Origin of the sequence: Afipia sp. DC4300-2b1, from assembly GCF_049895725.1 — a bacterium.
GTDB lineage: Bacteria > Pseudomonadota > Alphaproteobacteria > Rhizobiales > Xanthobacteraceae > Afipia > Afipia broomeae.
This window is the reverse complement of sequence record NZ_JAFCSX010000003.1, coordinates 55,962-111,987: the sequence shown is the minus strand read 5'-3', so window position 1 is coordinate 111,987 and position 56,026 is coordinate 55,962. Positions and strand designations below refer to the sequence as shown.

The 56,026-nt window shown below is 57.7% G+C and carries 54 protein-coding genes and 3 pseudogenes (2 of these 57 only partly in view); 36 read left to right on the top strand and 21 right to left on the bottom strand.

Annotated features, from left to right (window positions below; genetic code table 11):
- The 7 genes and pseudogenes from ACP7AL_RS12920 to ACP7AL_RS12890 all read left to right on the top strand — a co-directional run.
- Positions 1-1,033, top strand: partial view of a heme lyase CcmF/NrfE family subunit gene (locus tag ACP7AL_RS12920; RefSeq protein WP_425991860.1) — the 3' portion only. It extends 950 nt beyond the left edge of the window; the window shows 1,033 of its 1,983 coding nt (coding positions 951-1,983); its start codon lies off the left edge, out of view; its stop codon occupies positions 1,031-1,033.
- A 5-nt stretch (positions 1,034-1,038) separates the two neighbouring features.
- Positions 1,039-1,521, top strand: a complete 483-nt coding sequence (locus tag ACP7AL_RS12915; RefSeq protein ID WP_425991858.1) for a cytochrome c-type biogenesis protein — start codon at positions 1,039-1,041, stop codon at positions 1,519-1,521.
- 179 nt (positions 1,522-1,700) lie between these two features.
- Complete coding sequence (locus ACP7AL_RS12910) at positions 1,701-2,081, top strand: c-type cytochrome (protein WP_425991856.1); 381 nt, start codon at positions 1,701-1,703, stop codon at positions 2,079-2,081.
- A 397-nt stretch (positions 2,082-2,478) separates the two neighbouring features.
- On the top strand, positions 2,479-2,685 hold the full coding sequence (locus ACP7AL_RS12905; protein WP_425991854.1) for a DUF6894 family protein: 207 nt from the start codon (positions 2,479-2,481) through the stop codon (positions 2,683-2,685).
- Between the two features lie 348 nt (positions 2,686-3,033).
- Positions 3,034-3,494 (top strand): annotated as a pseudogene (locus ACP7AL_RS12900) (transposase); the annotation flags it as partial.
- A pseudogene (locus tag ACP7AL_RS12895) lies at positions 3,488-3,610 on the top strand (SDR family NAD(P)-dependent oxidoreductase); the annotation flags it as partial. The pseudogenes ACP7AL_RS12900 and ACP7AL_RS12895, both read left to right, overlap by 7 nt.
- 44 nt (positions 3,611-3,654) lie before the next feature.
- The gene (locus ACP7AL_RS12890; RefSeq protein ID WP_425991852.1) at positions 3,655-4,071 is read left to right on the top strand and encodes an organic hydroperoxide resistance protein; all 417 of its coding nucleotides are present in this window, start codon (positions 3,655-3,657) and stop codon (positions 4,069-4,071) included.
- 618 nt (positions 4,072-4,689) lie between these two features.
- Here ACP7AL_RS12890 and ACP7AL_RS12885 read toward each other — a convergent pair.
- The 5 genes from ACP7AL_RS12885 to ACP7AL_RS12865 all read right to left on the bottom strand — a co-directional run bounded on the left by ACP7AL_RS12885 (position 4,690) and on the right by ACP7AL_RS12865 (position 9,536).
- A complete protein-coding gene (locus ACP7AL_RS12885; protein WP_425991850.1) occupies positions 4,690-5,790 on the bottom strand; it encodes a thioredoxin family protein in 1,101 nt (366 codons plus the stop codon).
- 38 nt (positions 5,791-5,828) lie between these two features.
- Positions 5,829-6,635: an SDR family NAD(P)-dependent oxidoreductase gene (locus ACP7AL_RS12880; protein WP_425991848.1), complete on the bottom strand. Its 807-nt coding sequence runs from the start codon at positions 6,633-6,635 to the stop codon at positions 5,829-5,831.
- 53 nt (positions 6,636-6,688) lie between these two features.
- Positions 6,689-7,696 (bottom strand): alpha/beta fold hydrolase, encoded by a 1,008-nt coding sequence (locus ACP7AL_RS12875; RefSeq protein ID WP_425991846.1) that lies wholly within the window; start codon positions 7,694-7,696, stop codon positions 6,689-6,691.
- 71 nt (positions 7,697-7,767) lie between these two features.
- Positions 7,768-8,181, bottom strand: a complete 414-nt coding sequence (locus tag ACP7AL_RS12870; RefSeq protein WP_425991844.1) for a cupin domain-containing protein — start codon at positions 8,179-8,181, stop codon at positions 7,768-7,770.
- Between the two features lie 53 nt (positions 8,182-8,234).
- A complete protein-coding gene (locus ACP7AL_RS12865) occupies positions 8,235-9,536 on the bottom strand; it encodes an epoxide hydrolase family protein (protein WP_425991842.1) in 1,302 nt (433 codons plus the stop codon).
- Positions 9,537-9,908: 372 nt separating this feature from the next.
- Here ACP7AL_RS12865 and ACP7AL_RS12860 point away from each other — a divergent pair, with 372 nt between their 5' ends.
- Positions 9,909-12,800, top strand: coding sequence for an ATP-binding protein (locus ACP7AL_RS12860; protein WP_425991840.1), 2,892 nt, complete (start codon positions 9,909-9,911; stop codon positions 12,798-12,800).
- Positions 12,801-12,808: 8 nt separating this feature from the next.
- Here the strand turns inward: ACP7AL_RS12860 and ACP7AL_RS12855 are convergent, their stop codons facing one another.
- Positions 12,809-13,525, bottom strand: coding sequence for a hypothetical protein (locus ACP7AL_RS12855; protein WP_425991838.1), 717 nt, complete (start codon positions 13,523-13,525; stop codon positions 12,809-12,811).
- A 326-nt stretch (positions 13,526-13,851) separates the two neighbouring features.
- On the opposite strand from ACP7AL_RS12855, the gene ACP7AL_RS12850 reads away from it, so the two are divergent.
- From ACP7AL_RS12850 to ACP7AL_RS12825, 6 genes are all read left to right on the top strand, one after another.
- Entirely contained in the window at positions 13,852-14,901 is a 1,050-nt protein-coding gene (locus tag ACP7AL_RS12850; protein ID WP_425991836.1) for an alpha/beta fold hydrolase, read from the top strand.
- A 42-nt stretch (positions 14,902-14,943) separates the two neighbouring features.
- Complete coding sequence (locus tag ACP7AL_RS12845; RefSeq protein ID WP_425991834.1) at positions 14,944-15,609, top strand: VOC family protein; 666 nt, start codon at positions 14,944-14,946, stop codon at positions 15,607-15,609.
- A 69-nt stretch (positions 15,610-15,678) separates the two neighbouring features.
- Positions 15,679-16,269, top strand: coding sequence for an NADPH-dependent FMN reductase (locus ACP7AL_RS12840; protein ID WP_425991832.1), 591 nt, complete (start codon positions 15,679-15,681; stop codon positions 16,267-16,269).
- Between the two features lie 39 nt (positions 16,270-16,308).
- Positions 16,309-17,019, top strand: coding sequence for an SDR family NAD(P)-dependent oxidoreductase (locus ACP7AL_RS12835; protein WP_425991830.1), 711 nt, complete (start codon positions 16,309-16,311; stop codon positions 17,017-17,019).
- Between the two features lie 37 nt (positions 17,020-17,056).
- The gene (locus ACP7AL_RS12830; protein WP_425991828.1) at positions 17,057-17,317 is read left to right on the top strand and encodes a tautomerase family protein; all 261 of its coding nucleotides are present in this window, start codon (positions 17,057-17,059) and stop codon (positions 17,315-17,317) included.
- A 149-nt stretch (positions 17,318-17,466) separates the two neighbouring features.
- On the top strand, positions 17,467-17,730 hold the full coding sequence (locus tag ACP7AL_RS12825; protein WP_425991826.1) for a hypothetical protein: 264 nt from the start codon (positions 17,467-17,469) through the stop codon (positions 17,728-17,730).
- Positions 17,731-18,286: 556 nt separating this feature from the next.
- Here the strand turns inward: ACP7AL_RS12825 and ACP7AL_RS12820 are convergent.
- Positions 18,287-18,622 (bottom strand): hypothetical protein, encoded by a 336-nt coding sequence (locus ACP7AL_RS12820; protein ID WP_425991824.1) that lies wholly within the window; start codon positions 18,620-18,622, stop codon positions 18,287-18,289.
- A gap of 269 nt (positions 18,623-18,891) precedes the next feature.
- On the opposite strand from ACP7AL_RS12820, the gene ACP7AL_RS12815 reads away from it, so the two are divergent.
- From ACP7AL_RS12815 to ACP7AL_RS12785, 7 genes are all read left to right on the top strand, one after another.
- Positions 18,892-19,917, top strand: coding sequence for a hypothetical protein (locus ACP7AL_RS12815; protein WP_425991822.1), 1,026 nt, complete (start codon positions 18,892-18,894; stop codon positions 19,915-19,917).
- 3 nt (positions 19,918-19,920) lie between these two features.
- The gene (locus ACP7AL_RS12810; protein ID WP_425991820.1) at positions 19,921-20,385 is read left to right on the top strand and encodes a hypothetical protein; all 465 of its coding nucleotides are present in this window, start codon (positions 19,921-19,923) and stop codon (positions 20,383-20,385) included.
- Positions 20,382-21,818 carry a HesA/MoeB/ThiF family protein gene (locus tag ACP7AL_RS12805; RefSeq protein WP_425991818.1) on the top strand — a complete coding sequence of 479 codons (1,437 nt, stop codon included), beginning with the start codon at positions 20,382-20,384 and terminating at the stop codon, positions 21,816-21,818. The genes ACP7AL_RS12810 and ACP7AL_RS12805 overlap by 4 nt, the downstream gene beginning before the upstream one ends.
- Positions 21,819-21,822: 4 nt before the next feature.
- A complete protein-coding gene (locus ACP7AL_RS12800) occupies positions 21,823-22,695 on the top strand; it encodes an SMODS domain-containing nucleotidyltransferase (protein WP_425991816.1) in 873 nt (290 codons plus the stop codon).
- Between the two features lie 9 nt (positions 22,696-22,704).
- Complete coding sequence (locus ACP7AL_RS12795) at positions 22,705-24,162, top strand: SAVED domain-containing protein (protein ID WP_425991814.1); 1,458 nt, start codon at positions 22,705-22,707, stop codon at positions 24,160-24,162.
- 22 nt (positions 24,163-24,184) lie between these two features.
- On the top strand, positions 24,185-24,670 hold the full coding sequence (locus ACP7AL_RS12790) for a hypothetical protein (protein WP_425991812.1): 486 nt from the start codon (positions 24,185-24,187) through the stop codon (positions 24,668-24,670).
- Positions 24,671-24,735: 65 nt separating this feature from the next.
- Positions 24,736-26,796, top strand: coding sequence for a hypothetical protein (locus tag ACP7AL_RS12785; protein ID WP_425991810.1), 2,061 nt, complete (start codon positions 24,736-24,738; stop codon positions 26,794-26,796).
- 232 nt (positions 26,797-27,028) lie between these two features.
- On the opposite strand, the gene ACP7AL_RS12780 is transcribed toward ACP7AL_RS12785, so the two are convergent.
- The 5 genes from ACP7AL_RS12780 to ACP7AL_RS12760 all read right to left on the bottom strand — a co-directional run bounded on the left by ACP7AL_RS12780 (position 27,029) and on the right by ACP7AL_RS12760 (position 30,112).
- Positions 27,029-28,564 (bottom strand): recombinase family protein, encoded by a 1,536-nt coding sequence (locus ACP7AL_RS12780; protein ID WP_425992941.1) that lies wholly within the window; start codon positions 28,562-28,564, stop codon positions 27,029-27,031.
- The gene (locus ACP7AL_RS12775; RefSeq protein WP_425991809.1) at positions 28,554-29,018 is read right to left on the bottom strand and encodes a DUF2924 domain-containing protein; all 465 of its coding nucleotides are present in this window, start codon (positions 29,016-29,018) and stop codon (positions 28,554-28,556) included. The genes ACP7AL_RS12780 and ACP7AL_RS12775 overlap by 11 nt, the downstream gene beginning before the upstream one ends.
- Positions 29,019-29,035: 17 nt before the next feature.
- A complete protein-coding gene (locus ACP7AL_RS12770; protein WP_425991807.1) occupies positions 29,036-29,383 on the bottom strand; it encodes a DUF3489 domain-containing protein in 348 nt (115 codons plus the stop codon).
- Positions 29,384-29,479: 96 nt separating this feature from the next.
- Entirely contained in the window at positions 29,480-29,701 is a 222-nt protein-coding gene (locus ACP7AL_RS12765; RefSeq protein ID WP_425992939.1) for a hypothetical protein, read from the bottom strand.
- Positions 29,702-29,836: 135 nt separating this feature from the next.
- Positions 29,837-30,112 (bottom strand): helix-turn-helix domain-containing protein, encoded by a 276-nt coding sequence (locus ACP7AL_RS12760; protein ID WP_425992937.1) that lies wholly within the window; start codon positions 30,110-30,112, stop codon positions 29,837-29,839.
- A gap of 214 nt (positions 30,113-30,326) precedes the next feature.
- Between ACP7AL_RS12760 and ACP7AL_RS12755 the strand changes: the two genes are divergently transcribed.
- Complete coding sequence (locus tag ACP7AL_RS12755) at positions 30,327-30,896, top strand: hypothetical protein (protein WP_425991805.1); 570 nt, start codon at positions 30,327-30,329, stop codon at positions 30,894-30,896.
- A gap of 149 nt (positions 30,897-31,045) precedes the next feature.
- Here the strand turns inward: ACP7AL_RS12755 and terL are convergent, their stop codons facing one another.
- From terL to ACP7AL_RS12730, 5 genes are all read right to left on the bottom strand, one after another.
- Positions 31,046-32,440: a phage terminase large subunit gene (gene terL / locus ACP7AL_RS12750; protein WP_425991803.1), complete on the bottom strand. Its 1,395-nt coding sequence runs from the start codon at positions 32,438-32,440 to the stop codon at positions 31,046-31,048.
- 5 nt (positions 32,441-32,445) lie between these two features.
- Positions 32,446-32,868: a DUF5681 domain-containing protein gene (locus tag ACP7AL_RS12745; protein WP_425991801.1), complete on the bottom strand. Its 423-nt coding sequence runs from the start codon at positions 32,866-32,868 to the stop codon at positions 32,446-32,448.
- 4 nt (positions 32,869-32,872) lie between these two features.
- Entirely contained in the window at positions 32,873-34,180 is a 1,308-nt protein-coding gene (locus tag ACP7AL_RS12740) for a site-specific DNA-methyltransferase (protein WP_425992935.1), read from the bottom strand.
- 386 nt (positions 34,181-34,566) lie between these two features.
- Complete coding sequence (locus ACP7AL_RS12735) at positions 34,567-35,244, bottom strand: hypothetical protein (RefSeq protein WP_425991799.1); 678 nt, start codon at positions 35,242-35,244, stop codon at positions 34,567-34,569.
- A gap of 197 nt (positions 35,245-35,441) precedes the next feature.
- Positions 35,442-35,780, bottom strand: coding sequence for a hypothetical protein (locus tag ACP7AL_RS12730; protein WP_425991797.1), 339 nt, complete (start codon positions 35,778-35,780; stop codon positions 35,442-35,444).
- A 426-nt stretch (positions 35,781-36,206) separates the two neighbouring features.
- Here ACP7AL_RS12730 and ACP7AL_RS12725 point away from each other — a divergent pair, with 426 nt between their 5' ends.
- Positions 36,207-38,252, top strand: a complete 2,046-nt coding sequence (locus ACP7AL_RS12725; protein ID WP_425991795.1) for a carbohydrate porin — start codon at positions 36,207-36,209, stop codon at positions 38,250-38,252.
- A gap of 93 nt (positions 38,253-38,345) precedes the next feature.
- Here the strand turns inward: ACP7AL_RS12725 and ACP7AL_RS12720 are convergent, their stop codons facing one another.
- Positions 38,346-39,086, bottom strand: a complete 741-nt coding sequence (locus ACP7AL_RS12720) for a flagellar hook-basal body complex protein (RefSeq protein WP_425991793.1) — start codon at positions 39,084-39,086, stop codon at positions 38,346-38,348.
- Positions 39,087-39,225: 139 nt separating this feature from the next.
- Positions 39,226-39,552 carry a hypothetical protein gene (locus ACP7AL_RS12715; RefSeq protein WP_425991791.1) on the bottom strand — a complete coding sequence of 109 codons (327 nt, stop codon included), beginning with the start codon at positions 39,550-39,552 and terminating at the stop codon, positions 39,226-39,228.
- Positions 39,553-39,764: 212 nt separating this feature from the next.
- Between ACP7AL_RS12715 and ACP7AL_RS12710 the strand changes: the two genes are divergently transcribed.
- Positions 39,765-40,589 (top strand): hypothetical protein, encoded by an 825-nt coding sequence (locus tag ACP7AL_RS12710; RefSeq protein ID WP_425991789.1) that lies wholly within the window; start codon positions 39,765-39,767, stop codon positions 40,587-40,589.
- Between the two features lie 730 nt (positions 40,590-41,319).
- A pseudogene (locus tag ACP7AL_RS12705) lies at positions 41,320-41,634 on the top strand (efflux RND transporter permease subunit); the annotation flags it as partial.
- Between the two features lie 84 nt (positions 41,635-41,718).
- Here the strand turns inward: ACP7AL_RS12705 and ACP7AL_RS12700 are convergent.
- Positions 41,719-42,123 (bottom strand): MerR family transcriptional regulator, encoded by a 405-nt coding sequence (locus tag ACP7AL_RS12700; RefSeq protein WP_029659689.1) that lies wholly within the window; start codon positions 42,121-42,123, stop codon positions 41,719-41,721.
- A gap of 68 nt (positions 42,124-42,191) precedes the next feature.
- Between ACP7AL_RS12700 and ACP7AL_RS12695 the strand changes: the two genes are divergently transcribed.
- The 6 genes from ACP7AL_RS12695 to ACP7AL_RS12670 all read left to right on the top strand — a co-directional run bounded on the left by ACP7AL_RS12695 (position 42,192) and on the right by ACP7AL_RS12670 (position 48,992).
- Positions 42,192-44,720 carry a heavy metal translocating P-type ATPase gene (locus ACP7AL_RS12695; RefSeq protein WP_425991787.1) on the top strand — a complete coding sequence of 843 codons (2,529 nt, stop codon included), beginning with the start codon at positions 42,192-42,194 and terminating at the stop codon, positions 44,718-44,720.
- Positions 44,721-44,844: 124 nt separating this feature from the next.
- The gene (locus tag ACP7AL_RS12690; RefSeq protein WP_024575738.1) at positions 44,845-45,594 is read left to right on the top strand and encodes a cytochrome c biogenesis CcdA family protein; all 750 of its coding nucleotides are present in this window, start codon (positions 44,845-44,847) and stop codon (positions 45,592-45,594) included.
- A gap of 25 nt (positions 45,595-45,619) precedes the next feature.
- A complete protein-coding gene (gene lspA / locus ACP7AL_RS12685) occupies positions 45,620-46,105 on the top strand; it encodes a signal peptidase II (RefSeq protein WP_034461930.1) in 486 nt (161 codons plus the stop codon).
- Positions 46,106-46,150: 45 nt separating this feature from the next.
- Positions 46,151-47,137, top strand: a complete 987-nt coding sequence (locus tag ACP7AL_RS12680) for a L,D-transpeptidase family protein (RefSeq protein ID WP_024575740.1) — start codon at positions 46,151-46,153, stop codon at positions 47,135-47,137.
- A gap of 165 nt (positions 47,138-47,302) precedes the next feature.
- The gene (locus ACP7AL_RS12675) at positions 47,303-48,346 is read left to right on the top strand and encodes an arsenic resistance protein (RefSeq protein ID WP_425991783.1); all 1,044 of its coding nucleotides are present in this window, start codon (positions 47,303-47,305) and stop codon (positions 48,344-48,346) included.
- Positions 48,231-48,992, top strand: coding sequence for a class I SAM-dependent methyltransferase (locus tag ACP7AL_RS12670; RefSeq protein ID WP_343206151.1), 762 nt, complete (start codon positions 48,231-48,233; stop codon positions 48,990-48,992). Before ACP7AL_RS12675 ends, ACP7AL_RS12670 begins: the two co-directional genes overlap by 116 nt.
- Positions 48,993-49,124: 132 nt before the next feature.
- On the opposite strand, the gene ACP7AL_RS12665 is transcribed toward ACP7AL_RS12670, so the two are convergent.
- Entirely contained in the window at positions 49,125-50,036 is a 912-nt protein-coding gene (locus ACP7AL_RS12665; protein WP_024575743.1) for a cation diffusion facilitator family transporter, read from the bottom strand.
- Positions 50,037-50,170: 134 nt separating this feature from the next.
- Here ACP7AL_RS12665 and ACP7AL_RS12660 point away from each other — a divergent pair, with 134 nt between their 5' ends.
- The 5 genes in view from ACP7AL_RS12660 to ACP7AL_RS12640 are tightly spaced (at most 60 nt apart) and all read left to right on the top strand, a layout consistent with a single transcriptional unit that may run on beyond the window.
- Positions 50,171-50,560, top strand: a complete 390-nt coding sequence (locus tag ACP7AL_RS12660) for a hypothetical protein (protein WP_024575744.1) — start codon at positions 50,171-50,173, stop codon at positions 50,558-50,560.
- 60 nt (positions 50,561-50,620) lie between these two features.
- Entirely contained in the window at positions 50,621-51,898 is a 1,278-nt protein-coding gene (ihpA, locus tag ACP7AL_RS12655) for a divalent metal ion exporter subunit IhpA (RefSeq protein WP_425991780.1), read from the top strand.
- Positions 51,895-52,845, top strand: a complete 951-nt coding sequence (gene ihpB / locus ACP7AL_RS12650; protein ID WP_425991778.1) for a divalent metal ion exporter adaptor subunit IhpB — start codon at positions 51,895-51,897, stop codon at positions 52,843-52,845. The genes ihpA and ihpB overlap by 4 nt, the downstream gene beginning before the upstream one ends.
- The gene (locus ACP7AL_RS12645) at positions 52,835-53,200 is read left to right on the top strand and encodes a P-II family nitrogen regulator (RefSeq protein WP_002714836.1); all 366 of its coding nucleotides are present in this window, start codon (positions 52,835-52,837) and stop codon (positions 53,198-53,200) included. The genes ihpB and ACP7AL_RS12645 overlap by 11 nt, the downstream gene beginning before the upstream one ends.
- Positions 53,193-56,026 carry the 5' portion of an efflux RND transporter permease subunit gene (locus ACP7AL_RS12640; protein WP_024575745.1) on the top strand. The gene runs 382 nt beyond the window's last position, so 2,834 of the gene's 3,216 nt are visible here — the first part of the coding sequence; the start codon lies at positions 53,193-53,195; its stop codon lies beyond the right edge, outside the window. Before ACP7AL_RS12645 ends, ACP7AL_RS12640 begins: the two co-directional genes overlap by 8 nt.

The window sequence follows — 56,026 nt, the reverse complement described above, 5'->3', positions numbered from 1 at the left end:
CTTGTGTTTCTTCATTGGAGGCAGCCTGACGCTATACATGTGGCGGGCGTCCGCGCTGAAGCAAGGCGGGCTGTTCGCGCCGATCTCGCGCGAGGGCGCGCTGGTGCTGAACAACCTGTTCCTCACCACGGCGTGTGCCACCGTGTTCATCGGCACGCTGTATCCGCTGGCGCTGGAAGTGATCACCGGCGACAAGATCTCGGTCGGCGCGCCGTTCTTCAATCTCACCTTCGGGCCGCTATTCGTGCCACTGCTGCTGGCGGTGCCGTTCGGGCCGCTGCTGGCGTGGAAGCGCGGCGACCTGGTCGGCGCAGCCCAGCGCTTGATAGCGGCGGGCATCGCCGCGCTCATTGCCACTGCGATAGTGTGGGCGTGGACCTCCGGCGGCGCGGCCCTGGCGCCGCTGGCGATCGGGCTCGCGGTATTCGTCATTGGCGGGGCCATCATCGACATCGTCGAGCGCACGCAATTGTTTCGCGCTCCGTTCGGCACGGCGCTGCGCCGTGCCCGCGGCCTGCCGCGCTCGACATGGGGCACGGTTTTCGCGCATGCCGGCGTCGGCGTGGCGCTGATCGGCATCGTCTGCGAAACCACCTGGAACAGCGAATATATCGGCACCCTGAAGCCGAATGACGTGGCGAAGCTGGCCGACTATCAGCTGAAGCTCGACGATGTCACGCAGCTCCAGGGCCAGAATTTTCGCGAGATGCTGGCAAAATTCACCATCAACCGTGACGGCGAGAAAATCGGCGAACTGACGCCGTCGAAGCGCAATTTTACCGCGCGGCAGTCGTCGACCACGGAGGCGGCATTGTTATCGCGCGGCTTCAGTCAGCTCTACATCTCGCTGGGCGAGACCGCCGCGGATGGCGGCATCGCGGTGCGCATGTATCACAAGCCGATGGTGCTGCTGATCTGGTGCGGCCCGATCCTGATGGCCTTTGGCGGCGTGCTGTCGCTGTCGGACAGGCGTCTGCGCGTCGGCGCGCCAAAGCCGGCCAAGGTGCCGCGGGCGATGCGGGCGGCGGAGTGATGGTTTTGAACCGCGTTCTTTCCCGCCTTGTGGCGATTGCGCTGATCATCGGCGCGTCGACGGCGTACGCCGTGCAGCCTGACGAAATCATGGCCAACGCCGTGCAGGAATCCCGTGCGCGCGAACTGTCGCGGGAGTTGCGCTGCATGGTGTGCCAGAACCAGTCGATCGATGACTCCGATGCACCATTGGCGCGCGACTTGCGGCTTCTGGTGCGCGAACGGATCGCGTCTGGAGAAAGCAACAGCCAGGTGATCGAATTTTTGGTAGCGCGCTACGGAGACTTCGTGCTGCTGAGGCCGCGCCTCATCGGTGTAACGCTGTTGCTGTGGTTTCTGCCGCCGCTGTTCTTGTCAGGCGGAGGTTTGGCGCTTTGGCTCAATAGCCGTCGGCACATTCGGCTGTCTGACGGTGGCAGTCCTGGCCCACTCGAATTGAGCGAAGAGGAGAAGGCTCGGCTCGAGCGCCTTATAGGCGGACCCGCATAAAGGAGGTATGGCGCGCAGGCGTGCCGAATGTTCGCAAGTAGATAGCACCTCGCAGAGCTCTCTTGCGGGGATCAAATGGGAAATAGTTGGCTCGCTCACAGGCTGCGCGAGCTGTCAAAGATCTGAATTATCCTAGCGTCACTTTGTAGAGTGCCGCGGATATTGGAAAGGAGAACTGTATGCGAGGACTGTGGATGGTGGCTCTATTCGCCGCTTGTTCGGGTGAAGCCGGTGCGCAGGACGCCGCGGCGGGAGAGAAAATCTTCGTCGTTTGCAAAACTTGCCATCAGATAGGAGAAGGCGCGAAGAGCAGCATTGGTCCATCGCTCAACGGCGTAATCGGCCGCAAAGCCGGCACTCTCCAAGGCTATTCCTACTCGGCAGCCAACATTAAGTCCGGCCTCACGTGGGATGAGGCGACGTTCCGCGAATACATCAAGGATCCTAAAGCGAAGGTTCCCGGCACCAAGATGTTCTACGCGGGATTGAAGGACGAACAGAAGACAAGCGATCTGATCGCCTTTCTCAAACAGTTCGATGCCGATGGCAAGAAAAAGTAGGTGTCGCCGAACGGGCGCGCTTCTGTAGAGAATGCGTGTCCCCACATGTTTCAGACGGCTCTCTGCCGGGTTCGCCTGTCGATCGCGCCGCGTGGTTTTACATCGAGACTGCGCGATGGCCAGGCCGAACTCATCGATCGGAGACGTTATCGGGATGAAAAACTTGCCGCAGGCGCCAACTCCCGGTCTTGACCGACTGCTGAGGCAAGCGAACGCTTATTCACGACATCGGTTAAGCCGACCTCTTCTAGCCGCGGTCCACATTTAACGGTAGTTCGGCGTCAAACTGAGCTGCGCGTGAGCAACTCGCCTGTGTCAATTCATATCTGGCCGGCCGGAATCAAGGCCCGGCGAACGGGTGTCGTGTATTGGTTTTGCAACGATCCTAGGAGGTCTCATGCGCTTTTTTTTTAACATTCAAGACAAGCTCAAGATCGAAGACGAGGTGGGACGCGAATTTGACCTGGCGTCAGAAGCGGTCGTGTTCGCCGAGCAACTTGCCGCGGACATTCGCTGCCTTGAAACGACCGTTAGGCCCGCGCTTGCGATTGAAGTGGTCGCCGAAAACGCTGAGTGCATTCATCGGGAAGCGGTCTTTGAATGAACAGTGCGGAGGCCGCGCAGGTTGGACAACGCGGGCGCGCTTCTGTGGAGCATGCTCAGGAAGGGCTGATCGGCTCATTGGGGGTCTGGTGAGACGCGCTACTCAAGCATGGCACCCCATGCCTGAAGACACGCCAATGCGGTCGTACGACTCTTGCAGAATGGCCATCGGTGCCCGGCGATGCCGCGACAACCGAACGACGCGGTGTAGGAGAATGACACTGTTCGTCCTCGCTTATGCGGCTGGTCTGCTGACGGTCGCATGGCCATGCATGTTCCCGATCTGACCTGACCTGGGTTTCTTGGACCAAGCTTTGTGAGAAACTGAGCTTGGAAAGGAGCTTTGGTGATGCCGAAGAAGAGGTTCAGCGCGGAGCAGATAGTGGTGCTGCTTCGTCAGATTGAAGTGTTGATGTCGCAGGGCAAGGGTGCGCCGGTGGCGTGCCGGGAAGCCGGCATTTCGCAGCAGAGTTACTATCGCTGGCGGAAGGAATACGGTGGGCTTGAGCTTGATCAGGCCAAACGGATGAAGGACTTGGAGCGGGAGAACGTTCGTCTGAAACGCCTCGTTGCGGATCTCTGGCTTGAGAAACAAGTGCTCAAGGATGTTGCGTCGGGAAACTTGTAAGCCCCGAGCGGCGCCGGCAGGCGGTTGAAGGCATTCGGAAGAAGTACGATCTCTCGGAGCGCCATGCCTGCCGGATCGTCGGCCAGCCACGCGGAACGCAGCGATATACCGTCATTGTACGTGCGGACGAGGATGCGTTGACGAGCGCGATTGTCTCTCTCGCATCCCAATACGGACGGTACCGTCATTGCCTGATGTCTCAGATTGGGATGCGTATGAAGCTGCCCGACAGAAGCTTATTCCCAATCTGTCTCTACGCGTGCCTGCCAATCGGTATCAATTGATTCCTGCGGCTTAGGATTAGTTGAACGGTCACATACATTTTGAAAAGGGATACACAAAATGACTCAAAGTAAAAAAGTGCAGTACACCGGCAAAACTCACACGACCGGCGGTCGTGACGGTGCATCCAGGAGCTCTGACGGCCGACTCGACATCAAGCTTTCGTCGCCGGGCACGTCAGGCATTGGCACGAACCCTGAGCAGCTTTTTGCCGCTGGCTGGTCTGCCTGTTTCGAAGGAGCGATGGGGCTTGCTGCTCGCAAACACAAGGTAATGCTTCCGACCAATCTCGCCATCGATGCGGAAGTGGATCTCTGCGTGGATGATGGCGCGTACTCCCTTCAAGCACGGCTCAATGTTAGCTTGTCTGGGATCGAGCGCGAGGTCGCTCAGATGCTGATGGAGGAAGCGCACCAAACGTGCCCGTATTCGAAGGCGACCCGAGGCAATATCGATGTCGAGCTCAATCTCGTCTAACGCGTTTGAACACGGCCTGCCAATGCTTTGGCAGGCCGTGTTCAATTTGAAAGACCGGACACTGAGAGCACCGCCGGGCATTGCGTGCATCTAAGCTTGGCAGCGGGAGCTTTATGGGATCGGAACCGGGCTGGTCACGTTCTGGACGTCGTGTCACTTGATGGAGAAGCCTTTATTTTCACGCGAAATGTCCTCAGTGTTGTCTTCTCTCTGCTGGCAATGTCCGCAAATATTGTCGAAAACGAATTGGCGTTGAAATTCGGGCGATATCGCGCGATGCAAAGTTCTGCCCTTGTGGAGCTTCGGATCGGTTTTCTGCCGACAAGTCCTCGTGGCTCTTGCTGTCCCTATTAGTGGTTTGTGCTCTGACCGTCCCCGCCGATTCCGGGGCGCTGACTTCTAGCATGGCGATAGTACGGTCCGTTGGCCGCTCAGATCGCTGGGCTTGAAACAATTGGACGACTGGAACGTGCTATGCTTGGGCAGCCGTACACGTCGACCACGTTGTATCCCGCAGCCATTTGATCGAGCGCTTTAAGCTGCCGTTATCGCTTTGGATTGTATGGACCGCGGGTTATGGCATTCGTCCTGAACGTTCATGGAAGGTGTGGCCGCGCCTTAGCCAAACGTAAACGCGAAAGTTTCGACGCCCGAGTCAAGGAATTCCACTTCCACCGTCCGCTCGTCAATGACGCCTGGCTGTCGGATCAATTGATAAAGTTGCGGCTTCGTCACGGTACCGTAACCCTGTTCATCCACATCGAGGCCATGCGCGTCGCCGGGCGGTTTACCATTGATCGTGACGCGGAAGCGCACCGGCGCTGCTGAGGCTGGCGGGCTCATGACGAGATTGACGTCGCGGGCGTGAAATCGGGTCACAAGTACGCCCCTTGATACGTTTAGCACGGAGGCGTCGTTGCGCACCGTCCAGTCGCCGGCGAGCGCCCACTCATTTGTCCGCAGACGCGCGGGCTGCTCATAAGCTTTGCGCTGGTTGCGCGCAGCGCCGCCCGGTGAGGCGAAATTTTCCGTGCGAACGTATCCTAGATAGTTCTCAGGAGACTTAAGCGTCGCCGAGTCGGCAGCAACTTCAAAGCCGCGAGGATCGACCGCGACGAGGTTGCGATCGATGTCGGCGGCTCCTGCCTCGGCCAGAAGCTTTTGAATGAACCTCTCGGACTCCTCGTACGAGCCTTCGCCGAAATGGTGGTGGCGGACGCGTCCCTCTACATCGACGAAGTAGAGCGCGGGCCAGTAGTTGTTGTCGAAGCCGCGCCAGATCGCATGGTTATTATCCACGGCGACTGGATAGGCGATCCCCAGTTTCTTCACGGCCCGTCGCACGTTGTCGATATCCTTTTCGAATGCGAACTCCGGCGAATGGACGCCGATCACCACCAGCCCCTGATCCCCATACTTCTGTGCCCACGCCCGGACGTAGGGCGCGGTTCGCAGCCAGTTGATGCAGGTGTAGGTCCAGAAATCGATCAGGACGACCTTGCCGCGTAGCGCTTCCGGCGTCAGCGGCTGCGAATTTAGCCATTCATTCGCTCCCTTGAGGGAAGTCAATTCCGACTGGCCGGCGGTCGCACGAGCCGACGCCCGCTCAAACCATGATGTGCTTGCTAGCGGCATGGACTTGCTCCAGAAGAAATCGGCGAGGGGCGTCGTAATCGCGATGGCGAGAACTGCAGCTGTCAGTCGTTTACGGATGCTCATGATTTTTCCTTCGTGAGAGGAAAGTGTTGGATACTTAGTTACGCCGCAGCCGCGGATCGGTATCGCTTCGGTACTGAGCTGAGCGAAAGGTTTGGCATGAGCTTCTGTCGCGCCAATTCGTAATCGGCCCAGTCCGCCGCATCTGGAAGGGAGGGGATGGTGACGACCTCACCCTGATCGAAGCCGGCGAGCGCCGCGCTCACCAGGTCATCCGAGGTCATGACGATGTTGGACGGCAAATTGTCGACGGTGCCACCAGCCGCGTCCCAGAAGTTGGTCGCTGTCGCGCCGGGCAGGACGGTCTGGATACGCACGTTCTTGTCTGCCAGCTCCTTGTGAAGCGACTGGCCCAAGGCGAGCACGAATGCTTTCGTTCCGCCATAAACACCGTTCAGGACTTCCGGCGCGATGGCGACCACCGAGGCAATGTTGATAATTGCCCCACCTTGACGGGCGACGAGCGCGGGAGCCGCGGCGTAGGTAAGCCGCATCAGCGCCGTCACATTGAGATTGACCATTTCTTCCATGGCATCAACATCGGATTGCAAAAGCGGCTCTAGGCCGCCGACGCCTGCATTATTGACTAACATGGTGATACTTGGGTCGGTGGCGACGATCGTCTCGATCCGCCTCAGGTCCGCCTTGTTGTTCAAGTCCGCGGCAACAGTCCTGACCATACGGCCCGTGGCGCCCGCGATGTTGGTCGCCAGCTGGTCGAGCCGGGCCTGGTTGCGTGCGACAAGAATGAGGTCGTAGCCCCGGCGAGCCAATCGGTCGGCATAAACCGCGCCGATTCCGGCGGACGCACCTGTGATGACTGCGACACCTTTGAGAGAGACGGACATGGCATTCTCCTAGTATTGCGCTACTGGCGCGGGGGTTGGGTGCTTTGGGCTGTTCACCGAAATGCGGCGCGAACCTCGTCCACCGTTTGCTTGGGATTTTGTAGGTGAGGGTAGTGCCCGATACCGGGAAGCAGCGTCAGCTCGGCGCCAATTCTGCCGGCGAGTTCGATCCCCATTTCTTTCTTGATGTAGAGATCCTTCTCGCCCCACACGATCTTCACCGGAGTTTCGAGCCGCTTCAGATTCGACTCGAAGTGGTTTTGGTCCCGCGTAAAGTTCGCGTAGTAGTGCGAGAAGGCATCCGCCGTTGTTATTGTGCCGTGACCCCAGGCGCATGACATGTCGTCCTGAAATTCGCGCGGCACATCAAACTGCGCTTCCGTGGGCAGGCCTCTTCTGAACGCGTTTTTGAGGATGTCGTCGCGATTCCTGTTAAGTTGCTTGCGGGCCTGATCCATCGATGGTCCGGCCTTCAGGCTCTGCAGGCTATCGTACATATACTGAGGCCTGTCGAAGGGGGCGAAATCGCCGACGATGATCGACGTCGCAATGCCGGGCTTCTCCTGGGCCAGTAAAAGAGCCGGCAGAGCGCCGATGTCAGTCGCGTAGATAGTCAGCTTCGATGAATCAATGCCTGCCTTGCGTATGTAGTCGTGCAGAACGCGCGCGTAGTCCCTGGGGGCGTACGAAAACCTTGCGACCGTCGGCCGCGACGAAAGCCCGAAGCCCGGCCAGTCGAAAGCGTGGACTTCATAGTCGCCAGCGAGGGTAAGAGCGATATCTTTCCAGGCGTACAGCGTCTCGGGAAATCCATGCAGAAAGAGAACGGTCCCCTTCGGATTCGCGTTGTGGACCACCATTCTCCGGAGCGTGATGTCCTTGTCGATCTCAAGGAAGCTGATATCGGCCTTATGCTCTTGCGTGGATAGCGTTTGTGCGTGTGCCCGCCCACCGAAAAGGTCGGATACTGGAACGGCTAGCGCCGTGACAGCAGCGATTGCTATCGCGACGCCGCCGTGACATCGGCGACGATTGTTATTTCTCACCGAGCTGTTGCTCATGGTCTGTCTCCCGAATTCGAATGTCGCGTGGTTCACAGTTGCGATGCGGCTGCCTAGCGTTCTCGAACTGCTCACTCGTTTAGCTTCAGAAGCGGTTTGCCTTTTTCAACGATGTAGGTGGCAAGCTCGACGGCCTTGACAGAACCGGCGTTCTTCGCCGAATGCGGTGTTCCGTACGGAATGAAGATCACTTCTCCGGCCTTGACGGTCAGCGGCGGCCTGCCGTCGAGCTTGTACTCGATGGCACCTTCGGTCACGTAGACCAATTCTTCACCGGGATGCGAGTGCCTGACGGCGCTCACGCCTGGAGCGAACTCAACGAGCACCTGAATGACCTCGCGTCCGGCAACACTGAGATCGTTGCGGAGCAGATTGGTGCGCTTGATGTCGCCCAGACTCACTTCGTCGGCTTGCGCCACAGGCAAGGTCGAGCCGGTGCCGATGAGCAATGCCGCAGCGGCGGCGATAGTGCGGAGTGTTTTCATTTGAGTCTCGTCCTCTTTCAGGTTGGAGTTTTGCTGCGATTCATATTTCTGGTTTAGTGTTGACGTAGCGGGCGAAACGCCGCGGCGACTTCCCGGGAGAAAAGTTCGGGCTGTTCCCAGGCTGCGAAGTGTCCACCCTTGTCGACCTCGTTGAAGTAGCTGAGGTTGCAATAAGCGCGGCGGGCCCAGCTTTCCGGAGCGCGATACACTTCGTCCGGGAAGACGGAGATCGCGACGGGAAGTGAGATTTCGGCTGTCTTCTGCGCGGCGGAGAGGATGACGCTTTGGCCGCTGGTTTCCCAATAGATGCGAGCCGAGGAAGTGGCGGTGTTCGTCAGCCAGTACAGCGTGACATCGTCAAGCATCTCGTCGCGGGTGAGCAGGCGCAGCGGCTCGGCGTTGTTGTAGTCGAGCATCCAGGCCGCAAGCCCCGCGGGGGAGTCAGTCAACGCGTAACCAATGGTTTGTGGCCGCGTGCCCATCATTGCGGCGTAGGCCCGGTACCTCTTGTAGAAGATGGTGAGTGCGTCGAACGCCGCACGTTCCTTCGACGAGAGATCCTGCGGAGCGGGAGCGCCGGTGGCGAGCAGCGCTGAGATTTCAGACGGCACAGCCGCCGGCAGGTTGATGTGAATACCGAGCAGCCCTGCGGGAGCCTGTCGCGCCATCGCGCTTGAGATTGGCGCGCCCCAGTCGCCGCCTTGGGCGACGTATCGGCTGTGACCGAGGCGATTCATAAGTTCAGCCCAAGCTCGTGCAATGCGCTCCGGGCCCCATCCCGTGCCTCTGGGCTGGCCGGAAAAGCCGAAGCCGGGGATCGACGGCAGGACAAGATGGAATGCGTCTTCTGCGCGTCCACCGTGGTTCGTCGGATCGGTCAGAGGGCCAACGGTCTTGAGCAGCTCGAATACTGAGCCCGGCCAGCCGTGCGTCATGATCAGCGGCAGGGCGTTTTCATGACGCGAGCGCACGTAAATGAAGTGGATGTCTATGCCGTCGATCGTCGTTGTAAACTGCGGCAAGGCGTTGAGCCTGGCTTCAGCTCTACGCCAGTCGTATCCCGCGGCCCAGTAGCGCATAAGTTCGCTGAACGTAGCGAGCTGCAGGCCTTGCGATCCGTCATCAACCGTCTCCCGGTCGGGCCAGCGTGTCGCCGCCACGCGTCGGCGAAGGTCAATTAGTGCCTCCGTTGGGACATCGATGCGAAATGGGCGAATTGCGTCATTCGGCTCAGCCTGAGCGCGGTGCAAAGGAAACAGGCCAGCGGTGCCCGCAATTGCGATGCCCATTACAGCGCTGCCCAGCAGTGCGCGACGATCCTGATTGATAACTTCGGAAGCCTGCGACCGGTGCATCTTGCTCTCCGTTGCCTGAGCGGCATCGACCAATCTGGTCGCACACCGCGTCTGGCTTGAATGTCGCCGGAGAACCGGAAAATTGCTCGTTAGGTGTTGTTAAGCGCTGTTACCGATTGCTTACATTGGAGAAAGTCGCTGTGCGCCACCACCTGCCGGCGAAGGGCAGGATCCACGACCGGGTGGGGTAGCGGAAATTGGGCATGGTCGAATGGGAGAATTCGCCCGGATCAGCGGTCTTCGAAGCTCCTTATTCCTCCAATACAGTCTTTACAGGCGGCAGGCCGTGCGGCTACTTCTCCACGCAGAGCCTTTTGGCGGCGAATGCGCCACAGTAAGCTTCGCCGGCCACAGCGATAAGGGTGAGCGCAGGTGACCGGGCTTGAAACAACGAACGGTTCTCGCGCGAGCCCCGAGAAGGCGCCGCACGATTCACATATCGCCTCCTTCGGGCCGTTCTCCCTTCACGACAAGGCGCGGCTGCTTGAACGGGATGGAGTGCCAGTCAAGCTGGGCAGCCGCGCGCTGGATATTCTGCGGCTGTTAGTCAGCCGTGCGGGCGATGTCGTATCGAAGAACGAGCTATTGGCCCACGCATGGCCGGGCCTTGTCGTCGAAGAGATCAATTTGCGCGTGCATATCGCCGAGGTCCGTAAGGCGCTCGGTGACGGCAAGGAGGGCGCGCGCTACGTCACGAACATTCCAAGCCGCGGTTATTGCTTCGTCGCACCGGTGCAGCGCATCGCAGACGCGCCTCCGGCGGCTTCACTTCCTGTTCAGGCCCCGGGCGTCCCTGAGATGCCTGCGCCTGTCCTGCCTCATCGCCTGGAGCGGATGATCGGACGGGATGACGTTGTGCGGGAAGTGTCGCAGCGGTTGCTGAGCGAACGCTTCATCACTCTTAGGGGGCCTGGTGGAATCGGCAAGACGACCGTTGCGATCGCGCTGGCCCACGAACTCTCGGCACAATTTGACGGTCAGGTTCGCTTTCTCGACTTCAGCATGGTTAGGGATGCGGCGCTTGTTGCTGGCACGATCGCGTGGGCCCTCGGGCTCGTGGTGCACCATTCTGATCCGACCGACAGCATCGTCGGTTACCTGCGCAACCGTCGCCTGCTGCTGGTGCTCGACAGTTGCGAGCATGTCGTCGAGGTCATCGCCGGGATTGCCGAGCGCATCCACCAGCAGGCGCCCGGAGTCAGCGTCCTGGTCACCAGCCGAGAGTCGCTGCTTGTGGAAGGCGAGCAGATTTTCGAGCTCGGCGCGCTTGAGGGGCCACCGCAGGGTGCAGGGCTGAGCGCAGTCGAGATGCTAGCCTATCCGGCTGCGCGCCTGTTCACGGAGCGAGCCGCCGCAGCGGGCCATCGCTCGGAAATTGCCGACGAGGATGCCGAGGTTCTTGCTGAAATATGCAGCAAGCTCGATGGCATTGCGCTGGCGATCGAACTCGCCGCCGTGCGGGTCGGCACGCATGGCTTGCGCGAGATGGTGACGTTGCTTGACGGCCGGCTTAAGCTGGAGTGGCGTGGCCGACGGACGGCGCCCCCGCGTCAACAAACCCTCGGTGCAACGCTCGACTGGAGCTATGGTCTGATCAGCGAGAGCGAGCGGATCGCTCTCCGTCGCCTAGCCATCTTCGCCGCTCCCTTCACGTTGCAGGGGGCGACCATGGTCGCAGGCGAGGATGATCGAGCCGAGCGTATCGTGGATTCGTTGGAGCAACTCGTCGCAAAGTCGCTGATTGCGGTGCGGCCTGACGGCGCTGTGACGCGCTATCGGCTTCTTGACACGACCAGGGCTTATGCGGCGCAAAAGCTTGCCGACAGCGGGGAAGCGACGAGCATCGCGCGTCGGCATGCCCATTACGTACAACACGCGCTGGAGATGACGGCAGCGGACGCAGGGGATGGCGACCAGGCTTCGCGTTCGCGGGCTCGGACGCTGCTGTTTTCGGACGCGCGTGCCGCGCTGAAGTGGGCTTTCGCCAATGACGAGGGTGCCGAACTGCGCGTGCCATTGGCCGGTGCCTGCGCCAGGCTTTTTGTCGAGCTCAATCTGCTGGACGAAGGACGCTTGTGGTCGAGCCGCGCGCTCACGATGCTCGATGATTCGACCCGCGGCAGCGCTTGGGAATTGGAGCTGCAGGCAACCCTCGGGCACGCTTTCATGTTTACCGAGCGTAACAGCGATCAAGCTGAAACGGCGCTGCGCCGCGGCCTCGAAATTGCGGAGGCATTGGGCGACCGTCCCAACAAATTCCGTTTGCTGGCACGATTGAACATGTTCTATCGGCGGACCGGTGACTTTCAGGAACTGCTGCCGATTGCGTTTGAAGCCGAACGTGTTGCGCGCGAGATCGGCGACAAGGCGGGTCTTGCAGGAGCGAAAGCGCTGGTCGGTGTTTCCTATCATTTGATGGGTGATCAGGCGGCCGCGCAATTCCATCTGGCGGAAGGCGTTTTGGGCTTAGGTGCGCTCCGCGGCGCACAGCCAGGTCATTTTGCGTACGCGCGAATGCCGCAGATTCCGCTCGCGCGCGTGTTGTGGCTGCGCGGGTTTCCCGATCAGGCGGTCGACTGTGTCCGCCCGCTCACTGGTGCTGCGACACCGCAGGACGCGGTGATGCACTGCATCGCTTTGAGCTGGTCTGCGTCGCTTTATGGCTGGGTTGGCGACTGGTCTTTGGTCGAACAAATGGCCGGTCGTCTTTCGACTCATGCTGCCAGCCACGCGCTGGCACCCTATCAGGCGGTAGCCACCGGCTTTCGCGCGCAGACGATGATCGCGCGCGGTGAACTTAAGGAGGGAATCGAAACGCTGCAGGCCGTGCTGCCACGGCTCCACGCGGATCGTTACGAGCTGTATGCCTCCGCTTTCATTTCCGACCTTTCACAGGGGTTGGCTGAATTGGGCCAACTGGCAGCGGGACTGCGCATCTTGCACGAGGCGATTGCCCGCATCGAGTCAGCCGGCGAAGCTTTTGACGGACCGGAGCTTCTGCGCCTGCGCGGTGAACTTGAGGCGCGCGGCGGAGACGTGAAGGCGGCGGAAGCAAGCTTTGCGGCCTCGATCGCGCTGGCTGAGAAGCAGGGCGCGCTGTCGTGGCGGCTGCGAACGGAAACTTCGCTGGCCCGCTTTCGACGCAAGCAACGCAAGGCGAAGCCGCTGGACGGACTGGCCGAGACTTACGCCCGCTTCACGGAAGGTTTCGAAACGGCTGATCTCCAGGCTGCCCGCGAAGTGCTGGACACGGTTTCAAAGTAGCCGCTGCTTCAGCCGAAGCGGAAGTCGGAAAGGTCGATCGACACCATCAACGTATCGAGCATCGGCTTCATGTCGTCAGCGCGCAGATAGGCCCTGCGCCGGGTAGGAATCCAGATGCCATCCACATTGACAGGGTCGGAGACGTACTGCGCCGCCGGGAAGCTGCCGGCAATATCCACGTGATAGTCGTGCCGGCGGATGAGCATGTCCTCGCCAAAATAAAAGTCCTGCTTAGAGCTGTGACTGACGATCTCCGCCAGAAAAGTGGCCCTTAAGCCGCGCCAGGTTTCCGCCCCCTCGCGCCAAGGCTCGATTTCCTCGACCTTGAAACCATCCATGGCGAGCAGGAACGGTGTGGTGAGGTAAGTCCAAAGCGCATATCCGTTGAAATAAGCGCGATGCAGCGGGTCCCAACTCGTCCGCAGGTCGTGCCGCGCAAATGAATGGCGGGGATTGAATCGTTCGGCGACCACGCTGCCGTCGGCCGCAAGAATGGCGATGCGATCGGATGTGAAGTCGGTATGCCTACCGCTTCCGAACGGCGCAACCGAGGCCCATTGCCGATGCAAATCGACCTGCATTGTTCGCGCGGTCGGATCTTGCGGGACGCCCTTGAGTGCCCAAAGGTCGCCGCCGCTGACGATGGTCGCCATGAGCGTGTGGTGAGATTTCCAGCGGTCCAGGCCCCCATGGGCCTCGATCGCGTCGGTGAGCAGAGGGATCATGTTGGGTCTTTCGACGTTCGCCCTGGTGGCCGCCAGACAATCGCGCAAAAGCCTCTAGTTGGCCCGTTAGGTGTTGTTAATCGCTGTTGGAGGGCCGAGAGAATAACAAAACTCTCTTGTCTCAATGCCTTGCTGGACGCCCACGCCCGAGCTTTCAGGTCGCGAGGACGAACCACCGGGCCGCATTGCCTGCGCGCAATTCCCGTCGCGGCGAGGTCGCGATGACAATGTCTAACAACGCTTAACGAGCCAACATCCCCGATCCGGTGCATATCGCTTCCAACGAGGCCGATGTCGTTCGCCCACGCCTCTGAGGGAGCAAGACCATGCACAAGGACGCCAACCAGACGCGCCGCGAGTTCTTTGGCGCTGCTGCTGCGCTCGCAACCGGCATTGGATTGACCGGCCCTGCAGCCGCGTACCTGAGCGTGGCCCGAGTTACAGATGCAACGACACGAGCACTGGTGACTAGTGCGTCTCTTGGGCATCTAAAGCAGATCAATGCCGGCCTTCTGAACGTCGGATATACCGAAAGCGGACCCGCTAGCGGGTCAGCCATCTTACTGCTGCACGGCTGGCCCTACGACATCGACAGCTTTGCAGAAGTCGTGCCTCGTCTGACCGCCCAAGGTTATCGCGTCATCGTGCCTTACCTGCGCGGCTACGGTACGACCCGGTTCGTGTCTAGCGAGACCTTTCGAAATGGTCAGCAATCGGCGCTTGCAGTTGACATCATCGCGATGATGGACGCGCTGAAGATCGAGAAGGCGGTCGTCGGGGGCTTCGACTGGGGCGCGCGCACGGCCAACATCATGGCTGCGCTCTGGCCACAGCGCGTCAGCGCGATGGTCTCCGTCAGCGGCTACCTGATCGGCAACCAGCAGGCCGGCAAGGCGCCGCTGCCGCCGAAGGCTGAGCTTGAGTGGTGGTATCAATACTATTTCGCCACCGAGCGCGGCCGCATCGGCTACGAAAAGAATCGACGTGAGTTCGCGAAGCTGATCTGGAAGCTCGCATCGCCGAAGTGGAATTTCGACGATGCCACCTTCGAGCGCAGTGCGCAGGCCTTCGACAATCCCGATCACGTCGCAATCGTGATTCACAATTATCGCTGGCGACTTGGATTGGCCAATGGCGAAGAAGCCTACGACGAGCTTGAGGCGCAACTAGCCGTGGGGCCAACCATCGGGGTGCCGACCGTCACCATGGAAAGCGACGCCAACGGCGCGCCCCATCCCGATCCCACCATCTACGCGAAGAAATTCACCGGCAGGTACGAGCACCGGCATATCTCCGGCGGCATCGGCCACAATCTTCCGCAGGAAGCGCCGAGCGCATTCGCGCAAGCCATTCTCGACGTCGCCGCGCAAGTGTGACAGCGGCGCCCGTATTCACCCAGCACACAACAGGAGAGAATCATGACAGTAACGATCAATCCTGCCAACGTCCGTTTGGCCGACATGAAGTTCGAAATCGCCGTCATCCCGGTCTCGGATGTTGCGCGCGCCAAAGAGTTCTACGCCGGCCTTGGCTGGCGGTTTGACGCAGAATTCACCAATGGCAGCGACTTCCACGTAATTCAGTTCACGCCGCCGGGCTCCGGCGCGTCAGTGATCTTCGGCAAGAACGTCACGCCGGCGAAGCCGGGCTCCTCCCAGGGCTTGTACTTGATTGTGTCCGACATCGAGGCCGCTCGGAAGGAGCTGCTTGCACGCGGCGTCAAGGTCAGTGAGGTCTTCCACGGTGGCGACAACGTCTACACCGGTACCGACGAGCCCTACCTGTTCGGAAGTGTCCGGGTGAGCGGCCTGGATCCGCAACGCCGTACCTACCACTCGTTCGCGTCGTTCAGCGATCCGGACGGCAATGGCTGGGTGCTGCAGGAAGTCACCAACCGTCTGCCTGGCCGGGTCGAGGGCGACACAACTTTCAAGTCGGTCTCCGACCTAGCGACGACGCTTCGCCGCGCGGCGTCAGCCCACGGCGAGCATGAGAAGCTGACCGGCGAGCACGACGTGAACTGGTCGGATTGGTACGCCGAGTACATCGTCAACGAGCAGGCCGGCAAGCAGCTGCCGAAGTAACCATCATCATGTGCGGTTCGCCATTGCCCGGCGAACCGCACTTCTTAAAAAGTCAGATGCGGAGGACACATGGGTAACCGAATCCTGATCTTCTACGGCTCCTATCGCTCCGATCGGACGGGTATCCGGCTTGCCGACTATGTTGTCGACCAGTTGCGCCAAAGAGGTGACGACGCCGAGCTGATCGACGCCAAGGCGATCAACCTTCCGATTCTCGACCGCATGTACAAGGAGTACCCAAAGGGCCAGGCGCCCGAGACGCTCGAGCAACTTGCGCAGAAGATCAAGGCGGCGGACGGGTTCATCTTCGTCACCGGCGAATACAACTGGGGCGTCCAGCCCGGACTAAAGAACCTCACTGACCACTTCCTCGAGGAGTGGTTCTGGCGGCCCGCCGCGATCGTCAGCTATTCGGCCGGTCGCCTGTCCGGAGCACGCGCCGCTGTCGCCTGGCACGGCACGCTGTCCGAAATGGGCATGGTGGTGATCTCGACCACGATCGCAGTTGGGCCGATTGGGCAGACCTTATCGGCCGAGGGTTTGCCGACCGGCGAGGGCGGCAAGGCGCTCGCTCAGTCCTTCCCACGCTTTGCCGATGACCTGACGTGGTGGGTCGAGGCCAGCAAGGCACAGAGGCAGCGCAAGCAACCACCGTATTAATCACAGGGAAGCCGTCCATCAAACACAACGGAGGAATTTATGAGCAGTCAACAGAAGGTCGTCATTGTCACAGGCGCAAGCCAAGGCATCGGCGCGGAGCTCATCAAGGCATTTCATGATCGCAACTACCGCGTGATCGCAAACTCGCGCTCGATCAAGCCGTCATCGGACGCGGACGTTTTGAATATCGCTGGTGACATTGCCATTCCGGCGACGGCGGATCGCATCGTTTCGGAGGGGCTCGCTCGCTTTGGCCGCATTGACACCCTTATCAACAATGCGGGTATTTTCATCTCTAAACCCTTCGTCGATTACACGGAGGAGGACTATACGGCCATCGTTGCGACCAATCTTGGTGGTTTTTTCCGTCTCACGAAGCGCGTGGCCGCCGAAATGTTGAAGCAAGGTTCAGGGCACATCGTGCAGATCACGACCTCCCTTGTCGATCATCCCAACAGCAGCGTGCCGGCAGGCCTTGCCGCAATGACCAAGGGTGGCCTCAATGCCGCAACGCGGTCGCTCGCAATTGAGTACGCCTCGCGCAAGATCAGGGTCAACGCTGTCTCGCCGGGTGTCATCAAGACGCCGATGCATGCGGCGGAAACGCACGAGTTCCTGTCGAAGCTGCATCCGGTCGGCAGGATGGGAGAGCCGCGGGACATCGTTGACGCCGTACTGTACCTGGAGAGCGCGCCCTTCGTCACGGGCGAGATTCTGCACGTCGACGGCGGTCAAAGCGCCGGTCATTAACGTACCTAAACCGGCAAAGCTCTCAGAGGACATTATCATGCCTATCGTGACAATACAGGTGACACGTGAGGGCACGCTCAGCGGATCCCAATCGCTTACTGCGACTGAAAAAGCCGCTCTGATCAAGGGCGCAAGTCAGCTGCTGCTCGATGTGCTCAACAAGCCTCCTGAAGCGACGTTCGTGGTCATCGACGAAATCGATCCAAGTAATTGGGGCTGGGGAGGGCTTCCTGTCCTGGAGTATCGCAAAAAGCTCGCAAGTGAGCATTGGCAACCGCACGAAGAGCCCGAACGGTAATGTTTATGGGGAGCTGGTCGATACCGTATTCGTCGAGCCAAATATTAAAATGCAAGAGGCGAACCGTTTCTGCATGGAGGGTCATCATGCAGTGCTGAAAACAGATCGCTGCTCGTGACCGCTGTGTGCGAGCCTGCTAGGGTAGAAAAATGCGGGATTTTAGCGAGTATCTGCGAGCCTACCTGGCTCATGTCCGGAAGCATGGCTGGATGAAGGCGTTGGGATTCGCCTTGCTCTGGGTGGCTGGCATGTTCCTTCCGGCCGGAGCACGAACCTTTGTTCAATTGCCGGATTGGCTTGCATTTTCGTGGATGTTTGGCTGGGCGATTGGCGGCTACATTCTCGCACCATACGGAATGTGGAAACAGCAGCGCGCCGCGGCTATCAACTCAGTTTCGCGGAATCGGAACTAGTCCGAACACCAGGTGCCGGGCTCAAACTACTCCTGCTCGGGCGGCTTCACTTCAGCACGTGGACCTGAACAAGAAACATCTTAACTGTATTTGCGCCGCGCTCGCAGTCGTGACCCGCTCTGACGAGCTGCCTCGCCACCAGCATGGAGCGGGCAATCAGCGCCGGAAGCATCTCTAAGTCGACTGACGAGCCCGGCATTTCCGGATGAAATGGACACGATCGGCTCGCTACCTAAGCAAACAAGTGGCAAGAAATGGACGCTTACTTCTGCTTCTCACTATTGGCTGTTAACGCTACTGAATTCCCTGATTCATCAATTACATTTCCCTGTTGGTCTACATAGGGAATTCTCAAAAAGTCGCTGCGGGGCAGGGACTTTTGGCCAATCAAGCCCTCTCTCAGGGGCCTAAATCGCAAAATTCCCTGTAAAATTCCCTGTTTGCAGGGAATTAGGGCCGAGACTGGCGCGATCACCACTGCGTCGCCAGCCAGCCAGTCCGGCTTTTGGAGAATACTATTTTTCTGAGGCAGAAATGCCCGCAAATGGCGGGCTTTTCATGCGTTACGAGTCTCTGTGGAGACTAATGTTCGTGCCAATTCTTCCAAATATTCCCGAAAGTCTCCATGTATCTGTTGAAGAATTCCCGTTTTCTCGAGATTCGCCTCAGAGACCGGAGAATAAAACCACTGTGTGATGACGGGGCAGTCTGTCTCGGACGTATTCAACAAAAAGGCGAGCAGCACGAGCGCGCGCTGAATGCGTTCGACAAGCGTCAGCTTGTTCTCTCCATCTGCAACCATGACACCGGCACGTTGTGTTGCTCCGGATATCAATGGGTGTCGCTGCGCTAAATGCGAGAGACTCTTGCCATCCAGCGCGAACTTTTCCATCGATTTTGATCGAGCTAATAGGATGCCTGATATCGCAGCCGATTTTCCATGCTGGACTTTTGGCAAGAATTTTGGTGGGCCGCGTGTGTTGCAGCCCGAGCTCTTTTAGTTTTTGCAATGAGTTGGGCGGGGTAGCACTACGAGCCGCAACTTTTGTGTTCAAAGGGAACTCAGAAGCCGTTCTTCTCTTGTTCACCGCTCGCGAGTCGTGCAGAATCGATGGATATCATTTCTTGGTTGTAAGCACTTTTGTTTTTGAATGATGCAGCATGGTTATTCGGCGTATTGCCACATTTCTTGGGCGGCGAGGTAAGAAGCGTCCCGCCACCACCCGCGAGTCCGGCCCGCCCCCTGCACCGAATGCGGCACCGATTGTGCCGCAGCGCGCCGGGCCGCCACTTATTATTTGGGAATCCGAGCTTCGCGCCATTGCGATTGAGACCGCCGCTTGGTCCATCGAAACCGGCGGAGACCTCTTTGGTCGCTGGCAAGGCACGCCCATCGTTTTCCTCGCCACGAAGGCCGGCCCCAACGCGCAACGAAGCAATGCGCATTTCCGACTTGATGTAGATTATCTGCGGAAGCTGAGTGGCCCCCTCGCGGAGGATTGGGCGCTTCGATACTTCGGCGACTGGCATTCGCATCACCGGCTCGGGCTCCTCGAACCGAGCTCAGGGGACCGCCGTCGCATTCGGCAGCTCGGGCAGCGAAACCAGTTTCCGGGAATGGTGGAGATAATCGTCACAACGGAGGGATCGGAAAACGCACCGATCATTCGTATCCATCCCTGGTTCTACGACCTGTCTTCCGCAGAGGGGCCAGTTGCCATGAACGTGACGGTTCTGGCTGGATGCAGTCCCATTCGCCAAGCACTTCTGACGCGCAATGCCTTCCCCGAACAGGAACTGAAAGCGTGGGAGCAGGTGTCGCTCGACCGGCTGCGCATTGGACGCGATGGCAATCCCCCAACCACCGACAAGGCACCTGAAATTGACGCCACCACGCGCGACCGAACACTTGCGCATTTAGCTGAAGCGCTGACGAACGCTAGCGGTGAGCCGATTGAACAACACAAGACCGCGTTCGGACAAATTCTCGTTGCGAAGCTGGTGCAGCAACAGCACCTCGCGTTCGCCATCGATGCCAAATGGCCGATGATTGTGCTGGAAGTTCACCAGATTAATCGAACCGACGGCACGACCGAAGTGCTCAGCACGCCCGACGGTCTTCTGGCCTCCGACATTGCGGGAGTGATCAGCGCGTTTCACGCCACTAAATTGCGTTCGGGGGTATGACCGATGTGGACACAAGGACAGCGTCAGCGCCTCGCAACAGAGCATCAAATTCTTCAGAACGAGGGGTTCACTCAGTTTTCTGTCTGGCATCATTCTGCGTCTGACACCTACACCGCCTCTGGCTTCGCGACCTCTAGCGCGGGAAAAAACTATCATCTTTGGATGCCGATCCCATCCGGCTTTCCTACGCAGCGCCCACCGCTTTACGTCATTAATCCGCACCCACTGCGTAAAGCGAACGGCACGTCAATTTCTACACTTGGGGTCTCGCATGCGATGCACACCTTGCAGCCGCACGACAATGGATACGTCCAGATTTGCCACTGGCGGGATGCTCGCTGGCACTCGGGAATCGTTTTGCAAAAGGTGTTCCTGAAAGGCCACCTTTGGATTGAAGCGTACGAGCAGCATCTCGCTACTGGGCGCGACTTGGCCGATTTCGTTCGCACGATGGCGGAGAATGCATGACAACCAACCCTGTCCAAAGCCAGATGATCCGCGAAGCGATGCAAGCCATCGCCGAGCGCAAACCGGGCAAATCAAAGCTCGTCTACGACAAGACGAAGCGAACGATCGTCGCCGTCGCCGAGGGCGCACAGACACCGAAAGCGCTGAACATTACGGCTGACGATGCCGACATGTTCGCTGTTGTAACTCTGTCGGCCGAATGGCTTCGCAGCCATTGGTCTGCGTTAAAGAAAACCGGCCGGTTGCGCATTTCGTTCAGTTCTTGGGACGGCGGTGATGCGTTGACCCAATCGGAGCTGTGTGTGCAGCCAAGCTCCAGCCGCGTCGAGGGGTGGCTCCAGATCACCGGACAGCCCAGTTCTGAGGTCAACATCACCCTCTCGCCTGTCGATGCCGGTGCGTCGCAGCGAGCGGCGTTTGTAGCGCCCGACGGGACAGCCTATCGCGCGAAAGCCGCCTCACAAAATGGACAACCGCTCGACGTTGAGTTTGCCGACGTGGAACCGCAGCTGGATTTGCGTCGCGCCGGCATCCTTGAAACGGCTGTACTCAAGGACAAAACGGCGCTTTGCATTGGACTCGGAACCGGAGGCGCATTCGTCGCGGTCGAGCTCGCGAAGTGTGGGGTCGGGCGTTTCGTGCTCGTGGATCGCGATCGGCTTTCGGTCGGCAATGTGGTGCGACACCCCGGTGGCATCTCTCACGTTGGGCGTTCGAAGGTAAACGTCCTGCGCGATCTTATCTTGGAGAAGAACCCGAAGGCGGAAGTCGAGAGTCATGCCATTGCGGTTGGATTCGATACGCGAGATGCAATCGCGCAGATGGTGAAAGGCGCTGATGTCGTGATTTGCGGCACCGACAATCGCCAAAGCAAGCTTTTAATCAACGAGCTGTGCGTCGATGCCGACATCCCTGCTGTGTACGGCGGCGCATTTCGCCGCGCGTATGGCGGGCAGGTTCTGCGCGTTAGGCCGAAGCAATCCCCCTGCCAGCAATGCTTTGTTTCAGCTCTGCCCGATGAGGCTGCCGACGTAGAGATTTCGACAGAGGCTGACGCAGGGGAGATCGCCTATTCGGATCAGCCGGTTGCCGTCGAGCCGGGCTTGTCGCTCGATGTCCTGCCAATAGCTAATTTACTTGCCAAACTCGCGCTGCTTGAGTTGCTGGCCGATAAGTCTTCCACGCTAAACGCACTGCGCCGAGATTTCGACGCGCCTTGGTATCTCTGGCTCAATCGGCCCGAGCCGGGTACCCAATACGCCACCATGCCGCCGCTCAGCGAAAGCAGCGACGAGATGACCATCAACCGCTGGTACGGCGTTTATTTCGATCGCGATGATTCCTGCCCAGTATGTGGTGACTTCCTTGCCGGAATTGCGGCTTCATACGGGCTTGATCCAGCGAAGTTGCCAGCACTCCCGGAAGGGAGCTGACAGCGTGGAGCTTAATGGCAGTTTCAGCACCTATCTTAGCTCAATTGAGCCAGACGAGGACGCGGTCTCGAAGGCCAAGTCTGCCCATGAGAAAGTTCGCGAAAAGCTCAAGAGCGACGACGAAGCAAAGGACGCGCATAAGGACACGTTCTTATCGGGCTCGTACGCGCGGCATACCGCGATCCACAACATCAACGACGTCGACGTGATATGCTTGGTCGACATTGACCACACCATCACCGAGCCGGAGGTGGTATTGAGTTGGTTGAAGGGCGTGCTTTCAAAATACTACAGTGAAACGCGGCTCCAGGGGCGTTCGATCGGGGCAAGCGCAGCCAAGGGTGTGTGGCTTGACATTGTTCCGGGCACACCGATGTCTGCCGATGATGGCCCTCTCTGGATTCCGGATCGCGACGCAAAGGAGTGGGTGCAGGCCCATCCTAAGGGCCAGCTCGCTGCGTCAACGAGCAGGAACAAAGCGACAGACGGCTACTACGTTCCGACGGCTAAATTGCTCAAGTCATGGCGCGACCGGCTGCCGACCGAGAAGTCGAAGCCGAGGTCATACATTCTGGAAACGCTGATCCATCAGGCCATAGGAAATCCGATTTCCTATGCTTGTGCTGTCGTGAACGTGCTTGAAGGCATCCACAATAGTTACAGCTGGTACCGCGGAACGAATATGGTGCCCCAAATGCCCGATCCGGGCTATCCGTCGGTCAACGTGGCAAAGCGATGGTCGAGCGGTGACTTCGACGCGTTTCTCGACCAAGTGAAGTCGGCTGCTCAAACAGCTCGCCAAGCCCTTGACGCGATCGATGAGGCGGAAAGCAAGAAGCTCTGGCGTAAGCTGTTTGGCTCTACTTTCGGGCAATAGGTCAACACGATGGCGAAAGCACCATTAAATCCAGGCTCTCTCGTCACCCCGTCTGCCATGGGCGGTATCGTGGGAGGCAAGGGCTTTGATTTTCAGACGCGCTACACGGTGTGCCACTTACCTGTTTGGCTGACTCAAGGCGGCTTCCAGCAGATATTTTCCGAAGGTACCGGCGACATCGATGTGCGGTACGTCGCCGATGGAAAGTCAACGCGGCAGCACATCCAAACGAAGGATCATGATGTTACGCCGAGCGAGTTCAAGGAGGTTGTCGATACCTTCATGACAAGCGACGCGGGCATGCCCGGCGTGTATGAGCGTTTCACGCTAGCCTGTCCGTCACTTTCTCAGCAGCTTCGTCCGGTCGAGACAGGGCTCGCGCGGTTGCGCAATGCGAGCCCATTTTATGACGATGCGCCTTCCGCCCTAGCACCGACGAAAGAAGATGTGGATGCGCGTATGCGCAGCCATGCTTTGAACGATGCGCAGATCCAATTTATTCACGATAAAGTTTTTATCGAAGTTGGCCATGGTGACCTTGCGCATGATGAGCGTGCTCTTGACATTTTCATTGCGCGCCTCCTGAAGCATCCAGAGTTTGCCGACAAAATCCGCGCGATGGTGCAGCCGGCTTACGCCGAGATGATCCGCTATGTCAGTGCAAGCAAGGGAAATGTTCTTGATCGCTCGTCGATCGAGGGTTTCCTTCGTGCTGCCGTCCTATCCAGCTTGTCTTCCGAAGCGAGGGTGACGCTTTGGCTTCAGAATTGGACGAAAGAGGCTTTCGATCCGCCAGCGGACTACGAGTTAGACTGGACCGCGCATTTTGACCGGCAGTCCCGCCGGGTTCCGACCGCTGATGTTTGGAATTCAGACCTGATCCCGCAGATCAATGCCCTTAAGTCCAAAATTCTCGCGGCAGGCGCTGTTCGGAGCATTCGCCTTCGAGGCAAATGTGCGTTGTCGACCGGAGTTGCGCTCGGCGCGGCTTTTCCGAATGTGGGAGGCTGGACATTTGAGATACCCCAGCCGCCCGCCAAGGAGCCGTGGCGATCCGATGCAACGCCAACCCCGAACTATCGATTGGAAGAAGAAATCATCGAGGGACAACCAACCGGCGCTGACCTAGTGCTTGGCCTGAACATTCGCGGCGATGGGCGCGAGGACGTTTTGCGCTATGTTCAATCAACCGGGCAGATACCGCAAGCGTATGTCTTTCTTTCTCCGTCAAGCCAAGGAGCCCTATCCATCGGCGGAGCCGAGGATGCAATTGCGATGGCATCAGCCATTCGTGAACGGCTCGGAGTTCTTCTGAAGGCGCGTCAAGTGCGGACAACGCGACTGTTCTTCTACGGACCCTTTGCGCTTTCCGTGTTTGTCGGGCAACAGCTGACGTCCATTGGTGAGGTTCAGCTGTTTGAGTACCAAGACCCCAGCTATGTTCCGAGCGCCTTGCTTCGAACGTAATCCACGTGAGGGCGAAACTCGCATGCTTACGACCGAACAGCTCCTCAACGGGCTACCACCAGACCTGACGCTGCGGTTCTTCGCCAAATTCGCCCGAATGGAATTCGCGTTGAAGCAGCGTCGCCTGCTCCGCTTCACGGCGGAGGGGGAGGTGGCGCAGATTGGTCAGCCGAGCCTTGTCGTCCGCCTCGGAGCTGAATTCTTTGCGGCCGTTCATTCTGCGCAGATGGCTGAGACTTTGATCGCAATCCCGCCGAAGCACTTTCTCGTCGGTGGCAACGGCGGCGTGGAATTCGGTGCGCAGCCCGCTGCCATCGAGACGACCTCCGATTTGATCGGCGCGACTTGGCGTGTCCGCAACAATCTCTTTCACGGCAACAAGCTGTTTCCGGCAAACCGCGAGCGAGACGAGGGTTTGATGACGGATGCGTTGGCCGTGCTCGACATGATTCTGCAGGCGCTGCCCGATGTATCGTCAGCCTTTCAGGAACCTCAGCAATACTTTTGAGCCAAGTTTTTTCACAATCCATTGGAGTAAAAGCCTTAGCTCTGACACCAAAGAGGAATTTGCGGATGAACCTTCAAGAATTTGAAGCCGCAGTTGACGCGTGCCCTGACGAGATCACTCCAAAACTAGATAGCTTGGAAGCACTCTACGAGTATGTCGGACTGCCGGTCGAAAGTTCCTTTTCGCGAAACGAAGCGGCGCAAGAACTTTACCGGAAAATCGTCTTGGCTTTTCCCGCCGGCCGGCAGACCGTTTGGAAGCGTTGCCGTGACCTTCTTGAAGAGCTCATTCAGGATCACGTGCTCGACGGGAAGCCGCTCGATCCGTATTTCGAGGTTCTGGAGCACCTACGAGATGCCGTTCGCGCAGAAGGCGCAACTCCCGGCGATATCAAAGGCGATTGGAACGCGGCAATCCGGCATGCGTTCGATCACACGCGCGTAAGCAACTGGGACACGAGCGCGACGCGCGAGAACACCCACACCCGCGAGTTCGAACTGGCAAGGGCCGCTAGACGCTTGCGCGAAGCGGGCTGCAAGCTGCTGCGAACAGGGCATTACCTGAGCCTGGCACCAGAGTCCGAAATGCTCTTAGTTGAAAGGCTCGAAGCAGCCATAGCGCAGATTGGCGGACTGAACGCTGCACGCCGTGTCTTTGCTCAGATCACGCCGCTCTATCGCGAGGTGTACGAACGGTATGATCTGGTCAAGCGGCCTAGCATGATCGGTGGTGGGAAGCCCCAGATACCGTTTGGCTATATCCTTATGCTTGCGGCGAAGCACTTCATTGGGAAGAAGCCAAACCAAGACACCGATGCGAACTGGTTAAGTATGCTTCGTTTGGCAAGTGACTACGCCGCCGTGTTCGACGTGCAGGAATACGCACCGAGCGTCTGGCGGAACATGGATGCAGCCGAACTCATTGTGTATCTCCGTGAGGTCGCGCAATTCGACACGCTCTTTCGCCTTCCGCAAATCCGAGCCTCCGATATGGACACCATTATTCGAGGCATCCTCCGTGACCTTGATCTCGACGAGAAGCGGGGCGGCGGCTGGACCCTGAACGACCTGCTGACGATCCTTCAGGTATTGCTGGACGGCTCCAAGGCAAAGCGGGGACCTCACTCGTTCGATACCGACAAGATTTTAACCGCGCAGTCAGGCCTTGATCTCATCACCGTCACGGCCGCTCTTAACGAGGTGTTCAGTCATCCAAAAACGGGGGCAAATCCGAATTTCTCGAAACCGACGGACGGGCCGACGGACGATCCGGGTGGCCGAGAACTCGGTCACAATTTTTACACACGTCCTCTACTTACCGCGGATGAGAAAACGTATTGGCTGCTGGATCGGTCGATGTGTTCAACGTCTTGCTTTGAAGCCATTCTAGGAGCAGCGCGAAGCACCGAGCAGAAGCTGGACCAGAAGCTTGGCGCTACGATCGAGGCGTTCTTGCGCGATAAGTTTCACGACCATCAGATTACGACAGTGTCGGGCGACTATGATGTCGATCGTGAGCACGGCGAATGCGATATCGTCGTCGAGACGGAAGAAGTGATCGTCTTCTTTGAAATCAAGAAGAAGCCATTCACCCGTCGCGCTCAAGCCGGGTCAGATGCGCACGTTCTGCTTGACCTTGCCGAAAGCCTTGTTTCCGCGCAAGTTCAGGCGGGGTGGCACGAGGTGCGCTTGCGGAAGTACGGTTATATTGACCTCGATGAGAAGGGCCAAAAGTATAGGTTGGAGTTGAAAGGTCGGCACATCGAGCGCATTGCAGTCTCGCTACTTCAATATGGAAGCTTTCAAGACCGGATTTTCCTTAAGCAACTCCTCGAAGGAATAATGAACGCGTCTTTTACAAGCCCTGACCCCTTGGTGAACAAGAAGATGACGGCCCTCAACGCCTCGTTGAATGAATTGCGCGACCAGTTTGCGGCGCTTCACCCGGGACAAATGGAAGTCAGAGCGCCTTTTTTCCATTGCTGGTTCTTGAGCGTTCCGCAATTGCTTGCTCTGCTCGATGGCGTGACGGGTCCCGCCGAGTTCAAAAGAACGCTGTGGCAGACGAGGGGTGTGGTTACGGGAACAGCGGACTTCTATTACGAACTTGCCTTCATGCAGCGGTAACTCCGCGGATGCCTTCACCCGGCGAAATCCGGCGAAAACGCACTTTGCCAACTGCCCTTTCAATGTCGAAAGTGCAGGGGCATGTGCAGTCTCTACAGTACCTGTCGCGACAGCTTGCCCTCGACGAGGGGCGCGACAACGATATCGTGCGCGTTGATTGATGCTGTCTTAAATATGAAGCGGTTTGGCACGTGTCGTTCCGGTCATGAAACGCTGAGAGTTAAAGGCCTGATCAGAAGCCCAAAGCCTGGTATTGGTCGCGCCATGTAAGCGGCAGAGTCTTCGGGATCAGCACCAAGGACAACGTCGCTGGCTGATCTCCGTTAAAGATAGCGCCGGCGATATTCGGCGACAAAAACGCATAGCGCAGCTCCTGGCGTACCAACTTTGGGTGCAGGTTAACAGAAGCCGCTAGCGCCTCGACGGTGTCGAAGCTGTTGTTCTGCAGATCACGTAGCCATGCATGGGCTCGAACAATGGCTTGAACCAGTTTTGCATCGGGCTGCCGTTCGCCGTTCTCCTCAATGATAGTTGCCGAACTCGGTTGGAACATCTGCCAAGGGATCGAGAATTTGTTCGATCGAATCTTTGCTGCTGGCGTGGCGGTAATTTTGATAGCGCGGCTACTTAGTTCGGCACGTGACACAAAGCTCCCAACAATATCCGCATTCGTCACGGCCTGACCGATCTTCAACCTTTCCCGCAAGGCATTGATCAGCGCCTGTTCGATATCGGAAGCCGGGACGCGTGCGACCGATCCGGCATCGGCTTTGCGGCCGCGCAGTAGGGCTGAGCTGACATAGAAACGATAGCGGGCACCATTCTTCGACGAAAAGCTCGGGCTCATGGCATTTCCGCGATCATCAAAGAGTTTGCCCATCAGGAGAGCACCGCTTTCAGATCGTTTCACCTTCCTTTTAGTCTTGCTCGACGCCAACAGTTCTTGAACCTTGTCGAAGGTTTTGCGGTCGATGATCGCCTTATGCTCGCCGGGATACCATTTGCCGCCGTGACCAGTCTCACCGATGTAAACTCGGTTTTTCAGGAAATGAGCAAGGGGGCCGTAGGTGAACGGGATGCCGCCGTTGAACTTCTTGACCTTGGTGTTCCGCCGCTTGGTCACGATGCCACGCTTGTCGAGATCGGTTACAAGGCGGCTAAACGATTGCAAATCGATGTAACGCCGAAAGATGATGCGGACGGTTTCTGCTTCGGTGGGATCGATGACGAGTTTCTTGTCCTTGGCCACATAACCGAGCGGCACCGTGCCGCCAGTCCATTTTCCTTTCCTACGGGAGGCTGCCACCTTGTCCCGGACGCGCTCCGAGGACAGCTCGCGCTCGAATTGGGCGAACGACAGCAGGACGTTCAGTGTGAGCCGTCCCATCGAGGTGGTGGTATTAAACTGCTGGGTCACGGCCACGAAAGAGATCGATCTGGCGTCGAACGCCTCGACCAGTTTGGCGAAATCAGCCAGTGAACGGGTGAGGCGGTCGATCTTGTAGACGACGACCACATCGACCTTGCCGGCGTCGATATCCTTCAAAAGTTGCTGGAGGGCAGGGCGTTCAAGGTTGCCGCCGGAGAATGCCGGGTCGTCATAGGGCTGCTTGATGACCTTCCAGCCGAGCGATGCCTGGCTCTTTATATACGCCTCGCAAGCCTCCCGTTGGGCATCGAGCGAATTGAATTCCAGCTCGAGGCCATGCTCGGTCGATTTGCGCGTATAGATCGCGCAGCGGAGGGTTTTGGGAACGCTACTTGCCATCTGCGGCACCTTGAGACTTGGACCGTAGCCCGAAGAACCGCGGTCCATTCCAGTTGGTCCCGGCAATCAAGGATGCGATCTCGGAGAGGCCTGCATAGGTTTTGCCCTCATAGGCAAAGCCGTCCGGACGAACCACGACGCGGTAGGTCTTTCCCTTCCATGTCCGAACCAGCTCGGAGCCGGGCTTGATCCGGCGCGGTAAATCGAGCTTTCCGTTGGGCTTAGCGGCCATGGCTTTCACGAGCTGGTCTAGGAGGCGCTTGGTCGGACCGGGCAGTCGGCCATAGGCCTTTTCCTGAATCCGATGGGCGATGCTGCGCCGGAGCAGATCCGGACCGAACGCTTTTGGCGGATCCGTTCGCAGTACTTCCCGGTAACGTTTGCGCAGTTCGACAATAGGAGCTGTTGCCAGCCGATCCAGTTCGGCTTCCACCGCCGGATCGGCTGACTTCATGGGTAAGGAGGCTCGGATCATTTCGCGGTGCCCGGTTTTGTGATCCGGTACACGCGCTGGCCATCAGTTTTCGCTGACGTCAGGTTTAGCTTGAGCTTCTTCCGCACGGCTCCAGCGAAGAAGCCGCGCACTGAATGTTGCTGCCAATCAGTTGCTTTCATGATGGCGGCGACGGTAGTTCCGGACGGGGCGCGGAGCATCTCAATCACCTTGTCCTGTTTGGACACGACCACCTTCGGCGACTTCGGCGTTACCGGCTTCTTCGGCGCGGGCGACTGAGCTTTCGGAGCAGATTTCGCCGATCGCTTTGCTGCCGGTGTGGATCGTCCGGTCTTGCGAGGGGGCTTTCGATTGCTGGTGGCCATTTCAGTTCTCCTGCGTGCATGACAGCATCATGTGCCGCCACTGCCGCAAGCCCGTCGGTTGCCGACGGGCCGAGAACCTTTCAGTTGGAGAGAGCTTTACTCGCTCGACAACCGGTTGAGTAGCGAAGCTGCATCCTGCAAGCGGCCGGTCTCATAGAATATCTGTTCGAGATCCATCGAAACTCTTACGCCTTCAGCTACGCTGCCAGCCAGCGCGCAGGCCTCGGCGGCCTTGGCAATCCGCGCGGCCTCGCCAAGGCGAATACCGATCTCGGTAAGGATTAGGCCAATTGCCTGTTCTGTAATTTTGCGATCCATCATTCTGCCTCCGGTTTACGGCGACAGTGACGCTCCACGTGCCAGCGAAGTCGAGCAGAAACGCAGCAATCTAGTGGCTCTTATCAGCCGGTCCGGATCACAAAATGATCCAACAGGATACCTAAGCTGCACGGCCTATTTGGCCGGGCGCTTGGCCGCGGCCTTGGGTGCGCCTTTTCCGCCAACGTAGTCTTTGAACAGTTTGACCGGATCGGCGCCAAGCGCGCGCGCAATGGCCGTGAACTCGATGATATCAAGGCGGCGTTCGCCGTTCTCATACTTGGCGACAAAGGATTGAGGTCGGCCGAGTTTCCTGGCCAAGGCTTGTTGCCGGATGTCCGCTGATTTTCGCACTGCGACAAGCAGGTCGATTAACCGGGCATAATCCGCGGATTTGAGGGTCTTTTGCATACGCCGCCCGGGCCGTGAATCGGCGGCGAGCAATTTGATCCTGAAAATGGATTATCCCAAAATAGGATTATATTAACTGAGGTTGGCGATAGTGGCACCGATGGCCCTAGTCCTCGTGGACTTCTACCCCACGGGAAGCGATGTGCTGACCCACCCAAGCCGGGCTTTCGAGGCGCGGCGGACGGGCACACGAAGCAAAAGTTGGGAGTTGTTGATGAATATTGTGATCAAGGCGGCCTTGGGCTGCGCACTGGGATTTATCGTCGTCGGAGCACTTGTCGGCGGTGGCCGGAGTGCGGTGCCACCGGCTCCGAGCGTCCCTCTGCCATCCGATCAGGCCCGCTTCATAGCCGCCATCACGCAGGCACGATCCAAGTTCACATCGGCTCCGAATGAATTGGCCGCAGGCGGAATGCGCAATGCCAGGCAGAAGACGATTTGTAGCGCTCTCCAAGGCCAGAGCGCCTCGGGATGGATCGGTAAAGTCGCCTATCTCTCTACCAACGGCGATGGCAAAGGCGTGATCACCCTTGAACTTGCGCCCGGCTTGCAAGTTTCAACCTGGAATAACGCCATATCGGACTATTCTGATAAGACCCTGATTGACCCAGATACCCAGTTTTTCAAGTCTCTCGCCGCAATGAAGCGTGGCGACACCGTGAGGTTCTCGGGCGGGTTCTTTCCGTCGAACCTCGACTGCGTGGGAGAGCAAAGCGTGACTATCGCTGGATCGATGAAGAGCCCGGTCTTCACCATGCGTTTCTCATCGATCCGCAAGCTCTAGTCGCACAACCTCGCCCTCCTCGCGCTACGAGCGAGCGATGTTCGTATCGATTCGCGCCTTCCTAGAAGGCGGACTCTGTTGGGCGCTAATCAGCTTGATGCAACATCGAACATCGCGTTGCTGCGCATATCAACCATTTGATCGCGCATTCACCCCACCCAAGATAGCGTCGTATCATAGCCGCCCTTGTACGAAAGCGCTTGGCTGAGACTATCGACCTGATCATCGTGTTTGCCCTGCGGGAAGGTCAGAAGCTCGGTTTCGAGCTGCGCCAAGAAAGGCGCTTTCCGGGGAAACAGCACGAGACCACCTTCAAACTTGGCTTGGTGCACGAACAGGCGGCCTTGCTTATCGCGCTCGATGGGCACGGGCATGACCGTGTAGATACCGCTTTGCTTAAGCTCTTGAGCCAGAGCGATACCGGTTGATGCATCCTCAACCAGTATTTTGAGTGGGTCGTATCGTTGCGCGAGCGCAATCGCAGTGGCGCGTAGCTGGGGATACTCATAACGTCCCCTTGTGACGTCCATCAGATAGAAGTGTTTATCTACCAACAACCATGTCGTGCAGACTGACCAGTCGTTCTGGCTACCGACCTTGGCGGCCGTGTCCCACGATTGAATGACTTTGGTTCGATAGCTGCGTTCCGGCAATTGATCGTAGTAGCGCAGCCAATCACGTTTGATCATCCCGCCGCCGTCGGGAACTGGAGATTGCTGATACTGGGCGCCGAAGATTCCGGAACCCATTTCGGTGCGAAGCTTTTCCAGCGTTGCGAGAGTCTCGTACGCGGGATGAAGAGCTTGGCCGGCGCGGCGCGCGTGGAACTGCCCTTCACCGATCTCCACTTTCTCATCGACCTCGGCAATGGCAGGCAGGCTGAGGACCTTCCAGTCCTTGGAATTTTCGACCAGAAATCCCGTCAGGTCGTGAAGATGAACCCGCTGCATGACCAGAATGATGACGCCCGTCGCTTTATTGTCGAGCCGCGAGAGCAGGGTATTCGTGAACCACTGGTTCAGGGAATTACGCAGCGTGTCGGATTGCGCATCTACTGGCTTTTGCGGATCATCCAGAATGATGATGTCACCGCCGAGGCCCGTCAGCGTTGCCGAAACGGAAGTTGACCGGCGAAAGCCGCGTCTGGTGGTGAAGACGTCGGAATCCGCAATACGATCGACGCGCATCGTCGGAAACGTTTTTCGATACCAAGCGGACTGAACAATCGCCCGGAAGTCGGCTGCGTGTTTGGCCGAGAGATCATTGCTGTAGCTCACGCCAAAGATCCGCAACTGAGGTTCATGGCCTAGCAAAAATGCCGGCAAAATGACCGACACCGTAAGCGACTTTAAGTACCGCGGCGGCATGTTGAGGATTAGACGGTTGACCTTGCCCTCTCGAATGAGCTGAAGCTGGTGCGCAATCGCCTTGATGTGCCAATTCGGCAGGTACTCAGCACCCGGATTGAGCATGAGAAAGCAGCGATGGAGGAAGCTTTCGAAGTCGTTGCGCAGAATGGAGTGCAGAAGATCTTGATCCTTCACTGTGTTCACTCCTTATCGGGATTCGATCGGAATTTGCTCAGGTAAGCATGAAGCACCGCCTTGTCGTCCGGATTGACCTCAGTCTCTGTGCTGTCTGTCGATGCGATTGCAGCCAAACGGTTCAACACGAAGGCTGCGCTCTTGGTGTTGCCCTTGAGTGAATCCTCTGCGAGCTTATGAAAAATTCCCTCCAATATGGTGATCTTGCGAACCTTGCCGTTCTGGCGGATTTCGATTTTGCGATTCAATAGCCCTACCAAAATGGTGGCCTCACTTTTGGCGCCCTTGGGTCGGCCTTTTGGATTGCCGCTTTTTCCGGGCTTGAATTGATTTGCCTTTGGCGGCTTGCCGTAGCCGACATCTTCGTCGCTCGACTTCAGCCGCACCCGCTTGCGGAAGACACGCTCAATTTTTGGGATCGAAGCCATTGTGTTAGATCCTTACGCGTTTGAGAGCAGGGGAAGCGGATCGCTCGGCGGTCACCTCGTCGAACGTCTGGCCGGTGGCCACGAGAACCGCGTCGCGCTTGGTGAATTCCTGCCAACGGCGGATAGCAACGTCGACGTACAAAGGATCGATTTCGATGCCGTAGGCGCGTCGGCTGACCTTTTCGGCGGCAAGAATGGTGGTGCCGGATCCCATAAAAGGATCGAGCACAATGTCGCCACGACGCGAACAGTCCCGCATGGCGTCGGCCACCAGGGCAACGGGTTTGACCGTTGGGTGAACGGTCAGCTCGGCGAGGCGATCTTTGCGGAACGTATTGACGCCGGCGTACTCCCAGACGTTCGATCTGGAGCGGCCAAACTTGCCGAGTTCGATATTGTTCTGGTGGCGGCCAGTGCCGTTCTTGAACACAAGGATTAGCTCATGCTGGGAGCGGTAGAAGCTGCCTTGCCCAGCGTTGGTTTTGACCCAAGCGATTATGTTTTTGAGCTCAGTGAAAGCTTCTTCGCCGGCCGCAAGGCACTCGCCAACGTGCCGCCAGTCCATGCAGCAGAAGACGATTGAACCGTCCTCTAAATACCGAGCGGCCAAGTGCATCCAGCTGGTAAGGAATTCAGTGAACTCGGCGCGCGACATCTCGCCGGAAGCTGCGGCAAACTCGCGGTGCTTGATTTTGCCGCGACCCTGAACGGAGCTAACTCGAACATTGTAAGGTGGGTCCGTAAACACCATGGCAGCCCGGGCGGTGCCCATCAGCTTTCTGACGTGCCCGGGCTCTCTGGAATCCCCGCACAACAGACGATGTTTGGACAGCGTCCATAAATCACCCGTCCGACTGACGGCCTTGGCTTCTATCTCGGGTACGGCATCGCCAGGCTCACGCTCAGAGTCGAGGTGATCGCTCATCAAGTTGTCAATCTCAGCAGCCTCAAAGCCGGTGAGTTCGATATTGAGCTGACATTCAGGAAGCAGAACCGCGAGCTCGCCGAGCTCCGCTGCAAGAACCGGATAATCCCATCCCGCGTTCGTCGGGATCTTGTTGTCCGCTATAGTAAGGAGGCGCTTCTTGGCGTTGCTTAGGCCCGACATGATTATTGTCGGCACTTCCTTAAGCCCGAGTTCGAGCGCGGCGAGATAGCGGCCATAGCCGCAAATAATGGTGCCGTCCTCATCGATCAAAATTGGATAGGTCCAACCGTAACAAAGGACTAGGTTTGCGATTTGTCGGATTTGCTTTTTTGAGTGCGTTCTTGTTTTACGTTTGGGCGCTCGCAATGAGCGTACAAGCGTCATGACGACGCGGTCGTGGGTCACAGTGAGCTCCTTTCATTTCGAAGGGAGCTCTTACATCCATCATTTTTTTGCTGAACGCATCAATCGCGATCAATGTGAGATTGTGGCAAGATTTAAGATCGGTTTTCCGAGGCTTTTGTACGCCGGCGGCGGGCTTGCCTGTTCGCTTTTGGTTTGGCCAAAAAGCGCTTCAACACACTGAGCCGCTGTGGACCGTCAAGGATTCCTTCCAACGGTCCGCGATCGGCCGCTTCACGCGCCCGACGTTTCATATCCTCAATCGCACGCTTAGAAACTGTGACAAAAATCGTGGACATTGTATGCCTCCATTGCATGGAAGCTAATGATGTCACACGGGATGTCGTTGTCAGCCGCGCTGATCAAACTCAAATTGTGGCACGGCGGGGGCGCGCCCTTTTGTGACGAATTCCAAACTTGCTCAAGGTGTCGGAGATCTTTTGCTCCGATACAACCTTGCTGTTCGGATTATGCTTGAGCAGGTCGCCCTGTATTACCTTCAGATACGGAACATTGTCCAAGTCTCGAAGAGCACTGTAATTGAGAAGGTTCAATTCGCGCGCCATCGCAATGAAGTCAGGCCCTTGAGAACCGGCCGGAAGAGCGTAACACCGATCCTCCGCTTCCGCCGATGAAATCGTCTGATGGACGATCTGCCAATCACGTTCGGTGGTTTTGTACGGCAACTTCGCCGGAGTAATTTGAACTGCTCGGATAACCCTGCCGTCGATCAGGGTCACATTAACATCGCTGTCAACCATGGCGTCCGCCAACTCAACGGTTTCGAAATCAATCGACTCCGACCGATATCTGGCACGGCATATTTTTGAGCTGCGCAACCAAACTGTGTAAACGTGGCGATTACCGCGCTCAAATAGAAGTCCAGTGAGAGTGACAGCCTCGCCCGATGGCAGCGTTAAATCGCCACATGTTATCCTAGCTTGATCGCCGGATTGAAAGCCTGCTTCGTCGCTGAGCGCCGCGACCGCGTCCGCAACAGAAAGCATGTAAGGTTTCCGGTCGCTAAGATTGATGTGGACTGTCATGTCGAGCCTCGCGTACCCAAGATTCTCAGGTTGGTGAGCTCGGAGTATCTATGTCAAGTGCAGAGTGACCCGTTCCGGTGCGGCTGCAATCAGATCCGATCCGTGGGTTTTTTCGCGTAATGATGGATAAGTGTCTTAGGGGATGAAACCTGCACTAAAAAGCCCGCACTTCTGCGGGCTTTTTGCTTCTCCAGTTTTCAGTGGTGGCCCCACTGGTGTCCGCCGTGATGACCACCATGGTGTCCGCCAAAATGTCCGCCTCCGAAACCAAATCCGATGCTCGGTCCACCGCCATAATAATAAGGCTGTGGGGCATAGTAAGCCTGCGGAGCATAGTAGCCGTAGCCCCCACCGTAAGGGCGAACGTGTCTATGGCGTGAGTGATGACGATGACGCCGATGCTGCGAACTGAACTCATTAATTTGCGCAGTGTGGGTTGCAGCCTGCGCCTTCACCGAGTTGTCTGCTGCATTGGCGGCGGAACCGCCGAGGAGCGCCGCTGCACCGACGGCAAATGCGATAGCTAGTTTTTTCATTTCTTTCCTGACTCCAAATACATGTCATGTGGAGCAATAATTACGATGGGAGATATCCGTTCCAGCTCTCCAAATTAAATTTTCGATAAGCCCTTGAACATTCATTCATATCGATGAACCCATCGCTGGGTTGACGAGGTTAACTGCGATGATGTTGCCCCTTGTGTCTTTCTCTAAAAGCCCGTCAGCCTCCGATAAAGGGACCGGTTTAGACGTCTCAGATTTTGAGACGCTCTCCGTGCCGCTTAGAACCAACAACCCCAGGCCGTTGACGCCTACTAGTTTCGGACGAGCCGACGCTACGCGCTGCTTCCGGTAGCCGGGTACATGCCTGAGCTCGTTGCTATTCATTTCGCAAGAATCTTGTTGCAAGTTATTCGCAACAAGTATTTGATAGTCATTCGCAAGTAGCTCTGACAACTTAGAATGGCGACATTTTTTATGACGCTGCGAGGCCAAAACGTCATCGGCGAGCCGCGTCGCGGCGCGAATATCTTGAAAAGCCTGTTCGCCGGGATCGCGCTCGGGGCGCTGTTGTTCGACGCCGGCCTGGCGGCCGACAAGCCCATTGCGATGCCGCTCAAGGAGCAGCGCGCTGGGACATATTTCGATTGGAGCGGCCTCTATATCGGCGCTCACATGGGGTACGGCTGGGGTCGCTCCAACGCGACGCGGTTCGATCCGCTGCCGTCGGCACTCTCCCACTCCTATAACGGCATCAACGGCGGCGTGCAGGCCGGGTATAACGTCGTCTTGCCCTCGCGGGTTTTGCTCGGCGTCGAGGCCGACATCACGTTTCCAAACTACATCAACTCTAACGCGGTGGTGTCGTCCCCAAGATCTGCGGAGGCTGGCCTGACCGAGAAAATGGATTACGTCGGCTCCGTGCGCGCGCGCCTCGGTTATGCCGAACCTTCATGGATGATCTATGCGACCGGCGGATTTGCGTGGGAAGGCACGCGCTTCGCCAGTGATCTGTCGGGCGGACTGGAAGAGAAAAGCATCCAGCGTCGCACCGGCTGGGCTGCCGGGGCCGGATTCGAATATGCCATCGATCCGCTCTGGTCGGCGCGGCTGGAGTATCTCTATTACGATTTCGGACCGGCCGACGTCCGGTTGCCGTCGGGAGCGCGCTATGCCTCGGCACTGGATTTCCAGACGCTTCGCATCGGCCTGAACCGCAAGATCGATTGGCCGGGGAGCACGGGATCGCAGCCAGTAGCGGCAAGGACCGCGCCGTCATCGGACATTTGGGAAATCCACGGACAGACCACCTACCTGTCGCAGGGCTATCCCGGATTTCATGCGCCCTACACGGGCACGAACAGCCTGACGCCCAGCCGCCAGTCGCAGGCGACATGGAGCAACAGCCTCTATCTGAATGCCCGGCTGTGGGACGGCGGCGAAGTCTACTTCAACCCTGAATTGCTTCAGGGCTTCGGCCTCAGCAATACCGTCGGCGTCGCCGGCTTTACCAGCGGCGAGGCGCAAAAATCGAACTTCCCTTATCCGCGCTTCAACCCGTCGCGATTTTACCTGCGCCAGACATTCGGCTTCGGCGGCAAGCAGGAAGAGTTGCCCAGCGGCCCCGGTCAACTCGCGGGGAAAGCGGACGTCTCACGGCTGACAGTACAGGCCGGAAAGTTCGCTGTGCCCGATGTGTTCGACGGCAATGCCTACGCCAAGGATCCCCGCAAGGACTTTATGAACTGGTCGATATGGGCGCCGGGCGCGTTCGACTATTCCGCCGACAAGGTCGGCCTGACATATGGCGTGACGGCCGAACTGAACCAGAGATACTGGGCGCTGCGCGCAGGTTATTTCCTGATGGTTTCGGAATCGAACTCAGGCAATTTCGACATGAAGGTGTTTCAGCGCGGCAACTACATCCTCGAGCTCGAAACGCGCTATTCGCTGTTTTCGCAGCCGGGGAAATTCCGCACCATCGCCTGGCTCAACAGTGCCTATTCCGGCGGTTACCGGGACACATTGAACGATCCGGCGCTCAATCTCGACATCAGCCAGACGCGCCGCGGGCGGATCAAATACGGCTACGTGTTCAACGTTGAGCAGGCGATCACTAGCGATATCGGCGTGTTCGGAAGGTGGAGCTGGAACGATGGCAAGACTGAAATCATGGTTTTCACCGACATCGACGCCAGCCTGTCGTTCGGCACGTCGATCAAGGGAACGTCATGGGGCCGGCCGGACGACGTCATCGGGATCGGCGGCGCGTTCAATGCCCTATCGAAGGACCATCGCGACTTTGTCGCGGCCGGCGGCCTCGGCGTGCTGATCGGTGACGGGCAAATCAATTACCGACAGGAGAAGATTCTTGAGATCTATTACGCATTGGCCGTTAACAAGCAGATCACGGCAACTGCCGACTATCAATTCATCGCCAACCCCGCTTACAATGCGGATCGCGGCCCGGTGTCGGTGTTCTCAGGCCGTCTGCGCGGAGAATTTTGACGTCGTCGTGCCCCGACGAAGAAGCACACAAGTTTCAGCATGCTTGAAAGTGCGCAGTCAAAAGCAGACCGGCCGACGTCAGTTCAGGCCTGACTAATCGGGTACATCAGCCAGCCTGTTTAACTCAGTCACGTCCTGTGAGCTTTTCAACAACTTGCTCACCATTTCGTAAGCTTTGTTGATTTCGGCCAGCCGGCTTATCTCGGCGTTTGACTGGACATTGGATTTCTCTACCGCACCCTGCAGTACCTTCGCAGAGCCGTCTGAAATTGCAGCTGGAGCGGAGTCCGATCGAAACAGATTGCCACCGACCGCATGCAGATTGCCGCGTTCTGGAAATTGGACCAGTCGCAACCGGCCCAGTTCGCCCAGCTTGGTCGAAATCCGCCCGCTTGCGTCGATACTGATGATGCCAGCTTGGGCGGGCACTGTTACAGCGCCATTTCCAGCCTGAACTGTGTGGCCCTCCATGGTGACCAGCCGGCCAGATTTATCAAGACTGAATGATCCGTCTCGGGTGTATCGCTCTCCCTGAGGGGTTTGAACGACGAAATAGGCATTTCCGTTGATCGCCAGGTCGAGCGGGTTCGTTGTGATCTGGAGCGCCCCGGGCGAATCCGCCGTAAATCCAAATGCAGCATCGACCAGAGAGAGGGGACGTTCGGGTTTGACGCCGACGACCTGACTATTTTCTGGTTTGAGGTACTCTTGAAAGGAAAGATGCTGAGCACGGAACCCGGAAGTTTCGACGTTCGCAATGTTATTTGCCGCGACGTCGAGCTGACGCCTGAGAACCATCAGGCGCGAAAGATGGATAAGCGTGGTCTCGCCCACGGCGGTCCCTTTCACGGCGAATCAAATTAGGCGTATGGCTTGCTACGATGCCGCCGTCGCTACGCAGCGCAATGCGACATCTTGGGTGCACGGCCAGCTCTCACCACTTGGTTCCCGCGTCCAGGCGCGCTCTGCGAACTCAGTGATGGCCGTGGTGTCCGCCATGACCACCGAAATGATGGCCACCGAAGTGGTGTCCGCCGTGATGACCAAAGCCAAACGGTATGAATACAGGTGGTGCGTAACCGTATCCATAGCCGTAATAAGGACTAACGCGATAACGTCGATGCGCGTAGTGCCTATGATGACGATGCCGGCGCATGTGAACGGGCTGCACTTGCTCGCTCGCAGCAATACTTCGCGCATCTATGGCGCTTCCGGAGGCCGGTAAGGCTGCTGCGGGAGTTACGGCTGCGACGCCACTCAAAAGAATAACGCCAGCCGCAATCGTGATGATGGTTTTCATGGCAACGTTCCCTTTCGGTCGATAGCAATCAAGAATCCCGCAAGAGACATAAACTCGGTCACTTCCTGCGTGCCAAATCAATTCCCGTACGGTAGTTGGCGATCACTCCATCAATGCCTATGTATGGCCGAACGTAAGCCACACAAGGTCCCCCTCTTTGCTCTAAGAGATTAGCTGTTATAAAGTCTCATTCGATCGCAAAGGTCCGCCTTATGAAATGGATCAACGGGCATCACGAGTTGAAGAAGCTCAAGTTATTCTTCCTCGTGACGGGATTGGTCGTCGCGATCAGCGCCATCAAGGTGTTTGTTCACTGGATGCAGTTCGAATTCGTGACGCTGAGCACGCTGTTGACCAGCGCAATCGGTGGCGCAATCTTCATCATCGGTTTTCTGCTGTCGGGCGTTCTTTCTGACTACAAAGAATCGGAGCGATTGCCGGCCGACATTCGCGTGGCATTGGAGGCAATCCATGACGACGCTGTCGGTTTCGCCGAGAAGTGTCCGAATTTCAAAGTCGGTCCGCTGCGAACGATACTCGGGAACATCCTGATCGTCTTGCAAAGGGGGCTTGGACACGAGGGGGCCCACAAGGATCTGCGGCCAGCCATCCTCGAAATCGACAAGCTCACTCCGATGATTGCGCAAATGGATATTTTGGGCATGCCGGCGAATTTCATCGTGCGGCTGCGCGGCCAGCAAGATCAACTGCGCAGATGCGTCTTCCGAATCTATCACATTCAAAGCATGCAATTCGTGCCTTCCGTGTACATTTTGGTGAAGACGTTGGTTGCAGCTATCGTGCTGCTTTTGCTGTTCTTGGAGACTGAAGGCTCGCCCGGTACGGCGCTGATTTTTGGCTTTATATCCTATATGTTTGTATATGCGCTTTATCTCATCGAGACGCTTGAGCAGCCGTTCCGCAAAGATCATGACTCGCTCGACGATGTCAGTCTGTTCCTGCTACGCGAGTTCGGAGATAAATTGGACGGATATAAAGATGAGAATCTTGCCAACCGGCCCGTCGCCGGCCCGTGATATCGCAATGGTCGATCCGGCGGCAGGCGACTTCGTGCAGGTCGGGGGCCGGCAGGCCAGTTTCAAATGCGCAGAACCGACTCCGCCGTAACCTGGCGCCAAGTCGGCGCTTCAGCGCAACCATAGTCAGAATGGTAGAACCATTTTATGGTGAGCCGCGCGCCTGTATTACGCTCAATTGTCGCACCGCGATTTTGAACAAAGGATGGCGGATCCATTCATCATTCATTCAAGCGGCGGCAGTCTGGAGGATATCCGTCGCCGAACGGATAGTGTCGGACCGCGCGAAACCGGCATTGGAGCAGACGCTTGCCGATCTGGTCAGCGAATTACTCTATGTTCGCTTCATCGGGAAACTCGGTCCGGCCCCGTCATTGTCCGTCGCGGCCAAACCTAAACAGGTTCGAACGGATACTAGCAAGCACCGACAGTTACGTACGCGGTCACACTGATATGCCTATAACTTGCCGTTCATCACTTATGAGTTCGGTGCGCGTTCGCTTGCTCATGTTCGTATGTAAATGGGGCTATATGCTCATTGTCGCGGCGCGATTCTGAACAAGGCATGCCGGATCCATTCATCATTCGCTCATTCGATCGGCGGCAGTCTGGGAGGAGATCCGCAAGTGTCCGGATTGCCGTTGCTGACCGTCAAGCTCAACCGGCAGACGCTGTCGCGATATGGAATCAGTGTCGGCAACGTCCATCACCTTCATCGAAAGCTGCGCAAGAAGGACATGCCCTGATCGATGCCGTCCGAGAGGGGGCGCTGACGAGGTTGCGGCTTGTACTCATGACGGCACTCGTCGCATCGCTGGGTTTCGTGCCGATGGCGATCGCAACCGGCGCCGGCGCTGACGTACAACGGCTGCTTGCGACCGCGGTCATCGGTGGAATTATCTCATCGACATTACTCACGCTTGTCGTCCTGCCCGCGCTCTACGTTTTGTTCCGGCGTGAAAACGCGAGCGACGAACGACTTCACCCCCCATCCAACGGAATTGCAACACGAAGTACATCGCATTGTTCTTTCCCTCATCTCTAAGACGGCGGCTGTTGTAAATTTCTTATGAGAGCTGTCTGCAGCCATTCTGATTAAGGCATCGATTCGAAGTCTCTACGTGGGCGCCTACGAGGGTCCTAGCGCTTCGATGATGCGGCAATCAGCAATCGTTCCGCACCTGCACTGATTGATCACGCTATCCAACTCGGCCCGGAGGGCCTTTAGGTCGGCGATCTTACGGTCTACCTGTCTGAGATGTTCTCGGGCGATTGCGTCTACAGATTCACAAGATCGCCGCTTTTCGTCGGAAAGGTCGAGCAAGTTACGTACTTGGTCCAATGTGAAGCCCAGCTCTCTTGCGCGGCGTATGAAGCTTAGTCTGACTAGATGCTCCGGAGCGTATGATCGGAAATTCCCTGCCGTGCGACTGGGCGCGGGGAGAAGGCCTATGTTCTCATAGTACCGTATCGTCTCGACCTTGGTGGTGGTTGCCCTGGAGAGGTCGCCGATTTTTAAGACTTGCACGGACATGCGCCCTTGACCCTCTAGTTGCTACAGGGTTTATATGAGCAGTCACGTCGAGAAAGTCGAGGTGACAAATGACAGATCTTTCCGTGCCGAGTCGGCTGACCCATCAGCTCTCTTTCCGCGTGATAGGCCTCGATTGTCAAAACGAGGCCCGTCAACTCAAGAGCGCGGTTGGTCCGCTCGTGGGTGGCGAAGACAACCTCTCCTTTGACACGAAGGCAGGTCGTATGGATGTTGCGCCGGGTGTTTCTCCGGCAATTGATGACATTCTAGTTGCCGTCGCAACCACTGGAATGGTCGCGGAATTGTTACGTGACCAGAAGCTGCCATTGAGTGTGTCGGCGACGGACGCCGCTTGCACCGGCTGCGCCGGCGACGACGTTGCATTCACCGCGCCCGTACCTGCCGCAGCCCCAGACGGAGTGGTGTTCAAGATCCATGGCATGGATTGCGGAGACGAAGTCGCCGCTCTCAAGCGCGAAGTCGGGCCGTTGGTCGGCGAGGACAGGCTTGTATTTGACCTCATCAACGGTCGGATGTCCGTGAGCGGTAATCCCGATGCAGCTATGCTGGCAAGCATCGAGAAGGCTGTTGCGCGGACTGGCATGCGTGCGGAACAGTGGATTGAAGGCCCGAAGACTGAAGGTGCTCTTGCCGAAGATCGAAGGCGTCGCACCCAATCGCTCCTAACGGCAGCCAGCGGAATTCTGACCGCACTTGGCTTTGCCATTCATGCTTCGTCCGCGGGAAGCGTGCTTGCCGCGCTCAGTGAAACTCCTGGGGTGTTCGCACCTGCTCCAATCGCCGCCATCCTGGCGTATGCGCTGGCTGTCGTCTGTGCCATCAGATATGTCGCGCCGAAGGCCCTACTTTCCGCGCGACGTCTGCGGCCTGACATGAATTTGCTGATGGTCATTGCCGTCGCGGGCGCTGTTGCCATTCACCAATGGTTCGAGGCGGCCACCGTCTCATTCTTTTTCGCGCTTGCCCTGGCGCTGGAGGCGTGGAGCCTTGGGCGCGCGCGTCGGGCCGTAGCAGCGCTGATGGAACTGGCTCCGGCCGTCGCGCGCGTGAAGTTTGCAAGCGGAATGGAGAAGGAAGTTCCTGTTGCGGAGGTGTCAATCGGTGCTCACATCGTTGTACGGCCTGGCGATAAAATTCCGCTCGACGGAATCGTCCTGACCGGTGCAAGCGAAGTGAACCAAGCTCCCATCACCGGCGAAAGCGTCCCCGTCTCGATATCGGAAGGTTCTGTGGTCTACGCCGGAACCATCAATGGCGAAGGTGCGCTGGAAATCGAAACCACAAAGGGCGCGCAAGACACCACGCTCGCCCGCATCATCAAAATGGTGGGCTCCGCGCAAAGCCGCCGCGCGCCTTCCGAGCAATGGGTCGAACGCTTTGCCCGAATCTATACGCCGAGCGTCATGGGGCTTGCGGTGGCGGTGTTGGTCATTCCGCCGCTTATATTCGGCGGAGCATGGGACGTATGGTTTTATCGCGCCCTGGTTCTTCTTGTCATCGCGTGCCCCTGCGCGCTCGTCATCTCCACTCCGGTCAGCATCGTGGCGGCTCTGGCTGGTGCCGCAAAACAAGGCGTGCTGGTAAAAGGCGGCGTGCACCTTGAGACACCGTCGAAGCTCAAGGCAATAGCCATGGACAAAACCGGCACGCTGACGCAAGGACGCCCCAAGGTCGTCGAACTCGTCACCTTCAACAATCACAGCGAGGGCGAACTGCTGAAGTTGGCGGCTGCCCTTGAAGCTCGCAGTGAGCACCCTTTGGCCCACGCGATCCTTGAAAAAGCGGCCGAAGCCGGCATTGCGGCGGTCCCCGCCAATGGCGTTCAGGCAGTGCGCGGCAAAGGTGTCGTAGGACGCATCGGCCGGCAAGAAGCTTGGTTAGGGTCTCGTCGCTTTATTGAAGAACATGATAGGCTTTCGAATTCGGCCGAGGCGCTTCAAGCGGCCGATGCTCTTGCAAGTGCTGGGCGCACCGTTATCGGCGTTGGCGATGACCGCGAGATCTGGGGCCTGATTGCCGTCGCTGACGCGGTGAGACCCGAGGCCAAGCGTATTGTGGCCGACCTACACGCGGCAGGTATCGAGCGCGTCGTGATGCTGACTGGCGATAACAAGGCCACTGCCGAAATGATTGCGCGGGAAACTGGCGTCGATGAGGTGCACGCGGAGCTCTTGCCCGAACAGAAGGTCGAGTCTGTTGAAAGGTTGGTTGCGCGGTACGGCCATGTCGGGATGATTGGAGATGGCGTAAACGATGCTCCCGCGATGGCACGCGCAAACGTTGGCATCGCTATGGGAGCAATCGGGTCTGACGCCGCCATTGAGACTGCAGATATTGCCCTCATGCAGGACGATTTATCGCGGCTGCCTTGGCTCATTCGTCATTCCAAGGCCACCTTGGCGATCGTCCGGCAAAACATCGGCTTTTCGCTTGCCGTCAAGTTACTGTTCACGGGTCTGACGATCGTCGGATGGGCGTCCCTATGGGGTGCTATCGCAGCCGATGTCGGAGCCTCGCTGCTGGTCGTGCTGAACGGGCTCCGACTATTAAGCCGCGATCAGTCAGCTCAGACGTAAATCCATCGACGAATAGCCGTGGCCGATTGCCTCTGACTGCAGAGGCGGAACGGTGTGCTCTCACTGAAATAAGCTGGCGGATGAAAGTTCTTGAGTTGATGAGTTATTTGTTGGGCATACACCGATGACGCTTGACCTTTCCGTCGTCGGCATTGTCACGGCGTTCGCGGCCGGAGCGGTCTCGTTCCTATCGCCGTGTGTCCTTCCCCTGGTGCCGGCATACATCTCATATGTCGCAGGTCAAAGCCTCCCACCGGCGGACGGCGATCAATCGGTCCCGGCTCGGCAGCAGCTTCGCGTACTGTTTTTGAGTGTATGCTTTGTCCTCGGATTTACGACGATCTTTGTAGCACTTGGTGCCGGCGCCAACGCCTTGAGCTTGATGCTCGCAGTTTACCGATACGAAATCAATATACTTAGCGGTCTACTGGTAATTCTGTTTGGTATCTTTACGACAAGCCTCTGGCGTCCTGCTTGGATCGAGCGCGACACGCGCGTGCAAATCGCACGGCCGGGAACAGGGCCGGTCTCTGCCTATCTCCTCGGTACTGCATTTGCGTTTGGATGGACGCCCTGCATTGGTCCGGTCCTTGGCGCAATCCTTGCAGTCGCGGCTTCGTCTTCCTCCGGCGCGAGCGGTGTGGCGCTGCTTGCCATTTACTCTCTCGGCCTTGGGTTGCCGTTCGTTCTGGCGGCGCTTTTTTCCAGCAGATTTGTCGGACGCTTGGGAAAATTTGGACGCGCCGGTCGCATTTTGCAGTTGATTGCCGGATTCGTGATGATCGCTATGGGGGTTGCAATGATTACCGGTCATCTCACTGACGTTGCGATCTGGTTCTTCGAAACGTTTCCGATGCTGGGTCAAATTGGCTGAGTAGGCGCGCAGGTGGAGTGTGATAATGCGAGCAACACTGGCGGTGGCTGCAACGTGGTACATCATAGACCAAGCCACCAAATGGTGGATACTCAATCATCTCATGAATCCGCCAGCGGCGATCGGCCTTACGCCGTTTTTTAACATAGTGCTGGGCTGGAATACCGGAGTTAGCTTTGGGCTGTTTGGAGGCCTTGGCGTTCCGGCGTGGATTTTCGTGGCATTCGCGATCGCGATGTCCGCAGCCCTTTTGGTCTGGCTGGGTCGCGCTAACGTCCCATTCGTGCGCGTTGCCATCGGCTTGATCGTCGGTGGAGCGCTCGGGAATGCCACGGACCGCTTACGGCGCGGTGCCGTACCTGATTTTTTGGATTTTCATCTCGGGAATTGGCACTGGCCGGCCTTCAACATGGCCGACGTCGGGATCGTCTGCGGAACATCTCTGCTGATGTTGCATTTCGTCACACAACCGGGCAGGGCCAACACGGCAAGCACACAAGAAGAACGCTGATGTTTGTAAGCACGGCTTGCACTCTATAACGCTTCGGAGTTCGAATTGTCGAAGATCATCGCCACACTTATGGTTTCAGTCCTTCTCCTGGGATGTTCGACGCCTCAATTTGACGCTGCTAAGCATCTGCGGTCGATACCCACGGTCTTATTGTCAGACATGCAGGCCAAGGGAATGACCTCGTCAGACCCGATCTTGGTGCGCATCTTCAAACAGGAAAATGAACTTGAAGTGTGGAAACGCGAGAGCAGCGGCCGTTACGCTTTGCTGAAGACGTACGGCATTTGTCGATGGTCCGGCCAGTTAGGTCCGAAAAATCGGGAAGGAGACCGTCAGGCCCCCGAAGGATTTTATCTCGTTACGCCTAAGCAAATGAACCCTCGCTCGGAGCTCTTTCTTTCATTCGATCTGGGATTTCCGAACGAGGTCGATCGGGCGCACGGTCGATCTGGACGTCATTTGATGGTGCATGGTGAATGCACTTCGAGCGGATGCTACGCGATGACGAATGACGGGATGGCTGAAATATATGCGCTTGCGCGGGAGGCGTTCGCCGGTGGCCAAAAGGGCATCCAAGTTCAAGCATTACCGTTTCGCATGACAGCTGAGAATCTGGCCAAATACCGTGCCGATCCGAATTTTGCGTTTTGGAAGAACCTGAAGGAAGGTTCGGATCATTTCGAGGTTGTGCGTCACGAGCCTACAGTTGACGCGTGCGGCGGGAACTACGTTTTCAATGCGAGCGCGCCTCGGGGCCCGCTTCGCGCCTCTCGGCCCTGCCCGGAATTGGTGTATGAACCAGAAACAGCGGCACTTGTTGAGGAAAAGCAACGCAACGACACCCAACAGGTAGCTCAGCTCGTGCGCGCCGGTACTGGTGCATTCAAACGCGTTTATCTCGATGGAGACATGCACAAAAGTTATCGGCGCTTATTGGACGCGGCACCCTCATCATATGCGAGCTTCAACGTCGCCGAGGTCAGTCGGCTGGAGGCGCTAAAGGGAGAGCCGCTAGAAATGCCAATCCAATAACATATTACTTTACGAGCGTTGAGATGGGAATCTGGGGAGGTCGCGAAGCGAGCACGGTCAGCTGCACGGCATTAAGGAGCGTGAAAATTCAAGCCGCTGAAAAGTGCGGCGGCTGGCCAAAGAAGGTTTCCGATTCCGCTTCATAACGAGCCAATGCGAGAGAGAATGGACACTCGAAGTATCAAGGTTATTCTGGAGAACCGGCAAATCGGTATTTATTTTGGTACCGTCGTGGTGGCAGGCATAAGCGCCTTGCTTCTCCCTGGCACGACTACTCTTGAGGCCAGTGTCAATCCTGCGCTCGCACTGATGCTGTTCGTGACCTTTCTACAGGTACCGCTTGCAGACCTCAGGCAACATTTCGCTCGGCTCGATTTCCTCGCAGCTCTGCTCATCGCGAACTTCATCGCCGTTCCGCTTCTCGTAGCGGCGCTTGTTCAACTCCTCCCTGCTGGCTCTATGGAGCGACTTGGTGTGCTCTTGGTGCTGCTCACTCCTTGCATCGATTACGTCGTGACGTTTTCACATCTGGGCCGAGCCGATGCCCATTTGTTGCTGGCGACGACACCGGCCCTGCTTATTCTGCAAATGCTGCTGCTACCGATTTATCTTGGTCTGTTGCTCGGAGAAGATGCCGCCGGTCTCGTGCAGTTCGGGCCGTTCGTCCATGCATTCGTGTGGTTGATTGCTGTTCCTCTCGTTCTCGCTGCCGTCGTGCAGTTATGGGCTGCGAGCAGCAACGCCATTACTCGGGTGTCAACGGTGTTGGGGATGCTGGCGGTGCCGGCGACAGCGCTTGTCCTGTTCGTGGTCACCGCCGCCGTGGTGCCGCGGCTTGGGTCGGCAATGAATGCTGTGTTGCACGTGCTTCCAATTTATGTAGCGTTCGCGGTTTCCGCGCCCTTGATCGGTTGGAGCATTGGGCGACTGTTCCGTCTCGATGCGCCGGCCGGTCGATCAGTTGCCTTCAGTGCTGCTACACGGAATTCGCTCGTGGTGCTACCAATTGCATTTGCAATACCCGGCGCAGTCCCGGTATTGCCTGCCGTCATTGTAGCGCAGACGCTTGTCGAGCTGGTCAGCGAACTACTCTATGTTCGCTTCATCGGGAAACTCGGTCCGGCCCAGTCATTGTCCGTCGCGGCCAAACTTGAACAGATGCGAACGGATAGTGGCAAACACAGACAGTCACGTACGCGGTCACACTGACATGCCTATAACTTGCCGTTCATCACTTATGAGTTCGGTGCGCGTTCGCTTGCTCATGTTCGTATGTAAATGGGGCTACCGGTTAACGATTCGGGCGCGAAACTGGCGGGAGCCACTAATACAGGAGGCCGCGCTACGTTCAGGCGAGCGAGTCCTGGAGGTGAGCGCGGAGGGGTGCAGCTTGTGCGAGGTGCTTGCACGTCAGTATCCCGCAGTACATTTTTCTGCCGTACAGCCTGCGGGATTAAACACGAGCGTCCGCAACGCCTTAAGCAATCTCGAGCTTTTGCACGGGAATCAGCACTGCATCAATTGCCGTGCTGCATCATTCGACAAGGTGATCTTATCGCTCGCGCTGCATCCTTTACGGCTGAGTGATAAGGTTGCCCTCCTCAAGGAAATGAGGCGAGTATTGCGGCACGGCGGTACACTGCACATTGCCGACTTCGACCAACCGCTGCACCCGCGAGAGATCCACGCACTTCGCGGCACCGGCTATTTGTTCGGCTCTGAGACCGCGAAGTCCCATCTCGACGGCAGTTGGTTGAACTTAATCAAGAAGACAGGGTTTGATGGTGTGCGTCGCGTGAACACCGTTTCCGAGATGGTCGGCCGCATCGCCATAATCTGCGCACGCCGCAACTGAGCCGTTGCGGTGCCGAATATTTTTAACTCTCTATTTGGTTTAAATTTTCGCCAGCATTCCGGAATCAGACTGATGCAATGGCTGAACCGGCGGCAGGCAACTTCGTGTAGGTCGGGGACCGACAGGACAGCTTCAGATGCGCAGCACAGGCTCGGCCGTTCGCATTTCCTCGTCCTCAATCTGAATCGTCACATGATCGATCTTGAATTTCTCCTCGAGAACGGCCTTTGCGTTCATCAGGATTGCCCGTGCGTCTTTCATGTCGGTGACAACCACGTGGCCGGTCAATGAATCCGTTCCGGATGTAATGGTCCAGACGTGCAAATCATGAATGGCGGTCACACCGGGAATTTCCAGCAATGCCTTTTCAAGTGAAGGCACATCAACTTCGACCGGAACCCCCTCCATCAGGATATGGACGGCTTGCTTCAACAGCGTCCAGGTTCGGGGCACGATAAACAGGCCGATGCCGGCGCCGATGATGGGATCGGCCAAGGTCCAGCCGGTGTACATGATGATCAGGGCGGCGGCGATCACCCCCAGCGAACCGAGCATATCGCTGAGCACCTCGAAATAGGCACCCTGGACGTTGAGGCTTTCCGAAGAACCAGCCGAAAGCAGCTTCATGCTGATGAGATTGACGACAAGGCCGACCGCCGCGACGGCAAGCATCGGTCCGCTGAGAATTTCGGGCGGCGACAGAAATCGTTTGTAAGCCTCATAAAGAATGTAAACCGTCAGGAGCAACAGCACCACGGCATTGGTCAATGCGGCGAGGATTTCAGTGCGCAGATAGCCATACGTCTTTTGTGGAGTTGTGGACTTCTGGGCGAAGTAAATCGCAAACAACGCCAGAGCTAGGCCGCCGGCGTCGGTTCCCATGTGCGCGGCGTCGGCGATCAGCGCAAGACTTCCGGTCCAAATCCCGCCGACGATTTCGGCGGTCATGTAAGTCAAGGTCAGCGCGAGCGCGATATAGAGAGGTTTCCGGTGTCGGCCAGCCGCCGATGGGATAGCTCCTCCGTGCGAATGACCTTCACCCATGTATGTGCCTCAAAGTGTCGCAATCGACTGACTGAACCACCGCTAGGGTAGTTTCGGGTGAAAATCAAACTCGAGAAGCTGATTTCAGGCACTTTGTGATAGTGTTCAGTAACGGAATTTGCTATTCGGACCATATGGAACATCGGGCCAGCCGGAATCTATTTGATCAACGAGCGCTGCGCATTCGCCCGGCGCTGGTGATGTTCCTGGCGTTCGTTTATCTTTTTGTTGGACTGGCCCATGCGACCGCGCATGTGAACGAAACGATCACAGGTTTCAAGGTCATTCCAACAACGATTGCGCTTGAAGCGAGTTTGGCAACGGACGGTCTCGACGACGGAAACTCCGAAAAATTGTCCGCCGGCGGTGAGTATTGTCAAGTCTATGCACCGATTTTAGTGCCGGTCCTGGCCCGGGTTGCTACTCCTTCGGCTCAGCTTATTGGGCCACGATTCAGGGAACCGACGCTCCTGGTCGAAGACCACCCCCGGCTCGACACGCCACCCCCCAAAAATCTGATCTGAACGTTGTCGTAGCGACGCGGCTCTCTCGCGTCGCCGTTTCTCCGTTTTCAGGTCAGTATTATGTCTTTCGTCCGAACGGCTTTGCGCGTGATTTGCGCATTGCTTATGATAACAATTCCCGCTGCAGCCACCGAACCGCGTCCCACGCGCTCCATTTCGCTGCCGCAGGCCCTGCAGCGGGCGCTGTCGGCTAATCCGCGCTTAACAGCCGCTGAACGCGATATCGGGATAGCAGGGGGGCTTCGCATTCAGGCTGGAGCGTTGCCTAATCCTGACGTTTCCTTTGAACTGGATAGTGCCCTTGGCTCGGGTCCCTACAAGGGAACGCGATCTGCCGAGACAACTTTACAGCTCAGCCAACTCGTCGAGCTTGGAGGGAAGCGCGAAGCTCGTCTTGCCGCCGGCGAAGCCGGCGTAGGAAGCGCGGTCTGGCAAAGGCGCGCGACGCGTCTCGAAGTCCTCTCGGAAACCGCGATCGCGTTCATCACGATTATCAGCGCCCAACGCCGGATCGAGATCTTCGACGAGCAGATTGCAAGCTTCGATACGCTCATTCCACTGCTTCAAAAACACGTCCAGGAGGGCGCTTCGTCGCCAGCCGAGACCCTGCGGGCCCAGGTCGCGGCCGATCTGTTTCGAGTCGAACGCGAGCGGTCGAAAACGCTATTGGCGACAGCGCGGCGGGATCTGGCCATCCTGATGGGCGACAGCAGTCCGCGTTTCGGAACCGCGGTCGGGCGGCTTGCGAATATTGGCCAGCCACCTTCTTTTCAGGCGGTCGTCAACGCCATCGAAGCCAATCCCCAGCTCATGCGGTGGACTGCCGTCACTGCCCAGCGCAATGCCGAACTGCTCATCGCGCGCCTAAAAGCGATCCCTGACCCGCGCATTTCGGCGGGTTGGCGGCATTATCAGGACACCAACGACAACGCCGTGCGCTTGGGCGTCTCGATTCCGTTGCCGATCTTCGACCAAAACACCGGCAACATCATCGCGGCCCAGGAGTCGTTGGCAAAGACCAATGCCGAGCGCGCCATCAACAAGCTCGTCCTCATCAGCATCGCGGGCCGTGCCTACGACACGCTGACTGGAGCGCTTGCGGAACTCAAGCTGCTGCGGTCTTCGGTCATCCCGAAGGCGCGCAGCGCTTCTGAGACTATCCTGAGCGGCTACACGCAAGGCAGGTTCACCTTGCTCGAGCTGCTCGACGTCCGGGGCTCGGTTTTGCAGGCGCTCCTTCGCGAGCAGGAGGCCTTGCAGAATTTCCATATCGCCATCGCGACGATCGAAGGTCTCGTCGGTAACCCGTTTTCGCTAACCCGCGAGAGTTCAAGATGATCAAAGGACTAATTCGGTACTCGGTGTTTTTGCTAGTTGTCGGGACGCTTGCTTATGGCGGCTATCGGTTGCTGGCGCCGGCAACTCCCAAACCAGGCTCGACGGAAAAGGTGGAAAAGGAAGAACATTCCGAAGGGGTCGAAATGAGCGACGCCAAAGTGGCCGCAGCCGGTATCGAACTTGCCAAGGCATCACCCGGCGTCTTGCGCGATAGCCTGCTGTTGAACGGCGTTGTCCAGCCAAACCAGGAATCGCTGGTGCAGGTCACGCCGAGATTTCCCGGAATCGTGCGCGAAACCCGCAAGCGGGTCGGCGATCGCGTCCAAAAGGGCGATGTTCTTGCGATCGTCGAGAGCAACCAGAGCCTTACGCCTTATGAACTGAAGGCGTCTCTCGCGGGTACGGTGATCGATCGCCAGACCACACTGGGCGAATACGTTTCCGAGCAAAAGCCGGCGTTTGTTATCGCGGATCTGTCGACCGTCTGGGTGGATCTTTCTGTCTACCGCCGCGATCTGAACCGCGTCAGCGTCGGCGACCAGGTTTTTGTCGATCCGGCCGACGGTGGTCCGCCGATCGAAACGAAGATTGCCTATCTGGCTCCAATGGGAAGCAGCGACACCCAGAGCGCAATCGCGAGAGCCATCGTGCTAAATTTAGATCAACGGCTGCGTCCGGGCCTATTCATTACTGGTCGGCTGTCGTTGTCGGCGAAGAAGGTGAATGTCGCGGTGAAATCGTCCGCGCTGCAGACAGTGGAAAATCGAACCGTCGTGTTCGTCCGCAACGGCGACAAGTTTGAAGTCCGCGATGTCGAACTCGGCGGGCGCGACCCGGAAATCGTCGAAATAGCATTCGGCCTTGTGGAGGGCGACGTCTATGCCGCCCAGAACAGTTTTATCGTCAAGGCAGAGATGGCGAAAGGATCGGCTTCGCATGAACACTGATCGCGACATGATGCTGGTAACAGCGCTGATTAGGCCGCACATGGAAGGGCACGTGGTGCGCATGCTTCACGACCTGCCTGACTTTCCGGGTTTCACATTCACCGAAACCCGCGGTCAGGGGCGAGGACGAGGGCAAGGCGGTGCCTATGTCTCGTCTGAATTCGATCTCACATATCATAATTTTCTCGAACTCCGGCTGGTGTGCCGACCCGAACTGGCCGATGAGATTCGTGACCGCATCGCGTCTGCAGCCTGGACCGGAAGGAAGGGAGATGGCGTCGTGTTCATAACCCCCATCCATTCTTTCGCTCGCATCCGGGAAATCGGCAAACGTCCGGAGAAGTCCAATGATTGACGGTATCCTTTCGTTTTCCATCCGCCAGAGGTGGCTGGTGATGATCGGTGCTGTGCTCATGGCAGCGTTCGGAGCGTGGAATTTCACGCGCCTGCCGATCGATGCGGTGCCCGACATCACCAACGTTCAGGTTCAGATCAATACCAGCGCCCCGGGCTACTCACCGCTTGAGGTGGAACAGCGGATCACGTTTCCGATCGAAACCGGTATGGGCGGTCTTCCTAACCTGCTTAACACTCGGTCGCTTTCCCGATACGGGCTGAGCCAGGTAACCGTCGTCTTTAAAGACGGCACCGACATTTATTTCGCGCGACAACTCGTCAATGAGCGCATTCAGCAGGTCAAGGACAGCCTGCCCACGGGTGTCGAAACGGCGATGGGCCCGATTTCGACCGGTCTTGGAGAAATCTATCTGTATACGGTTGAGGCCAAGCCAGGAGCGCTCAAACCCAGCGGCGAGGAATTCACCCCGACGGATCTGCGGACAATTCAGGACTGGATCATCAAACCGCAACTGCGAAACACTTCGGGCGTAATCGAAGTCAACACCATCGGCGGCTTCGAGAAGCAGTTTCATGTGCTTCCTGATCCGGCGCAATTGATGGCCTACAAACTTAGCTTTCGCGACATCATGTCCGCGCTTGCTGCCAATAATGCCAATGTCGGCGCCGGATATATCGAGCGCAACGGCGAGCAATATCTGGTGCGCACGCCCGGACAAGTCGCCAACATCGAAGAGATCAAGCAGGTGGTCATCGGGTCGCGCAATGGCGTGCCAGTTCGTATTTCCGACGTTGCCGACGTGAAAGAGGGCAAGGATCTTCGAACCGGCGCGGCCACGCTGAACGGCAAAGAAATGGTGCTGGGCACCGCGATGCTTCTGATCGGCGAGAACAGTCGTACGGTTGCGCAGCGCGTTGCCGCGAAGCTCGAACAGATCGGCCGGTCGCTTCCGGAAGGCGTGACGGCCCGCGCGATCTACGACCGTACCCATCTCGTTGAAGCCACGATCGCAACCGTGGAAAAGAATCTCGTGGAAGGTGCGCTTCTCGTCATCGTCATTCTGTTTTTGATCCTCGGGAACTTCAAGGCGGCGATCGCAACGGCGTTCGTGATCCCGTTGTCCATGCTGTTCACCGTCACGGGAATGTTCGAAAACAAGGTCAGCGCCAACCTGATGAGCTTGGGTGCAATCGATTTCGGTATCATCATCGATGGCGCCGTCATCATCGTCGAAAACTGTCTGCGCTTGCTGGCGCATGAGCAGCAAAAATTGGGCCGCGTTCTCAAACGCGAAGAGCGTTTCGCGACGATTCTGGAGGGATCACGCGAAGTTATCCGTCCAAGCCTGTTCGGCACTCTCATCATCGCGGTCGTCTACCTGCCCGTCCTCACGCTGACCGGCGTCGAGGGCAAGATGTTCACGCCGATGGCTCTCACGGTGCTGATGGCGTTGCTTGGCGCCAGCATCCTGTCGATGACGTTCGTACCTGCCGCGGTCGCGCTGCTGGTAACTGGCCGAGTGTCGGAGAAAGAGAACTGGTTCATGCGCGGCTCGCGCCGCATCTATGTTCCCCTGTTATCGAAGTCAATCCAGCATCGCGGCATGATTGCGTTCCTGGCCGCGTTCCTGGTCATTATTAGCGGCTTCGCGGCGTCCAAAATGGGCGGCGAGTTCATCCCGAGCCTGGACGAGGGAGATGTCGCCCTGCAGGCGATTCGTATTCCAGGCACAAGCCTAACGCAGTCGCTCGAGATGCAACAAATGCTCGAGAAGCGCCTTCTCAAGATACCTGAGGTGAAGGAAACTTTCGCCCGTACTGGCGTTGCAGAAGTTGCAACCGATCCGATGCCGCCTTCGATCTCCGATGGCTACGTGATGCTCAAGCCGCGTGAACAGTGGCCGGATCCGAAGAAGCCAAAGAGTGAGGTCGTCACAGCCATCGAGAAAGCTGCCGAAGAAATCGCGGGCAGCAGCTACGAACTCTCGCAGCCGATTCAGTTGCGCTTCAATGAATTGATTTCGGGGGTTCGCAGCGATGTCGGCGTCAAGATCTTCGGCGACGATCTGGAGGTTCTGGCTCAAGTTGCTGCACAGGTTCAGGCTGTCATACAGAACGTCCAGGGCGCGGCCGATGTCAAGACCGAGCAGATTTCGGGGCTGCCGGTACTGACTGTCAAGCTCAATCGTGCGGCGTTGTCGCGCTACGGCATCAGCGTCGCGGACGTTCAAAATCTCGTCGAGATCGCTGTCGGCGGTAAGAGTGCTGGTCTGGTTTTCGAGGGCGATCGGCGCTTCGAACTGGTTGTGCGGCTTCCGGAGCGCTTGCGCACAAATTTGGAAGCGATCAGGTCGCTTCCGATACCGCTGCCTCCGCTCGACGGGCAGGCGAAGGCGATGACGACGCGCGCAGTTTGGGGAAATTCTCCGCTCGCCCAGATCAGATACGCCCCGTTGTCCGAACTTGCCCAGATCGATGTCGCGCCGGGCCCCAATCAGATCAGTCGCGAGGACGGCAAGCGCCGAATCGTTGTTTCCGCGAACGTGCGGGGACGGGACCTGGGATCGTTCGTTGCCGATGCGCAAAGCCAGATCGCCGAGAAAGTGAAGATTCCGGCAGGCTATTGGGTCGGGTGGGGCGGTCAGTTTGAGCAACTGGTCTCCGCAACGCAGCGATTGACCATCGTTGTGCCAATCGCGCTACTTCTGATCTTTCTGCTGCTCTTCATGAGCTTGGGTTCGATGCCTGACGCGCTCTTGGTGTTCAGCGGCGTTCCGCTCGCATTGACCGGCGGCATACTTGCGCTCTTGCTTAGGGGCATTCC

Excerpts from the sequence above, each read along its gene's own strand:
- ACP7AL_RS12910 (WP_425991856.1), top strand. The coding sequence starts at position 1,701 with ATGCGAGGACTGTGGATGGTGGCTCTATTCGCCGCTTGTTCGGGTGAA.
- ACP7AL_RS12905 (WP_425991854.1), top strand. The coding sequence starts at position 2,479 with ATGCGCTTTTTTTTTAACATTCAAGACAAGCTCAAGATCGAAGACGAG.
- ACP7AL_RS12890 (WP_425991852.1), top strand. The coding sequence starts at position 3,655 with ATGACTCAAAGTAAAAAAGTGCAGTACACCGGCAAAACTCACACGACC.
- ACP7AL_RS12885 (WP_425991850.1), bottom strand. The coding sequence starts at position 5,790 with ATGAGCATCCGTAAACGACTGACAGCTGCAGTTCTCGCCATCGCGATT.
- ACP7AL_RS12880 (WP_425991848.1), bottom strand. The coding sequence starts at position 6,635 with ATGTCCGTCTCTCTCAAAGGTGTCGCAGTCATCACAGGTGCGTCCGCC.
- ACP7AL_RS12875 (WP_425991846.1), bottom strand. The coding sequence starts at position 7,696 with ATGAGCAACAGCTCGGTGAGAAATAACAATCGTCGCCGATGTCACGGC.
- ACP7AL_RS12870 (WP_425991844.1), bottom strand. The coding sequence starts at position 8,181 with ATGAAAACACTCCGCACTATCGCCGCCGCTGCGGCATTGCTCATCGGC.
- ACP7AL_RS12865 (WP_425991842.1), bottom strand. The coding sequence starts at position 9,536 with ATGCACCGGTCGCAGGCTTCCGAAGTTATCAATCAGGATCGTCGCGCA.
- ACP7AL_RS12855 (WP_425991838.1), bottom strand. The coding sequence starts at position 13,525 with ATGATCCCTCTGCTCACCGACGCGATCGAGGCCCATGGGGGCCTGGAC.
- ACP7AL_RS12850 (WP_425991836.1), top strand. The coding sequence starts at position 13,852 with ATGCACAAGGACGCCAACCAGACGCGCCGCGAGTTCTTTGGCGCTGCT.
- ACP7AL_RS12845 (WP_425991834.1), top strand. The coding sequence starts at position 14,944 with ATGACAGTAACGATCAATCCTGCCAACGTCCGTTTGGCCGACATGAAG.
- ACP7AL_RS12840 (WP_425991832.1), top strand. The coding sequence starts at position 15,679 with ATGGGTAACCGAATCCTGATCTTCTACGGCTCCTATCGCTCCGATCGG.
- ACP7AL_RS12835 (WP_425991830.1), top strand. The coding sequence starts at position 16,309 with ATGAGCAGTCAACAGAAGGTCGTCATTGTCACAGGCGCAAGCCAAGGC.
- ACP7AL_RS12830 (WP_425991828.1), top strand. The coding sequence starts at position 17,057 with ATGCCTATCGTGACAATACAGGTGACACGTGAGGGCACGCTCAGCGGA.
- ACP7AL_RS12825 (WP_425991826.1), top strand. The coding sequence starts at position 17,467 with ATGCGGGATTTTAGCGAGTATCTGCGAGCCTACCTGGCTCATGTCCGG.
- ACP7AL_RS12820 (WP_425991824.1), bottom strand. The coding sequence starts at position 18,622 with ATGGAAAAGTTCGCGCTGGATGGCAAGAGTCTCTCGCATTTAGCGCAG.
- ACP7AL_RS12815 (WP_425991822.1), top strand. The coding sequence starts at position 18,892 with ATGGTTATTCGGCGTATTGCCACATTTCTTGGGCGGCGAGGTAAGAAG.
- ACP7AL_RS12810 (WP_425991820.1), top strand. The coding sequence starts at position 19,921 with ATGTGGACACAAGGACAGCGTCAGCGCCTCGCAACAGAGCATCAAATT.
- ACP7AL_RS12805 (WP_425991818.1), top strand. The coding sequence starts at position 20,382 with ATGACAACCAACCCTGTCCAAAGCCAGATGATCCGCGAAGCGATGCAA.
- ACP7AL_RS12795 (WP_425991814.1), top strand. The coding sequence starts at position 22,705 with ATGGCGAAAGCACCATTAAATCCAGGCTCTCTCGTCACCCCGTCTGCC.
- ACP7AL_RS12790 (WP_425991812.1), top strand. The coding sequence starts at position 24,185 with ATGCTTACGACCGAACAGCTCCTCAACGGGCTACCACCAGACCTGACG.
- ACP7AL_RS12785 (WP_425991810.1), top strand. The coding sequence starts at position 24,736 with ATGAACCTTCAAGAATTTGAAGCCGCAGTTGACGCGTGCCCTGACGAG.
- ACP7AL_RS12780 (WP_425992941.1), bottom strand. The coding sequence starts at position 28,564 with ATGGCAAGTAGCGTTCCCAAAACCCTCCGCTGCGCGATCTATACGCGC.
- ACP7AL_RS12775 (WP_425991809.1), bottom strand. The coding sequence starts at position 29,018 with ATGAAGTCAGCCGATCCGGCGGTGGAAGCCGAACTGGATCGGCTGGCA.
- ACP7AL_RS12770 (WP_425991807.1), bottom strand. The coding sequence starts at position 29,383 with ATGGCCACCAGCAATCGAAAGCCCCCTCGCAAGACCGGACGATCCACA.
- ACP7AL_RS12765 (WP_425992939.1), bottom strand. The coding sequence starts at position 29,701 with ATGGATCGCAAAATTACAGAACAGGCAATTGGCCTAATCCTTACCGAG.
- ACP7AL_RS12760 (WP_425992937.1), bottom strand. The coding sequence starts at position 30,112 with ATGCAAAAGACCCTCAAATCCGCGGATTATGCCCGGTTAATCGACCTG.
- ACP7AL_RS12755 (WP_425991805.1), top strand. The coding sequence starts at position 30,327 with ATGAATATTGTGATCAAGGCGGCCTTGGGCTGCGCACTGGGATTTATC.
- ACP7AL_RS12745 (WP_425991801.1), bottom strand. The coding sequence starts at position 32,868 with ATGGCTTCGATCCCAAAAATTGAGCGTGTCTTCCGCAAGCGGGTGCGG.
- ACP7AL_RS12740 (WP_425992935.1), bottom strand. The coding sequence starts at position 34,180 with ATGACGCTTGTACGCTCATTGCGAGCGCCCAAACGTAAAACAAGAACG.
- ACP7AL_RS12735 (WP_425991799.1), bottom strand. The coding sequence starts at position 35,244 with ATGACAGTCCACATCAATCTTAGCGACCGGAAACCTTACATGCTTTCT.
- ACP7AL_RS12730 (WP_425991797.1), bottom strand. The coding sequence starts at position 35,780 with ATGAAAAAACTAGCTATCGCATTTGCCGTCGGTGCAGCGGCGCTCCTC.
- ACP7AL_RS12725 (WP_425991795.1), top strand. The coding sequence starts at position 36,207 with ATGGCGACATTTTTTATGACGCTGCGAGGCCAAAACGTCATCGGCGAG.
- ACP7AL_RS12715 (WP_425991791.1), bottom strand. The coding sequence starts at position 39,552 with ATGAAAACCATCATCACGATTGCGGCTGGCGTTATTCTTTTGAGTGGC.
- ACP7AL_RS12710 (WP_425991789.1), top strand. The coding sequence starts at position 39,765 with ATGAAATGGATCAACGGGCATCACGAGTTGAAGAAGCTCAAGTTATTC.
- ACP7AL_RS12700 (WP_029659689.1), bottom strand. The coding sequence starts at position 42,123 with ATGTCCGTGCAAGTCTTAAAAATCGGCGACCTCTCCAGGGCAACCACC.
- ACP7AL_RS12695 (WP_425991787.1), top strand. The coding sequence starts at position 42,192 with ATGACAGATCTTTCCGTGCCGAGTCGGCTGACCCATCAGCTCTCTTTC.
- ACP7AL_RS12690 (WP_024575738.1), top strand. The coding sequence starts at position 44,845 with ATGACGCTTGACCTTTCCGTCGTCGGCATTGTCACGGCGTTCGCGGCC.
- lspA (WP_034461930.1), top strand. The coding sequence starts at position 45,620 with ATGCGAGCAACACTGGCGGTGGCTGCAACGTGGTACATCATAGACCAA.
- ACP7AL_RS12675 (WP_425991783.1), top strand. The coding sequence starts at position 47,303 with ATGGACACTCGAAGTATCAAGGTTATTCTGGAGAACCGGCAAATCGGT.
- ACP7AL_RS12670 (WP_343206151.1), top strand. The coding sequence starts at position 48,231 with ATGTTCGCTTCATCGGGAAACTCGGTCCGGCCCAGTCATTGTCCGTCG.
- ACP7AL_RS12665 (WP_024575743.1), bottom strand. The coding sequence starts at position 50,036 with ATGGGTGAAGGTCATTCGCACGGAGGAGCTATCCCATCGGCGGCTGGC.
- ACP7AL_RS12660 (WP_024575744.1), top strand. The coding sequence starts at position 50,171 with ATGGAACATCGGGCCAGCCGGAATCTATTTGATCAACGAGCGCTGCGC.
- ihpA (WP_425991780.1), top strand. The coding sequence starts at position 50,621 with ATGTCTTTCGTCCGAACGGCTTTGCGCGTGATTTGCGCATTGCTTATG.
- ihpB (WP_425991778.1), top strand. The coding sequence starts at position 51,895 with ATGATCAAAGGACTAATTCGGTACTCGGTGTTTTTGCTAGTTGTCGGG.
- ACP7AL_RS12645 (WP_002714836.1), top strand. The coding sequence starts at position 52,835 with ATGAACACTGATCGCGACATGATGCTGGTAACAGCGCTGATTAGGCCG.